The sequence below is a fragment of the Pseudomonas cuatrocienegasensis genome, assembly GCF_900110925.1.
GTDB classification, from domain to species: Bacteria; Pseudomonadota; Gammaproteobacteria; order Pseudomonadales; family Pseudomonadaceae; genus Aquipseudomonas; species Aquipseudomonas cuatrocienegasensis.
In genome coordinates this window covers 56,299-103,767 of the sequence record NZ_FOFP01000008.1, presented here as the reverse complement: position 1 = coordinate 103,767, position 47,469 = coordinate 56,299, and the positions used below count along the sequence as shown (strand labels likewise).

Annotated in this window: 46 protein-coding genes and 1 pseudogene (1 of these 47 only partly in view); 22 read left to right on the top strand and 25 right to left on the bottom strand. The window is 65.2% G+C overall.

Going from position 1 to position 47,469, the window contains the following annotated elements; translation table 11 throughout:
• Positions 1-135 precede the first annotated feature (135 nt).
• The 7 genes from BMW49_RS12825 to BMW49_RS12795 form a co-directional block, all read right to left on the bottom strand.
• Complete coding sequence (locus BMW49_RS12825) at positions 136-1,116, bottom strand: nucleoside hydrolase (protein ID WP_069519269.1); 981 nt, start codon at positions 1,114-1,116, stop codon at positions 136-138.
• A gap of 26 nt (positions 1,117-1,142) precedes the next feature.
• The gene (gene rbsK, locus BMW49_RS12820) at positions 1,143-2,072 is read right to left on the bottom strand and encodes a ribokinase (RefSeq protein ID WP_069519268.1); all 930 of its coding nucleotides are present in this window, start codon (positions 2,070-2,072) and stop codon (positions 1,143-1,145) included.
• Positions 2,073-2,074: 2 nt separating this feature from the next.
• Positions 2,075-3,115: a LacI family DNA-binding transcriptional regulator gene (locus BMW49_RS12815; RefSeq protein ID WP_069519267.1), complete on the bottom strand. Its 1,041-nt coding sequence runs from the start codon at positions 3,113-3,115 to the stop codon at positions 2,075-2,077.
• A gap of 101 nt (positions 3,116-3,216) precedes the next feature.
• Positions 3,217-3,801 (bottom strand): biliverdin-producing heme oxygenase, encoded by a 585-nt coding sequence (locus BMW49_RS12810; protein ID WP_083251753.1) that lies wholly within the window; start codon positions 3,799-3,801, stop codon positions 3,217-3,219.
• Positions 3,798-6,197: a hybrid sensor histidine kinase/response regulator gene (locus BMW49_RS12805; RefSeq protein WP_069519275.1), complete on the bottom strand. Its 2,400-nt coding sequence runs from the start codon at positions 6,195-6,197 to the stop codon at positions 3,798-3,800. Before BMW49_RS12805 ends, BMW49_RS12810 begins: the two co-directional genes overlap by 4 nt.
• A gap of 25 nt (positions 6,198-6,222) precedes the next feature.
• Positions 6,223-6,711, bottom strand: coding sequence for a response regulator (locus tag BMW49_RS12800; protein WP_069519274.1), 489 nt, complete (start codon positions 6,709-6,711; stop codon positions 6,223-6,225).
• 12 nt (positions 6,712-6,723) lie between these two features.
• A complete protein-coding gene (locus tag BMW49_RS12795) occupies positions 6,724-8,991 on the bottom strand; it encodes an ATP-binding protein (RefSeq protein ID WP_069519266.1) in 2,268 nt (755 codons plus the stop codon).
• Positions 8,992-9,319: 328 nt separating this feature from the next.
• Between BMW49_RS12795 and BMW49_RS12790 the strand changes: the two genes are divergently transcribed.
• Complete coding sequence (locus tag BMW49_RS12790) at positions 9,320-10,255, top strand: SdiA-regulated domain-containing protein (RefSeq protein ID WP_069519265.1); 936 nt, start codon at positions 9,320-9,322, stop codon at positions 10,253-10,255.
• Between the two features lie 17 nt (positions 10,256-10,272).
• On the opposite strand, the gene BMW49_RS12785 is transcribed toward BMW49_RS12790, so the two are convergent.
• Together BMW49_RS12785 and BMW49_RS12780 are read right to left on the bottom strand one after the other, a co-directional pair.
• Positions 10,273-10,971, bottom strand: a complete 699-nt coding sequence (locus BMW49_RS12785) for an SDR family oxidoreductase (RefSeq protein WP_069519264.1) — start codon at positions 10,969-10,971, stop codon at positions 10,273-10,275.
• Positions 10,962-11,834, bottom strand: coding sequence for an MBL fold metallo-hydrolase (locus BMW49_RS12780; protein WP_069519263.1), 873 nt, complete (start codon positions 11,832-11,834; stop codon positions 10,962-10,964). Before BMW49_RS12780 ends, BMW49_RS12785 begins: the two co-directional genes overlap by 10 nt.
• Before the next feature lie 99 nt (positions 11,835-11,933).
• On the opposite strand from BMW49_RS12780, the gene BMW49_RS12775 reads away from it, so the two are divergent.
• Positions 11,934-12,833, top strand: a complete 900-nt coding sequence (locus tag BMW49_RS12775) for a LysR family transcriptional regulator (RefSeq protein ID WP_069519262.1) — start codon at positions 11,934-11,936, stop codon at positions 12,831-12,833.
• A 6-nt stretch (positions 12,834-12,839) separates the two neighbouring features.
• Here BMW49_RS12775 and BMW49_RS12770 read toward each other — a convergent pair whose 3' ends face one another.
• The 5 genes from BMW49_RS12770 to BMW49_RS12750 form a co-directional block, all read right to left on the bottom strand.
• Positions 12,840-13,331 carry a GNAT family N-acetyltransferase gene (locus tag BMW49_RS12770; RefSeq protein WP_069519261.1) on the bottom strand — a complete coding sequence of 164 codons (492 nt, stop codon included), beginning with the start codon at positions 13,329-13,331 and terminating at the stop codon, positions 12,840-12,842.
• 208 nt (positions 13,332-13,539) lie between these two features.
• Complete coding sequence (locus tag BMW49_RS12765) at positions 13,540-14,100, bottom strand: DUF4136 domain-containing protein (RefSeq protein ID WP_069519260.1); 561 nt, start codon at positions 14,098-14,100, stop codon at positions 13,540-13,542.
• Positions 14,101-14,131: 31 nt separating this feature from the next.
• Positions 14,132-14,734: a DUF4136 domain-containing protein gene (locus tag BMW49_RS12760; RefSeq protein WP_069519259.1), complete on the bottom strand. Its 603-nt coding sequence runs from the start codon at positions 14,732-14,734 to the stop codon at positions 14,132-14,134.
• Between the two features lie 37 nt (positions 14,735-14,771).
• Positions 14,772-15,527 carry a methyltransferase domain-containing protein gene (locus tag BMW49_RS12755; RefSeq protein ID WP_069519258.1) on the bottom strand — a complete coding sequence of 252 codons (756 nt, stop codon included), beginning with the start codon at positions 15,525-15,527 and terminating at the stop codon, positions 14,772-14,774.
• Positions 15,520-15,828, bottom strand: a complete 309-nt coding sequence (locus BMW49_RS12750) for a nucleotide pyrophosphohydrolase (protein ID WP_069519257.1) — start codon at positions 15,826-15,828, stop codon at positions 15,520-15,522. Before BMW49_RS12750 ends, BMW49_RS12755 begins: the two co-directional genes overlap by 8 nt.
• A 506-nt stretch (positions 15,829-16,334) precedes the next feature.
• On the opposite strand from BMW49_RS12750, the gene BMW49_RS12745 reads away from it, so the two are divergent.
• On the top strand, positions 16,335-16,697 hold the full coding sequence (locus BMW49_RS12745; RefSeq protein WP_069519256.1) for a helix-turn-helix domain-containing protein: 363 nt from the start codon (positions 16,335-16,337) through the stop codon (positions 16,695-16,697).
• 19 nt (positions 16,698-16,716) lie between these two features.
• Here the strand turns inward: BMW49_RS12745 and ada are convergent, their stop codons facing one another.
• Both ada and BMW49_RS12735 read right to left on the bottom strand, forming a co-directional pair.
• Positions 16,717-17,751 carry a bifunctional DNA-binding transcriptional regulator/O6-methylguanine-DNA methyltransferase Ada gene (gene ada / locus BMW49_RS12740; protein ID WP_069519255.1) on the bottom strand — a complete coding sequence of 345 codons (1,035 nt, stop codon included), beginning with the start codon at positions 17,749-17,751 and terminating at the stop codon, positions 16,717-16,719.
• Positions 17,752-17,822: 71 nt separating this feature from the next.
• Positions 17,823-18,110, bottom strand: coding sequence for a DUF2218 domain-containing protein (locus BMW49_RS12735; RefSeq protein WP_069519254.1), 288 nt, complete (start codon positions 18,108-18,110; stop codon positions 17,823-17,825).
• A gap of 141 nt (positions 18,111-18,251) precedes the next feature.
• On the opposite strand from BMW49_RS12735, the gene BMW49_RS12730 reads away from it, so the two are divergent.
• Positions 18,252-19,139, top strand: a complete 888-nt coding sequence (locus BMW49_RS12730; protein ID WP_069519253.1) for a LysR family transcriptional regulator — start codon at positions 18,252-18,254, stop codon at positions 19,137-19,139.
• A gap of 84 nt (positions 19,140-19,223) precedes the next feature.
• Positions 19,224-20,111, top strand: a complete 888-nt coding sequence (locus BMW49_RS12725) for a PA4780 family RIO1-like protein kinase (RefSeq protein WP_069519252.1) — start codon at positions 19,224-19,226, stop codon at positions 20,109-20,111.
• A gap of 1,064 nt (positions 20,112-21,175) precedes the next feature.
• Here the strand turns inward: BMW49_RS12725 and ypfJ are convergent.
• Both ypfJ and BMW49_RS12715 read right to left on the bottom strand, forming a co-directional pair.
• A complete protein-coding gene (gene ypfJ, locus BMW49_RS12720) occupies positions 21,176-22,030 on the bottom strand; it encodes a KPN_02809 family neutral zinc metallopeptidase (RefSeq protein ID WP_069519251.1) in 855 nt (284 codons plus the stop codon).
• A gap of 25 nt (positions 22,031-22,055) precedes the next feature.
• Positions 22,056-22,490: a DUF411 domain-containing protein gene (locus BMW49_RS12715; protein ID WP_069519250.1), complete on the bottom strand. Its 435-nt coding sequence runs from the start codon at positions 22,488-22,490 to the stop codon at positions 22,056-22,058.
• A gap of 119 nt (positions 22,491-22,609) precedes the next feature.
• Here BMW49_RS12715 and BMW49_RS12710 point away from each other — a divergent pair, with 119 nt between their 5' ends.
• The 13 genes from BMW49_RS12710 (at position 22,610) to pcaC (ending at position 34,440) form a co-directional block, all read left to right on the top strand.
• On the top strand, positions 22,610-23,005 hold the full coding sequence (locus tag BMW49_RS12710; protein WP_069519249.1) for a DUF4345 domain-containing protein: 396 nt from the start codon (positions 22,610-22,612) through the stop codon (positions 23,003-23,005).
• A gap of 160 nt (positions 23,006-23,165) precedes the next feature.
• Positions 23,166-24,098 carry a pca operon transcription factor PcaQ gene (gene pcaQ / locus BMW49_RS12705; protein WP_069519248.1) on the top strand — a complete coding sequence of 311 codons (933 nt, stop codon included), beginning with the start codon at positions 23,166-23,168 and terminating at the stop codon, positions 24,096-24,098.
• A 121-nt stretch (positions 24,099-24,219) separates the two neighbouring features.
• Complete coding sequence (pcaH, locus tag BMW49_RS12700; protein WP_069519247.1) at positions 24,220-24,939, top strand: protocatechuate 3,4-dioxygenase subunit beta; 720 nt, start codon at positions 24,220-24,222, stop codon at positions 24,937-24,939.
• Between the two features lie 11 nt (positions 24,940-24,950).
• Positions 24,951-25,559, top strand: coding sequence for a protocatechuate 3,4-dioxygenase subunit alpha (gene pcaG / locus BMW49_RS12695; protein ID WP_069519246.1), 609 nt, complete (start codon positions 24,951-24,953; stop codon positions 25,557-25,559).
• Positions 25,549-26,571, top strand: a complete 1,023-nt coding sequence (gene zapE, locus BMW49_RS12690; protein WP_069519245.1) for a cell division protein ZapE — start codon at positions 25,549-25,551, stop codon at positions 26,569-26,571. Before pcaG ends, zapE begins: the two co-directional genes overlap by 11 nt.
• A complete protein-coding gene (locus BMW49_RS12685; protein ID WP_069519244.1) occupies positions 26,565-27,515 on the top strand; it encodes an AEC family transporter in 951 nt (316 codons plus the stop codon). The genes zapE and BMW49_RS12685 overlap by 7 nt, the downstream gene beginning before the upstream one ends.
• 229 nt (positions 27,516-27,744) lie before the next feature.
• Positions 27,745-28,590, top strand: a complete 846-nt coding sequence (locus tag BMW49_RS12680; RefSeq protein WP_069519243.1) for an IclR family transcriptional regulator — start codon at positions 27,745-27,747, stop codon at positions 28,588-28,590.
• Positions 28,591-28,713: 123 nt separating this feature from the next.
• Positions 28,714-29,562, top strand: a complete 849-nt coding sequence (locus tag BMW49_RS12675; protein ID WP_069519242.1) for a CoA transferase subunit A — start codon at positions 28,714-28,716, stop codon at positions 29,560-29,562.
• The gene (locus BMW49_RS12670) at positions 29,562-30,344 is read left to right on the top strand and encodes a CoA-transferase subunit beta (RefSeq protein WP_069519241.1); all 783 of its coding nucleotides are present in this window, start codon (positions 29,562-29,564) and stop codon (positions 30,342-30,344) included. The genes BMW49_RS12675 and BMW49_RS12670 overlap by 1 nt, the downstream gene beginning before the upstream one ends.
• Complete coding sequence (gene pcaF, locus BMW49_RS12665; protein WP_069519240.1) at positions 30,341-31,546, top strand: 3-oxoadipyl-CoA thiolase; 1,206 nt, start codon at positions 30,341-30,343, stop codon at positions 31,544-31,546. The genes BMW49_RS12670 and pcaF overlap by 4 nt, the downstream gene beginning before the upstream one ends.
• A gap of 263 nt (positions 31,547-31,809) precedes the next feature.
• A complete protein-coding gene (locus BMW49_RS12660) occupies positions 31,810-33,162 on the top strand; it encodes a 3-carboxy-cis,cis-muconate cycloisomerase (protein WP_069519239.1) in 1,353 nt (450 codons plus the stop codon).
• A gap of 9 nt (positions 33,163-33,171) precedes the next feature.
• Entirely contained in the window at positions 33,172-33,960 is a 789-nt protein-coding gene (pcaD, locus tag BMW49_RS12655; protein ID WP_069519238.1) for a 3-oxoadipate enol-lactonase, read from the top strand.
• Positions 33,961-34,044: 84 nt separating this feature from the next.
• The gene (pcaC, locus tag BMW49_RS12650) at positions 34,045-34,440 is read left to right on the top strand and encodes a 4-carboxymuconolactone decarboxylase (RefSeq protein WP_069519237.1); all 396 of its coding nucleotides are present in this window, start codon (positions 34,045-34,047) and stop codon (positions 34,438-34,440) included.
• A 796-nt stretch (positions 34,441-35,236) separates the two neighbouring features.
• Here the strand turns inward: pcaC and BMW49_RS12645 are convergent.
• The 7 genes and pseudogenes from BMW49_RS12645 to BMW49_RS12620 all read right to left on the bottom strand — a co-directional run bounded on the left by BMW49_RS12645 (position 35,237) and on the right by BMW49_RS12620 (position 43,846).
• The gene (locus BMW49_RS12645) at positions 35,237-36,958 is read right to left on the bottom strand and encodes an FAD-dependent oxidoreductase (protein ID WP_069519236.1); all 1,722 of its coding nucleotides are present in this window, start codon (positions 36,956-36,958) and stop codon (positions 35,237-35,239) included.
• Positions 36,959-37,276: 318 nt separating this feature from the next.
• Positions 37,277-37,990 carry a methyl-accepting chemotaxis protein gene (locus BMW49_RS25635; RefSeq protein WP_371850874.1) on the bottom strand — a complete coding sequence of 238 codons (714 nt, stop codon included), beginning with the start codon at positions 37,988-37,990 and terminating at the stop codon, positions 37,277-37,279.
• Between the two features lie 141 nt (positions 37,991-38,131).
• Positions 38,132-39,199: pseudogene (locus BMW49_RS25630) on the bottom strand (methyl-accepting chemotaxis protein); the annotation flags it as partial.
• A gap of 165 nt (positions 39,200-39,364) precedes the next feature.
• Positions 39,365-40,642, bottom strand: coding sequence for an OprD family porin (locus BMW49_RS12635; RefSeq protein WP_069519234.1), 1,278 nt, complete (start codon positions 40,640-40,642; stop codon positions 39,365-39,367).
• 141 nt (positions 40,643-40,783) lie between these two features.
• Complete coding sequence (locus BMW49_RS12630; protein ID WP_069519233.1) at positions 40,784-41,785, bottom strand: tripartite tricarboxylate transporter substrate binding protein; 1,002 nt, start codon at positions 41,783-41,785, stop codon at positions 40,784-40,786.
• A 68-nt stretch (positions 41,786-41,853) separates the two neighbouring features.
• Positions 41,854-43,365 (bottom strand): tripartite tricarboxylate transporter permease, encoded by a 1,512-nt coding sequence (locus BMW49_RS12625; RefSeq protein WP_069519232.1) that lies wholly within the window; start codon positions 43,363-43,365, stop codon positions 41,854-41,856.
• Between the two features lie 13 nt (positions 43,366-43,378).
• Complete coding sequence (locus BMW49_RS12620) at positions 43,379-43,846, bottom strand: tripartite tricarboxylate transporter TctB family protein (protein ID WP_069519231.1); 468 nt, start codon at positions 43,844-43,846, stop codon at positions 43,379-43,381.
• A gap of 515 nt (positions 43,847-44,361) precedes the next feature.
• Here BMW49_RS12620 and BMW49_RS12615 point away from each other — a divergent pair.
• From BMW49_RS12615 to BMW49_RS12600, 4 genes are all read left to right on the top strand, one after another.
• On the top strand, positions 44,362-45,138 hold the full coding sequence (locus BMW49_RS12615) for an IclR family transcriptional regulator (RefSeq protein WP_069519230.1): 777 nt from the start codon (positions 44,362-44,364) through the stop codon (positions 45,136-45,138).
• Positions 45,139-45,478: 340 nt separating this feature from the next.
• The gene (locus BMW49_RS12610) at positions 45,479-46,537 is read left to right on the top strand and encodes a Gfo/Idh/MocA family protein (protein WP_069519229.1); all 1,059 of its coding nucleotides are present in this window, start codon (positions 45,479-45,481) and stop codon (positions 46,535-46,537) included.
• Positions 46,538-46,539: 2 nt separating this feature from the next.
• Entirely contained in the window at positions 46,540-47,355 is an 816-nt protein-coding gene (locus tag BMW49_RS12605) for a sugar phosphate isomerase/epimerase family protein (protein WP_069519228.1), read from the top strand.
• 48 nt (positions 47,356-47,403) lie between these two features.
• Positions 47,404-47,469: the start of a DMT family transporter gene (locus BMW49_RS12600; protein WP_069519227.1), read on the top strand. Its footprint extends 822 nt past the window's final position; 66 of the gene's 888 nt are visible here — the first part of the coding sequence; the start codon lies at positions 47,404-47,406; its stop codon lies off the right edge, out of view.

Sequence of the window (47,469 nt, the reverse complement as noted above, 5' to 3'; positions counted from 1 at the left end):
GCGCCAGCCCGTAGCCTGGGTCGAGCGCAGCGACACCCGGGAAAGGTGCCCCGGGTATCGCGCTGCTCCACCCAGGCTACGTATGGGGTGGCAGCCCCGGGGGTTCAGCGGTTCCGGGCCTGGCTGTTGGCGCTGTTACGCCAGCCGGCCGAGGCGTTCAGTGAGCAGGTCGAAGAAGCCCTGGGCGTCGCCGTCGCCGAGCCAGTGCACGTTGGCCGGTTGTTGCAGGGTGCCGTACCAGTCGGCGAGGGTCTGGCCGAGGCTTGGGCCTTCGCGGGTGTCGATGTTCAGGTGCAGGTCGCGGCCCTGGAACAGGCTGGGCTGCAGCAGGTAGGCGATAACGCTGGCGTCGTGGATCGGCCCGCCGGGCAGGCCGTAGTGGTCCATATCGAGCTTGACGTATTCATTGAGGATGTCGATGACCAGGCTGCTCGCGCGGTTGCCCAGGGCCTGGATGGCGGCCAGGCGCGGCTCGCTGGTAAGGATCTTGTGGGTCACGTCGAGCGGCACGTAGGTCAGCGGTACGCCGCTGGCGAGCACCACCTGGGCGGCGTGGGGGTCGGCGAACAGGTTGAATTCGGCCGCCGGGGTGATGTTGCCGCCGTTGAAGTGGGCGCCGCCCATGACCACCACTTCTTCCAGGCCCTGGACGATGTCGGGCGCCTGGATCAACGCCAGCGCCAGGTTGGTCTGCGGGCCGAGCATGGCCAGGGTGATGCTCTGGGGCGCGGCGGCGCGCAAGGTATCGATCAGGTACTCCACCGCGCTACTCGGTTCCGCGCCGCAGGCGGGCGTGTGTACGGTGATGCCCGGCAGACCCTCCTGGCCGTGGACGTTCTCGGCGTAGATCGGCGTGCGGACCAGCGGCGTTGGCGCGCCGGCGTACACCGGCACTTCTTCGCGCCCGGCCCATTCGCGCGCCAGGCAGGCGTTGCGGGTGGTCTTGTCCAGGCGCACGTTGCCGGCCACGGTGGTGATCGCGCGCAGGTTCAGCGCCTCGGGCGAGGCCAGGGCGAACAGCAGGGCGACCACGTCATCGGCGCCCGGGTCGGTGTCGATGATCAGCTCGCGGGGCAGGCCGGCACGGCGGCGGGCAGCAGGGGACAGGTGGGTCACGGGGTAGGCTCCTGAATCGGTCGGTGTCAGCGGCTGGCCGCGAGGCGCGCCTGCACCTCGGCCAGATGCGGGATGGAGGGTTGCGCGCCGGCGCGGGTCACCGACAGCGCGGCGGCGGCCTGGCCAAAGCGGATCGCCTCGGCCTCGTTCAGGCCTTGGGCCAGTGCTGCGGCAAAGCCGCCGACAAAGGTGTCGCCGGCCGCTGTGGTATCGACCGCCTGCACGGCCTGGGCCGGGAAGTGTTGCAGGTCGGCGGGTGTGGCGTGCAACACGCCAGCGGCGCCCAGGGTCACCAGCACCCGGCGCACGCCGGTGCCGAGCAGGTGCTGGGCGGCCAGGCCCGCTTCGGCCTGGGAGCTGACGGGCAGGCCGCTGAGGGCGGCGGCTTCGCTCTCGTTGGGGATCAGGTAATCGATGCAGGCGAGCCACTCAGGCGGCAGCGGGCCAGTGGCCGGGGCGGGGTTGAGGATCACCGTCTTGCCCAGGGCGTGGGCGCGTTGCAGGGCGATGCCGACCGTGGCCAGGGGCACTTCCAGTTGGCAGATGACGATATCGGCCGCCTGCAGGGCGGCGTCGAAGCGCGCCAGGTGCGCCGCGTCCAGCTCGGCGTTGCTGCCGGCGACCACGACGATGGCGTTCTGGCTGTCGGCGCCGACCACGATCAGCGCCACACCGCTGGCACGCCCCGGCAGGCTGGCCACGCCGCTGTGGTCGATGCCCTCGGCGTCGAGACCGGCGCGCAGTTGCGTGCTGTAGGCGTCGTCACCGAGGCAGCCGAGCATGGCCACCTGGGCACCCAGGCGCGCCGCCGCCACGGCCTGGTTGGCGCCCTTGCCGCCAGGCACCGTGGCGAACTGTTCGCCGCTCAGGGTTTCGCCCGGCAGCGGCAGGCGTGGGGCGCGGACCACCAGGTCCATATTCAGGCTGCCGATGACGAGAATGTTCGCGTGGTGCATGTTCAACCTTGTGGCGACGGGGTGGGGGCGCCGGCGAGATGGGGGCCGGGCGCTTGGGTGGATTCACGCAGCAGCAGCTGCGGGGCGAGGATGCGCGGCTCGGGCGCGGCCGGCGCGGGGCTTTCGATACGCTGCAGGAGCAGTTGCGCGGCGAGTTCGCCGAGCTGCAGGATCGACTGGCCGACGGTGCTCAGGGCCGGGTAGACGTAGCGACTCATCTGGATATCGTCGAAGCCGATTACCGACAGCGCCTGAGGCACGCGCAGGCCGCGTTCGGCGGCCGCGCGCAGGGCGCCGATGCCGAGCAGGTCGTTGCTGGCGAAGATCGCGCTGGGGCGCACGCTCTCCAGCAGCCGGCTGGCGGCCTGGTAACCGCCGGGGCTGGTGAAGTCGCTTTCTTCGAGCCAGGCGTCGGGCACCACGATCGCGGCCTCGGCCATCGCCCGTCGATAACCCTGCACGCGCAGCGCCGCAACGCGGGTACGCAGCGGGCCGCTGATGCAGGCGATGCGCCGGTGACCGAGGTCAAGCAGGTGACGGGTGGCCAGGTAACCGCCCTGTTCATGGTCGACCCACACGCGATCGGCAACGACGCCATCCAGTTCGCGGTCAACCAGTACCAGCGGAATGCGCAGCGGGGCGATGCCGTCATCAAAACCACCTTCTTCGGTAGCCGAGGCGACGATCAGGCCGTCGATGCGTTTTTCCAGGAGGACGCGCAGGTATTTGCGCTGTTTGGCCGGGTCATCGTCGGAGTTGCAAAGGATCACGCAGTAGCCGTTGCGCTCGCATTCATCCTCGATACCCCGGGCCAGTTCGGCAAAGTAGGGGTTGAGGCTGTTGGGCACCAGCAGGCCGATGGTCGCGGTGGCCTGGCCCTTGAGCGAGCGGGCCACGGCGCTGGGCACGTAGTCGAGCTGGGCGATGGCTGCTTCGACCTTGCGCCGGGTTTCTGCATTCACCGGCCGCGTGTTGTTGATCACGTGGGAAACGGTGGTGTAGGAAATGCCCGCCAGTGCGGCAACGTCTTTGATGGTGGCCATGGGATGTCCGGTGACAGGCGCCTGGGCGCGACAGCCTTATTATTATCAGAAGCGCATCTGGTATGGGCTTTCTCTAATACGCAAACGTTTGCGCTTGGGAACTATGGCGCTGCTGTGCTGCGATTGTCAATCGCCTGGGCGTGACAACCCTGGCTCGCTGCGGCGATAAACTGCTGGAAGCCCAGCTCGGCGCCGCGACAGACTGCAGCGGCGTTCAGCTCAGCGGCGGCCTGCTGCAACTGGCTGAGAAAACGCGGCCAGAGTGCGCTGTCGCCGGCGTGTTGCAGGTAGTGCAGCGCGTGCAGTTGCCCTGGCCAGGGTGTTTCGCGCACTCGCTCCAGCAGCAGGCGAGCGCCCATGCGTGAGCCTTCAAGCACATAGACCAGGCCCCAGCAGGTGGCGCTGTCGAGGGTATCCGGCAGGGGCAGGGGCGTCGGCACGGCCAGGTCAAGGACGAGCAAGTCGTGGCGCAGGGCATCGCGCCGGCGTCGCTGGGGCCAGTCGGGCAGCAGGCACTCGATGCCGCTGGCTTCCAGGGCGACTTCCAGACCGAGCAGGGCACGGGCATGGGCCAGAAGAAAATCGCTGTAGCCGTCGCGGGTGTGCAAGGCGTAGGCGCTGAAGGCAGCGTCCACTTGGTGATGCAAGGGCGTGGTCGCGCAGCGTAACTGCTGACGCAGACTCACGGTGCCGGCACTTCGGCCGCCGTGGTAAGGGCGGCCTGGAGCTTTTGCGCCAGTTCGTCACCGCGATAGGGTTTCTGCACGATCAGTGCCTCGTTGGCATCCAGGCCGCCCAGTTCGGCGTAGCCGGTGACGAACACGACGGGCAGTCGCGGGTAGCGCTCGCGTACCGCTCGGGCCAGTTGCGCACCGTTCATGCCGGGCATGGCGAAATCGGCGAGCAGCAAGTCGACGTCTTCACTGATCTGCGCCAATGCGGCCGGCCCACTGTCGGCCTGCTGCACCTGGTAGCCCAGGGCGTCGAGCATGGCGGCGGTCACTTCGCGCACGCCGGGGTCGTCATCGACCAGCAGGATGGTGCGCTGCAGACCGGGCGCGGCGCTGGCGCAGCTCAGGGATGGGACCTCCACCGGTGGCTGGTCGCCGGCGCCGATACTCGGCAGGTAAACCTTGACCGTGGTGCCCACACCCAGCTCGGTGTGAATACGCGCACCACCACCGGATTGCTTGGCGAAGCCGAATACCTGGGCCAGGCCAAGCCCTGAGCCCTTGCCGACATCCTTGGTGGTGAAGAAGGGCTCGAAGGCCTTGGCCAGCACCTGTTCGCTCATGCCGCTGCCGGTGTCTTGCACCGAGAGCACCACGTAGTGCCCCGGCTCCGGGTCTTCGGGGCGCTGCGGTGGCTGTTCGACCACTTCGTTGGCGGTGATCAGGCGCAAGGTACCGCCGACCGCCATGGCGTCGCGGGCGTTGATCGCCAGGTTGAGCACGATCAGTTCGATCTGCGTCGGGTCGACTCGCGCGCGCCAGAGCTGGTCCGCAGTCTGGGTTTCGATCAATACGCTGCCGCCCAGGGTGCTTTGCAGCAGTTCGTGCATGCCGGCCAGGGTCTCATTGAGGTCGACGGCTTCAGGTGCCAGGCGTTGGCGGCGTGAGAAGGCGAGCAACTGGCTGGTCAGTTTGGCGCCGCGCTCGCCGGCATCGGTGATGTTCTGCAGGCGTTCGCGGGCGCGGTCGAGATTACCGCGCTCAAGGTCGCGGCCGACGAAGCTGGTGCTGGTGAGAATTACCGTGAGCAGGTTGTTGAAGTCATGGGCCACTCCCGCGGTGAGCTGGCCGACCGCTTCGAGGCGTTGCATCTGTTGCAGGGTGGCTTCGACACGTTCGCGCTCTTCGATCTGCTCAAGCAGGCGGCGGTTGGTGGCGGCCAGTTCGTCGACCACCGCACGTTCGCTGGTGATGTCGCGCACCGCGGCATACATCAGGCCGTCATCGGGTACCACGGTCCAGGACAGCCAATGGTAGTTGCCATTGGCGTGGCGCATGCGGTTGACGAAGCGCGTGGATACATGGCCGCTGGCGATGCTGGTAGCCTCGCGGCGTGTGGCCTGCAGGTCGTCGGGGTGCACCAGCTCCCACAGTGGCCCGGCACTCAGCTCCTTGCGCGACCAACCGAGGGTTTTTTCCCAGGCTGGGTTGAGGGCGCTGGGGACCATGTCGAAGCGCATCACCGCGAGCAATTCGCGCGATAGCTCCCAGGTGCGGTCGCGTTCGCGGGTGCGTTTTTCCACCCGTTCGCCGAGCAGCTCGTTGAGCCCGCGTAGGGCTTCGGTGGCCTGTTTCTGCTCGCTGATGTCGAGCAGCACGCCGATAAAGCGCACGCACTGGCCATTTTCGAAGAAGGCCCGGCCACGGCTCGACAGCCAGCGCTCGCGGTTCTCCGACAGCGGCAGGCGGTACTCGACCTGGTATTCGTTGCCGCTGTCCACCGACAGCGCCTTGGCGACCTGTTGCTCGACGGCCTCGCGATCGGCTGGGTGGCAGCGCGAAAGAAAGTAATTCATGTCGACGTGGGTGCCGGGCGGCAGCTCGTACATGGCCTTGCAGCGTTCGTCCCAGATCAGCGTATCGCTGGCCGGCGAGTAGTCCCACATGCCCATACGCGCGGCGCCGATGGCCAGGCGGGCGCGGATCTCGACCTCCTGCAGGGCTTCTTCGGCACGGCGCCGCTCACGCCGTTCGCGTACTTCGGCGAGGGCACGCTCCACCGCCTTGGGCAGAAACCCCATGTTCTGCTTGAGCACATAGTCGACCGCGCCCAGGCGCATCATCTCTACGGCGTGTTCTTCGCCGAAAATCCCCGAGAGGAAGATAAACGGGGTTTGCGGAGCCTGCTGGCGCGCCACCTGTAGTGCCTTGGCCCCGGATGAGCCGGGCAGCAGGTAGTCGGAAAGAATCAGGTCGAAGGTGTGCTGTTGCAGTGCGCGATCGGCGCCCTGGTGGTCATGTACCAGGGTCGCATCGACCTGCATGCCGCTGCGCTCAAGGGTCAGCAGGGCCAGTTCGGCATCGTGCGGGCTGTCTTCGATCAGCAGCAGTTTCAATGGAGTGGCAGGCATAGGCAGCTTCGAGTTATCGGCGGGGTCAGTCTGGCGTGTCGTGCGCATCGCGGCTACTCGTGGGGCGTCGCTGCAGGCGTAAGGAACCGGGTGGCGGCTCATTCAGCACGGCCCAGAATACCCCGAGGTCGGAAATTGCCGAGACGAACTCCTTGAACTCCACCGGCTTGACCACATAGGCGTTGACCCCCAGTTCGTAGGCGCGCTGCAGGTCTGGTTCCTCGCGTGAAGACGTCAGCATGACGATGGGCACGCTGCGCAACTCGGCAGACTCGCGCACGGCCTTGAGCACTTCCAGGCCATCGACCTTGGGCAACTTGAGGTCCAGCAGCAGTACCGCCGGGTTGCCGTCGTCGCGCTCGGCGTAGGCGCCACGGCGGAACAGGTAGTCCAGTGCTTCGGCGCCATCGCGCAGGACGATGACCTCGTTGGCCAGTTGGCTGCGCTCCAGCGCCACCAGGGTCAGCTCCAGATCGTGGGGGTTGTCCTCGATCAGCAGAATGGGTTTGAGCATGAGCATCCTCTCTCAAGTCGTCAGGGGGGGAATGGGGCGGTTGGGCAGGGCGATATAGAAAATGGCACCCTCATCGAGTTTGCCTTCGGCCCAGACCCGCCCATCATGGCGCTCGATTATACGGCGAACACTGGCCAGGCCGATGCCGGTGCCTTCGAACTCCTCCATGCGGTGCAAGCGCTGGAACACGCCGAACAGCTTGTTGGCGTACTCCATGTCGAAGCCTACGCCGTTGTCGCGCACGTACAGCACCTGCTCATCACCCTGGCTGTAAGTGCCCACCTCGATGATGGCCGGGTCGCGCGGACGGCTGTACTTCAGCGCGTTGCTCAATAGGTTGCGCAGAGCCAGGTGGATAAATGCGGCGTCGGCGATGACCACCGGCATCGGCTGGATGCGCCAGTCGATGTTGCGCTCGGCATAGTCGGGCTGCATTTCGACCTGAATCGCTTCGATCATGGCCTGCAGGTTGACCTCGGAGAAGCGCAGGGCGGCGCGGCCCATCTGCGAGAAATTGAGCAAGTTGTCGACCAGGGTGCCGGCAAAGCGTGCAGACTCGCCAATGTGCTCGAGAAAGCGCAGGCCGCGTTCAGAGAGCTTGTTACCCTCGAAGTCGCCGAGCAGCTCGGCATAGCCGGCGATATGCCGCAATGGCGCGCGCAGATCATGGGAGACGCTGTAGGAGAAGGCTTCGAGTTCCTTGTTGGATTTCTTCAGCTCGCCAGCCAGTTGCGCCACTTCCTCAGCCTTGCGCAGGACGATACCGAGCACCGCCGTGCGCAGCTCGGCAGCACTGGTCAGCTCCAGTGGATCCCAGGGTGTGGAGTAGCCGCGGTAGGTCTGCTGCCAGCGCTCGAAACTGTGTCGCGGATTGAGGGCGCCGCTGGCGCTCACCGACTTCTCCGGCTTGCCGGCCCAGGTGACGGTGCGTGTCTGCTCGGGCTTGAACCAGATCAGGTAGTGCGAATGCAATTGCGAGATCGCCACCGCCAGTACGCCGGCCGCGTACTGGCCCAACTCGGGCAGCACGTCGATGTCACGGCTGACATTGTCGGTGTGAAACACCGTGTTGCCCGCAGCGCTCCCCTGGCTTAGCCAGTGCACCAGGGCGTTGACCAGCGCCTGGGGCGGTGTACGCCCGACCAGATCACAGCGGGCGGCCGAAATGATCGCTGCGCCTTCGGCCTGGGCAAAGCCGACGAAGGCTTCCGGTAAAGCCAGCAGGCCTTCGCTGATGCTGTCACGGTCAGCCATCGACGACAGCAACTGGACGATATGCTGGCGCAGGCTGAGAAGGTGTTGGGTCTGCGCCTGGGCTTCCTTGGCTTCGATCTGCAGCGACAGCACGCGGCCGAGCAGCTCGCAGGCGGTACGGGTGTGCACACCCACCCCGTGGGCGCTGGCGTGATGGCCGGAGATCATGCCCCAGAGGCGACCGCGTACCACCAGCGAGATCGACAGCGAGGCCTGGGTCTGCATGTTGCGCATGTATTGCAGGTGCACCGGCGAGACGCTACGCAGTGCGGCGAAGGTCATGTCCAGCGGCTTGCCGGTACGTGGGTTGAGCGGCGGGTGCAGCGGCGAGGGCTGGTAGTCGGCGTCTTCGATCACGCGGATGCGGTTGGCGCAATAGAGCGCGCGCGCCTGGGGCGGGATGTCCGAGGCCGGGAAGCACAGCCCCAGGTAGCTGGGATAACCCGGGTCGGCGATTTCGGCGAGTACCAGGCCATTGTCGTCGGCGTCGAAACGGTAGGCCTTGATGCGGCCAAAGCCGGTGACACGTTTGACCTCCTGTACGGCCAGTTGCAGCAAGGCTTCGATCGACTCGGCTTCCTGCAACTGGCCAATAAAGGTGTGCATCAGCGGGTAGAGCGTGTCGTAGGCGCTGCGGGTGTTGTCGGTTGCCTCGAATTCGGCAATCAGCACCTGGTCGTAGCGGTGCGCGACCATGGCCAGAGAGCGCTCATTCGGTGGCTCCAGGCGCATATGTACATCGCCAACATGAAACGGCTGGCTGCCATCGTCAGGCAATGCCTGCAGCCGCTCGCTGACCGCCGAGGCCTCCAGAACCAGGCTGTGCAAGTCGTGACTCAGCAGTGTGTCGGGGGCGACGCCCAGCCACTCACGGACGTTCTCGCTGGCCTGCAGAACCTGCAGCGAGGTGACGTCAAACACCAGCATAAAGCCCTGGGGCTGAATGCTGCCGGGAATGTGAATGGGCTCTTTGGCGCAGTTCTCGCTGGCGGTATCCAGGCTGATGGACGCTTCGCTCGATGCCACGTGGGCCTCCTCTGCCGGGGCGTGGTCGTGCCAATTGGGGGCGCTGTCACGCCGTTTTGCTAAGGCGTAGGACAACAGGTTATGCAAAGTGATCCCCCTGTCGTAGCGTTCAGTCTGCCGGCAGGGGGCGGTGAGGTAAACCTCTTGGTGTTTTCAAAGCGAACCGGCGCCGCCGTGTAAATACCCCGTTACGTGTTGCCCGTCGGGTGCGCGAACCGAGTCCGCATCGCCGGGTCGAACGGCTGCTTCTTATGGGGCCGGCAGACACGCCTAATTGCAACAAAGGGCGGTCACACTGATGTTTTATTATTTGTCTGTGAGTTGAACGATGCTGTCTGCTGCCAAAGGGGCGCTAGGAAAGCTGCCTGTCGTCAGCCCATGGAAATGGGCGCTGCTGTTGTTCGTGTTAGTCACCCTCTACCAAGTGCGTACGCTGCATCTGGATGAGCGCCTGTATTTCTGGATCAAGACCAGTTGGCACGAAGACGCCTGGGAGAACCGCAGCCTGTGGCTACCGGAGTACCGCGTAACGATAGACGCCAAGCCCGTGGCGGGCGTGACGGACAACTTTTCCGGGTTGAGCTATGACGACGACCGCGACCAGATCTGGGCCGTGGTAAATAACCCTGAGCAGTTGCTGCGCTTGAGCCCGGAAGGCGAGCTACTGGCCCGCTATCCGCTAAGCGGTTTCGAGGATGTCGAGGGCGTTACCTACCTGGGCGACGGCTTGCTGCTGCTGGCCGAGGAGCGCCAGCACAGTCTGGTGGCCGTCAAGGTGCCGGATAAGCCTGGTGCGCTGTTTCGTGAAGACTCGCGCTCGCTGACCCTGGGTATCGGTCTGGGCGGTAACCAGGGCTTCGAGGGCGTGGGCTATGACCGTGCCGGTGATCGCCTGTTTGTGGTCAAGGAGCACTCGCCGCGCAAGCTCTATGAAATTCATGGCCTGAAAAGCAGCCTGGGCGGCGATTTCAACCTGAATATCATCGACCGCCAGGACTGGATCGATCAGACGACCTTTGCCACCGACCTGTCGTCGGTGCATTACGACGAGCGTACCGGGCATCTGGTATTGCTCAGCGACGAGTCGCAACTGCTCATAGAACTGGATACCGAAGGCCAGTTAGTCAGTTTCCGCTCCCTGCTCAGCGGCTTTGCCGGGTTGGCCGACAGCGTGCCGCAGGCCGAGGGCGTGACCTTCGACGACCGTGGCAACCTGTATCTGGCCAGCGAACCCAACCTGTTCTACCGCTTCGAGCGCGACTGAATGAAGCCGCGCGGGTACTACCAGGGCAGCGCTTCGCCCTGGTAATCGAAAAAGGCGCAGACAGGTGTGCCGTGTTGGCGCTCGATTACTTGCAGCAAACCGCTGGCACTCTGCGCCACGCTCAAGGGCGCATTAGCGCCGCCCATGTCAGTGCGCACCCAGCCAGGGTGCAAGGCCAGTAGGCTCCAGGGCAGGCTCGGCAGCTCGCTGCTCCAACTGCGCAGCAGGCTGTTGAGGGCGGCCTTGCTGGCGCCGTACAGCGGCATGCCGGCCGCCAGGTTGAGGCTGAGACTGGCCATTTGCGAACTCATAAAGGCGATTACGCCGCCCTCGTTCACCCGCTCGGCCAGTTGCCTGGCGAGGCGGATCGGTGCGATGGCGTTGAGCAGAAACAGCTCGGTGATCTGCTGCTCATCGATGCACTGCGGATCCTGGTGAGCCGGGCCGTAGATACCGGCGTTAAACAGCGCGCAGTCCAGACGCTGCGTGCCCAGTGCAGCAGCGATACGTTGGCCTGCGTCCGCCTCTGCAAGGTCGCATTCAATCACCTGCAAACGCGCGCCGGCCTGTTCTGCCAGTACCTGCAACTCGCTGCTGCGGGCAAGGCTGCGAACCACCGCATGGACGTGCCAGCCGGCGTCCAGCGCGACGCGCGCCAGACCCAGGCCGATACCGCGCGAAGCGCCGGCGATTAAAAGGTGTTGGCTCACGGCCACTGCATTTCTCCTTTGAGCACTTTGGCGCTGAGCGCCAGGCTGCTGTCATCAAGCAGGTTCGGGTAATGCGCCTTCATGGCGGCAATCAACGCCTGGCTGTCCTGGGCATTAGCCAGTTCACGCTCCAGGGTTTGCAAATAATCGCGGGTAAAGCGCAGGTCGTCGAGGTTCATCGCCGGCTGGCCCAGGTAGTGACCGGGCACCAGGGTGGTGGGCTGCAACGCCTGCAATTCATCCAGCGACTTGAGCCAGTCCTGGCGCGCCTGGGCGGTCTGCGCGTCGGCGACCCAGAGGTGGATATTGGCGCTGGTCAGCACGCCGCCGACCACGGTCTTGAGGCTGGGAATCCACAGGCTGGTGTGTTTCGGGTCATGGCCGACCAGCTCGATGCGTTGGCCTTCGAGCAGCAGATGGTCGCCCTGCAGCGGTTCCGGTACCAGGGTGCGGGCCGGCGCACTGTCCTTGAGGATCGGCCCCCAGTGGGCGAGCTTGGGTGCACGGGTTTTCTCGATATAGGCAACGGTGGCCGGGGTGGCCAGGACCTTGGCGTTGGGGTAGGCGCGGGTCAGGGTGTCGAGGCCGAAGTAGAAGTCCGGGTCGCCATGGCTGATAAAAATAGTGGTCAGGGTCTTGCCGCTGGCCTGGATGCGTTCAACCAGCACTTGCGCCTCGCGGGTGGAGAACTGCGCGTCGACCAGAATGGCCTCGCGCTCGCCGGTGATCAGGCTCGAACTGACCGGGAACACGGCGTGCTCGCCGGGGTTGTAGACCTCCAGGTTGAGTGGCTGGGCCAGGGCAGTGCTGGCGCAGGCGAGCAAACCAAGGCCGGCGAGTAAACGGTTGAACAGGGGCTGGGTGGACATAGCAGTCTCCGCTTGAGTGAGTGCGGCGATGATAGAGGCTATAAAGCGTGCAAAAAGCCCCGTAAGCTGGGCGGGTTTGTTGCGTAAATCGAGCGAATCATGGATCGACTGACCGCCATGCGGGTGTTTGTGCAGGTGCTTGAGCGCGGCAGCCAGACGGCGGCGGCCGAGGCGCTGGATATGTCACGGGCCATGGTTTCGCGCTACCTCGGCGAGCTGGAACGTTGGGCCGGCGTGCGCCTGCTGCACCGCAGCACCCGCAAGCTGAGCCTGACCGGTGCTGGCGAGCAACTGCTGGTGCAGTGCCGCGAGATGCTCGCGCTGGCCGAGGGCATGCAGCAGCTCAGCCGCGCAGCGGACCAGGCGCCGCGCGGTACCTTGCGCATCGCCTGCAGCCAGTCTTTCGCCCAGGCCTGGCTGGTGCATGCGCTGAACGACTTCACCGCGCTTTATCCCCAGGTCAGTGTCGACCTGTTGGTCGGCAGCGAGGCGGTCAATCTGGTAGAGGCGCGCATCGACCTGGCGCTGCGCATCACCAACCAGCTCGACCCCAACCTGATCGCCCGGCGTCTGGCGGTGTGTCGTTCGGTGGTCTGCGCCAGCCCGGCGTACCTGGCCCGGCACGGCACGCCGCAACATCCTGAGGAGCTGACTCAGCACAACTGCCTGAGTTACGCCTACTTCGGCCGTAGCCTGTGGGAGTTCAGCCGCGCCGGTGAGCCCTGCGCGGTGGCGGTGAGCGGCAACCTCAGTGCCAACGAGTCGATGGTGCTGCTGGAGGCGGCCCTGGCCGGTGCCGGGATCAGCTTGCAGCCGTTGTATTCGGTCGAGGCGTTGTTGCGCTCGGGCGCGCTGGTACGCCTGTTGGCTGACTACCAACCGCAGGAGCTGGGCATCCACGCGCTCTACGGTTCGCGCCGGCAGATGCTCCCGGCACTGCGGTTGCTCCTGGATTTTCTTGCCGAGCGCCTGGCCAGCACGGCGCACTGGCAGGGCTGAGAAGGGCTAAAGCTGTTTGCTGAACTGCATCAGGGCAACCCGCTGCTGACGGTGGTCCTGGCGCTCGACCAGGCCGCTGAGCTGGTAGCCCAGACGCGAGTAGAGCAGCAACCCGGCGCTGTTGGCACTGAAGCAGGACACGCGCATTTCGCGGGCCTTGTAGTGCAGGCGGGCGAGCGTCTCCATGGCTTCGATCAGATGCTGCGCCACGCCCTTACCGCGCGCCCAGGGGGCCACCATTATGTTACCCAGGGCGCAGTAATCGCCGTGCTGCCATTGGTAGAAGTTGGCGAAACCGGCAACGCGGTCATCCAGGCAGACCACCGTGCTGTCGCGCCGCTCGGCCATGGCCGCAGCCAGTTGGCCGATGCCCAGCGGCCAACTGGCTTTGGGGTAGGCATAGAAGAGCTCATCGGCGTTCTGTACAAAGCCGACGACCTCGGCGAGGTCGGCAGCCTCGGCCGGGCGGGTGCTGAGATTGGGAAACGTGGTGGGCATGGTGGGACCTGATCGATGAAGACGCACCTAGCGTCGTAACACGAATCATCTCTCGCTCTTTGTAGGAGCGAATTTATTCGCGATATATCTTGAAATCGCTGCACAATTCGCGGCTAAAGCAGGTCGCCGCCCGGCCCATCCCACGGGCCGGGGATTGAGGGCATTTGATGCTTGAGACGACAACAGGGCCTCACGCGCCGCGAGCCCGTCAGCGCGGTGGATACTGGCTCAGTACCTTGGCCACGGTTTCGCGCACCTGGGCGCTGCGTTCGCTTGGGCCACCCGGCTGGCTGCGCAGCACCTGTTCGGCACTGCCGCGCCAGACCAGCTTGCCATCGCGGCTGTCGTGCAGGTCGATCTGTACGGTGGCAACCTGATAATCCAGGGTACGTGTCTCGACATAGTTCGGCCCACCCCAGAAACCGCCCCAGCCCCCGTTCCAACCGCCACCGTAACCGCTGCTGATCTGTTGCTGGCGGTTATCCACGATCATCCACACGGCCACCTCAAGGTCGCCCTTGGCGCTGTCAGGGGCTGGGCGCAGGCCGCGTTGGTCGAGTTGCTCGGCGATGGCGTCACGCAGGCGTTGCTCGGTCAGGTCGCTGCGCACCCGTGGGTCATCCGGGCGGTACTGCACGGCCGGGCTGTGCCAGCTCCAGCTGCGGTAGGCGGCAAAGTCGCGGCTCGGATCGAAGTCGCGGTTGAGCTGCGGGCTCTGGCAGGCGGCCAGCAGCAACAGCACGGGTAGGACGAACAGAGGCAGGCGCATGGTGCTCTCCAAACGAGGGAATTAAGGGTGGTCAGGCTGGCGGGTAGCTGCTCATGGCGCGCTGAATGGCGCCGCGCAGGGCGTCAGCGCGCTCGCTCTGGCTGCCGCCGCTGGGCATTTCCGCCTGGCTGCTCCACACCGGCTGGCCGTCGCGGCTGTCGAACAGGTCGATGCGTACTACGATCACCTCTTCTTCGTAGGTGCGCACCAGTGGTGCGCTGCCCCAGGCGCCGATACCGTCATGGTAGCCGCGATGGCCGTAGCCGGCGCCATAGCTGCTGCCGTAGCGGTCGGCAACCTGGCGTACGCGGCGCTCACTGCGTAGCTCGGCACTGACTTGCAGGTCGGCGCGGCTGGCCGGGCGCAGGCCGCGTTGGTCAAGGGCGCCACCAAGGGCCTCCTGCACCTGCTCGGCGCTGGCCCAGGCGGTGGCCGGTGGCAGGCGTCCATCGCGCCATTGCCAGGTGCGGTAGCGACCAAAGTCTCGCGGCGCCGCCGGGTAGGCGCTGAGGTCCAGATGCTGGGCTGCGGCAGGCGGTGCCGGCGGCAGCGGTTTGCTGTCGGCGGTGTAGGGGTTGGTGCTTTGGCAGGCCACCAGCAGGGTCATGCAGGGCACCAGTAGCAGGGCTTTCATTGCAGTCTCCAGGGCCAGCGCGGTGGCCTTGTTTCAGTCAGCGTTGCGGGCGGCACAGCCAGTGTAGATAGCGACCCAGGCCGGCAAAGCTGGGGTGGCGGCGGTAAGCCAGTTCCATCTCCAGCAGCTCGGCCAGGTCCGCCTTGGCTTGGAACGGTTGCGGCATGTAATCGTGGAACACGCGAATGCCGCTGGTATGTTCGACCTGCCAGTGCGCGGCGAGTTGCGTCGCCAGCGCACGCGGGTCGACCGGTTGCTGGGGCGTAAGGCTCTGCTTTTCACCGGCGAATTCGGCACTGCGCAGTTTGCGGAAGTGGCCCTTGAGCAGGTTGCGGTAGATCAACGCATCCTTATTGTAGAACGCCAGGGATAGCCAGCCGTCGTCAGCGCACAGCCCTTGCAGCAGCGGCAGAATGGCAGCGGGTTCGGCCAGCCATTCGAGCACCGCATGGCAGATCACCAGGTCATAGCCCTGGGTCGGCAGTTGCGCGCCCAGGTCCTGCCATGGCGCCTGGATAAAAGTGGCGGGCAGACCGGCGTCGGCAAAGCGCTGGCGGGCACCGTCGAGCATCGGTTCGGCGGGTTCGGCGAGGGTGACCTGGTGGCCCTGTTCGGCCAGCCACAGGGCCATGTGGCCCAGGCCAGCGCCGACATCCAGCACCCGTAACGGCCGTGCGGGTAGCACCTCGCTGAGGTCGGCCTGGAGCACGGCCAGGCGAATCGCGCCCTTGGCGCCGCCGTAGATCTTCTCGGCGAAGCGTGTGGCCAACTGGTCGAAGTGCCGATCATGCATGGCCGAAACGCCGCTCGCTGTCGGCCAGTTTGGCACTCACAGCCTGGTTCATGTCGATGCCCAGCTCGCTGCACAGCAGCAACAGGTAGAGCACCACATCGCCGATTTCCTGGCCGGCGTGGGCAAGCTGATCGGGGTCGAGCTGGCGCGATTGCTCTTCGCTCAGCCACTGGAAGATTTCCACCAGCTCGGCCATTTCCACGCTGGCAGCCATGGCCAGGTTCTTCGGGCTGTGGAAGCCGCGCCAGGCATTGTGGTCGCGAATGGCGTGCAGGCGTTGGGTAAGGGCGTCGAGGTTCATGGGGCAGGCCGGCTGTGCTGGGGCGCTCATTGTCGCCGCTGAGCGGGCACTTGCAAACCAGACGTACCGACGGCCGGGCTTTCTGGCCGATGGGTGAATCTTGGCCGCACCACGCGTCGCGTCTAGGGGCTGTTGCCGTTTCGCTCGCGGCCGCGCCGGAGTCCGTTTTAGCGCGAGGCAAGGCACGAGATGCGAAGTTTAGTGAGCTAAATGAGCCATCGAGAAACGCTGCATCGCGCTAAAACGGGCCCGGCCCTTCGGGTTGCGCGGAAAATCTCGCCATGCGTTGTTGGAGGACTTGGCAAGGGAACGACGTGGACGGCGAGTCCATTCCCTGCGTCCTCCGCCTAGCCTGGCGAGATTTTCCGCGGCAACGCGGCTTGCGACGAAACGGCAACAGCCCCTAGCATGTGCACGCCTTGCCTCACATTATAAAAAAGCGAACGCCAATGCCTGTTTCTCGCCCAGCTGCGCCCCGGACGGTGGTCTCACCGCCGCCTGCCTCCATGTCCTCGCCAGCGCTGCAGCCCTCGGCTGAGACTGAGCGACAGCGCTGGGTACAGCGCGTGCAGGTGGCAGTGGCTGAGCTGGTGGCTGAGCGAGATGTCAGTCTGTCGCGGCTGGCTGCACGCTTGCAGATGCCGCAACGGCGGCTGCGTGAACACCTGGCCTGTGCCGGGGTGCGTTTCAATGATCTGGTCAATACGCACCGTTGTGAACTGGCTAAGCGCCTTCTGGGTGATCCGGCAATTCCCATTGAGGTGATAGTCGAGCGTATGGGTTTTTCCGAACCCAGCACTTTTTACCGCGCGTTCAAACGCTGGGTAGGCGAGCCGCCGGTGGCCTACCGCAAGCGCCTGCAGTGCTAAGTAGCAGTGCGTGCAGCGTTCAGGCTTGCGGCGTTTCGGCTTCGGCCTGCAGTAACGCGGCCTTGCGCGCCAGCCCCCAGCGGTAACCACTGAGCGCTCCCTTGGCGCCGACCACCCGATGGCAGGGCACCAGCAAGCCGAGCGGATTGCTCGCGCAGGCACGGGCGACAGCCCGCGGGTGAGTGCCGAGGCTGGCGGCCAGGTCGCCGTACTGTCGGGTCTGTCCGCAGGGAATCTGTTGCAGGGCCTGCCAGACGCGTTGCTGAAAGGCGCTACCGCGGATATCCAGGGGCAAATGCGCTGCCCGTTGCGGCTCGCGTAATTGCACCAGGACGGCGGCGAGCGCTTCAGTCAGGCCCTGATCATCCACCTGCAACTGGGCCGCCGGAAAGCGCTGGCGCAGCTCTTCAGTAAGGTCTGCCTGTGTATCGCCAAGCAGCAGGGCGCAGATGCCTTTATCACTGGCCGCTATCAGTACCAGGCCGAGCGCGCAGGGCGCCAGGGCGTAGCGCAGGCACTCGCCGGCTGCACCGCGGCGGCGCTGCGCCGGGCTGACGCCATTGGTGGTTGCGTAGAGCGCGCGGGTGCCGCTGTAGCCGGCATCCAGGGCCGCGCCCAGCACCGTGTCGGCTGCCGGCAGTTGAGCCTCCAGGCGTTGCCGTCGGCGGGCCTCGGCCCAGGCTTTTGGCGTAAGCCCGGTGCGGGTTTTGAACGCTCGCGCCAGGTGCGAGGTAGAAAGCCCGATGCGCGCGGCCAGCTCGCCTAGGGTCTGTTTGGGCTGCTCATCGAGCAGGCGGCAGGCGGCTGCTACCAGGCTGTCGAGCTGTTCGTTCGGGCTTTGTCCATTGGGTGCGCAGCGTTTGCACGGGCGAAACCCGGCCGCTTCGGCCTGGGCCGTAGTGGCATGAAACAGTACATGCTCGCGCAGCGGCCGGCGTGCCGGGCAACTGGGCCGGCAATAGATGCCGGTCGAGCGCACGCTAAAGACGAATTGGCCATCGTGGGTGGGATCGCGCTCACAGAGCGCCTGCCAGCAGCGGTCGGGGTCAAGCATGGCGCAACTCCAGCAAGGTCAGGTGTCGATTGTCGACGCTGACGGCGCTGGCGCCAATCCGAATCACGCTTTCAAACCGCCTGCCATTCCAGGGTCAGGGCTTCTTGCCAGGCGAAACGCTCGAAATGCCGGGCGATAACCTGTTCCAGCTCCGGGCGGACCTCGGCGCTCTGCGCACGGGCGATCAGGCGTAGGCCGTTGCCTTCGGCTGCCAGTTCGGCGCGGCCGATGCTGAATTCGATGTGGCCCTGGGTCTCGTCGAAACTCACGGGGATTTTGTGCGCAAAGTGCTTGCACAGGCGGCTGATATAGCGGGCTGGGGTGTCGGTGGTGACGAAGGCCTGGCTGATCTGGTGCATGGAAAACCTCTTTGGGGCAGCGCGCTGGATAAGCGGAGCACGGGCGCTGCTGGCGGATGTTGACGTGCGTTCATAATCGCTGCTGAATAAAGCCGAGAAAAATAGGCCAAAACCACTTTGACTGTTAAGCAGGGCTTACGAATGGAGCAGCTCAAGCGTATGGCGATCTTCGCCACCGTGGTGGACCGAGGCTCGCTGGTGGCCGCCGCCGAGGTGCTTGGCATGACCGCTTCGGCGGTCAGCCAGCAGTTGCGCAAGCTGGAGGCCAGTACTCAGGTCAGCCTGCTGCACCGCACCACGCGCAAATTGACCCTGACCGAAGCCGGCGCGACCTTCTACGCCAGCTGCGCTCAGGTGCTGGCCCTGGCGCAACAAGCCGAGCAGCGCCTGGCCGAGCTGCGTGATGCGCCGGTGGGTGAGTTGCGCATCGCCGCGCCTGTGGGCTTTTCCGGGCGGCCGATCAGTGCTGCGCTGGGGCCGCTGTTGCAGGCCCACAGCGGCCTCAGCCTGAAGCTGTTCTTCCATGACGAGCCGGTTGACCTGATCGAGCAGCGCATCGATTTGGCGATCCGCGTCGGCCATCAGGAAGACTCCAGCTTGGTGGCGCGTGCCATCGGTGAGTCGCGCATGCTGCTGTGCGCGGCGCCGGCCTACCTGCGTCGGCGCCCAGCGATCCGTCAGCCCGAGGATTTGCACAGCCTCGACTGGCTGGCGCTGAATAACGATGGGCCATCCGGCCTGACGTTCACTGGCCCCCATGGCGAAGTACAGCGCCTGCGCATGGAGAGCCGGGTGAGCTGCAACAATATTCTGGGTGTGCGGCACTTCACGGTGGCGGGTATGGGCGTGTCGCTGCAGCCCGAGCAGGAAGTGCGTGCCGAGCTGGCGGATGGCAGCCTGGCCGAGGTGCTGCCAGACTGGCAGCTACCGCCGTTCGCGGTCTATCTGGTGACACCGCGCCGTGATGCGCAGCCCGCCAAGGTGCGCTATGCGATCGAAGCGTTGCGCCAGCATTTACTCAGCCCCTGATCGGCGAGGGTGGGCGCTGCGCGAAGATTGCCGTATAACGGGCGCATATGTGAATGGGCAATACAGGACCCCCGATCAAAGCTGATGAAGACGCCAAAACGTATTGAGCCCCTGGTCGAAGCCGGCCTGGTCGATGAAGTAATACGCCCGCTGATGAGCGGTAAAGAAGCCGCCGTGTATGTGGTGCGCTGTGGTGATGAGCTGCGTTGTGCCAAGGTTTACAAAGAGGCCAACAATCGCAGCTTTCGCCAGGCCGCCGAGTACCAGGAAGGCCGCAAGGTGCGTAACAGCCGCGACGCCCGGGCCATGGCCAAGGGCTCGAAGTATGGGCGCAAGGGGCAGGAAGACGCCTGGCAGAACGCCGAGGTCGCCGCGCTGTTCCGCCTGGCCAATGCCGGCGTGCGCGTGCCCAAGCCTTACGACTTTCTCGAAGGCGTGTTGCTGATGGAGCTGGTCGACGATGGCGAAGGCGATGTCGCGCCGCGTCTCAATGATGTCGATCTGCATCCGGACGATGCCCGCGAGTTCCACGCGTTCATGATCGGCGAAGTGGTGAAGATGCTCTGCGCCGGCCTGGTGCATGGTGACCTGTCGGAATTCAACGTCCTGCTGGGCGCCGAAGGCCCCGTGGTCATCGACTTGCCCCAGGCTGTCGATGCCGCGGGCAACAACCACGCGTTCAAGATGCTGGAGCGCGATGTCGGCAACATGGCCGCCTACTTCGGGCAGTTCGCCCCTGAGCTCAAGTACACCCGCTATGCGCAAGAAATGTGGGCATTGTACGAAGCGGGCAGTCTGACGCCGGAAACGCCGCTCACCGGTGAGTTCGATGACCCCGAGCACGCCGCCGATATCGACGCGGTGATGCGCGAAATCAAGGCCACCCTGGCCGAGGAAGCACGCCGCCAGGCACTGCTCAACGCCGAAGACGCGCCGAAAGACGAAGAGCCACCACCGCCCTGGTCGCAGTAGCGCCACGTTAGGTGCTCGGCCTTTGTAGCCTGGGTGGAGCAACGCGATACCCGGGTGCATTCTCCCGGGTGTCGCTGCGCTCGACCCAGGCTACGGGGTAGGTGTCATGCCTTAGAGACGCGCCGCCAGGCGCTGCTCAACGCCGACGACGCGCCGAAAGACGAAGAACCACCGCCGCCCAGGGCGCAGTAGCGCCAAGCTAGGTGCTCGGCCTTTATAGCCTGGGTGGAGCAACGCGATACCCGGGTGCATTCTCCCGGGTGTCGCTGCGCTCGACCCAGGCTACGGGGCAGGCGTCATGCCTTAGAGACGCGCCGTCAGGCGCTGCTCAATGCCGCCGACGCGCCGAAAGACGAAGAGCCACCACCGCCCTGGACGCAGTAGCGCCAAGTCAGGTGCTCGCCCGTTGTAGCCTGGGTGGAGCAACGCGATACCCGGGTGCATTCTCCCGGGTATCGCTGCGCTCGACCCAGGCTACGGGGCAGGTGTCATGCCTTAGAGACGCGCCGCCAGGCACTGCTCAACGCCGACGACGCGTCGAAAGACGAAGAGCCACCACCGCCCAGGGCGCAGTAGCGCCAAGCTAGGTGCTCGGCCTTTGTAGCCTGGGTCGAGCGCAGCGACACCCGGGAGAATGCACCCGGGTATCGCGTTGCTCCACCCAGGCTACGGGGCAGGTGTCATGCCTTAGAGACGCGCCGCCAGGCACTGCTCAACGCCGACGACGCGTCGAAAGACGAAGAGCCACCACCGCCCAGGGCGCAGTAGCGCCAAGCTAGGTGCTCGGCCTTTGTAGCCTGGGTGGAGCAACGCGATACCCGGGTGCATTCTCCCGGGTATCGCTGCGCTCGACCCAGGCTACGGGGCAGGCGTCATGCCTTAGAGACGCGCCGTCAGGCGCTGCTCAACGCCGAAGACGCGCCGAAAGACGAAGAGCCACCACCGCCCAGGGCGCAGTAGCGCCAGGCTAGGTGCTCGGCCTTTGTAGCCTGGGTGGAGCAACGCGATACCCGGGTGCATTCTCCCGGGTGTCGCTGCGCTCGACCCAGGCTACGAATCAGGCGTCAGAGACGCGTTGCCTTGAAGGTGTCGCAGCGATTTACCTCGCCATGCTCGAAGCCGTTGCTGAACCAGCGCATACGCTGTGCCGAGGTGCCGTGGGTAAAGGCGTCCGGCACCACCTGGCCTTGAGCCTGGCGTTGCAGACGGTCATCGCCGATGGCGTTGGCGGCATTTAGCGCTTCTTCTACATCGCCCGGTTCCAGCCAATCGAGCCGGCGTTGTGCATGGAACGCCCAGACTCCCGCCAGGCAGTCGGCCTGTAGCTCCTGACGCACCAGCAAGCCACTGGCGCCTTCCATGCGCTCGCCGCGCTGGCGTGCGGCATTTACCTGGGCCGAGACGCCGAGCAGGGTTTGCACGTGATGGCCCACCTCATGGGCGATGACGTAGGCCTGGGCGAAATCACCGGCAGCGCCGAAGCGCTGTTCCAGCTCGCGGAAGAAGCTCAAGTCCAGATACACCCGCTGATCGCCGGGGCAGTAGAAGGGGCCAACCGCCGACTGGGCGAAACCGCAGGCCGAGTCGACGCCGCCGCTGAACAGCACCAGGGTCGGGTCGCGGTATTGGCGGCCGGCCTGCTGGAACAGCTCGCGCCAGGTGTCTTCGGTGTCACCGAGTACAGCGCTGACGAAGTCGCGCTGCGGATCATTGGCGGCTGGCGCCTGGGTACTCACCGCCGCCGGTTGGCTCAACTGTCCGGCGAGCTGGCCAAGAATCTGCAACGGATCCTGGCCGCTGAGCAGGCCGATGATGATCACCACGGCCACGCCGCCCAGGCTTAGCCCGCGCCCGCCGCCGAAACGCCGGCCGCGGTTGTCCTCTACATTGTCGCTGCGTCGTGCCCGGTTCCAGCGCATGGCTTGCTCCTGATCGTTCCGGTGCTCAATTGCCCGGGTACTGGGTTATGACCGTCGCTTGCCCCTGTTTGTCCACGCCGATCACCTGATAGGCATCGCGTACATTGCCGCGCTCCATCCCGGGCGAGCCGGTGGGCATACCTGGTACGGCGGCGCCGAGCAGGTCGGGACGCTGGCGCAGGGTGAGAATGTCCGCCGCCGGCACATGGCCTTCGACAAATTTTCCGTCGATTACACCGGTGTGGCAGGACGCCAGGCTGGGCGGCACGCCGAGGCGTTGCTTGAGCGCTGGCATGTCGGCTTCCAGGTGGTCGTTGACCACAAAGCCGTTGTTCTGCAAATGGTCGATCCAGGCGCTGCAGCAGCCGCAATTGGGATCGCGGTGCACGTCGATGGTCAGCGGTTCGGCCGCTTGGGCGGCGCTGGCGAGTAATAGCAGAGCAAGCAGGGTGCGGGGCATGGCGGTTGTCCAGAGATGGGGAACGGTGCGAGGAGCATAGCGCCCCGCTATGGACCTGTAACCGTAGAGGTGCTGATCCGGCTATGCTGCTGCCTCAGAACCTAGTAACGGAGCGACCCATGCGGCGTGCACGTATCATCCTGGCGATTCAGATGCTTGCCCTCGGCGGCCTCGGCCTGGCCTATTTCATCCAGCCCCACGAGATGACCAATGCCAGCGGCATGCTGCTGATGAGCGCGGCGGCAGCAACCGATGTGCGCGCGTATTACGGTGGCTTGCAGATCGGTCTGGCGGCCTTCCTGGCCATGGCACTCAGCCGTGAGGATTTGGTGCGCGGCGCCCTGACCCTGCTGGTGCTGCTCTACAGCGCCCTGGGCCTGGCGCGCATCGGCGGGCTGTGGCTGGACGGCGGCGCACAGCAGACCTTTAACCTGGTCGCCCTGTTGATTGAGGCGGTGTCGCTGGGCCTGGCTTACTGGGCGCTGCAAGGGCTTAGGGCCGATCTAGGTGAGTAACCGAGTAGGGTGCACCGTGCGCACCAAGACTGCGCTGGTGCGCACGGCGCACCCAACGGCCTAAGTCTGCGGCGCAGCCGCGCGCGAAACGCCAACAGATCCTAGACCCTGGCTCCGTCGCTCGGCATCATCGGCGCCTGAGCCTGCTGAAGGACCTTCGGTGAATATCGATACGCGAATCAAATTCCGCCACCTGGTGTGCTTCCTCGAAGTGGCGCGCCAGGGCAGCCTGGCGCGGGCGGCCGATCAACTGGCGGTCAGCCAGCCGGCAATCTCCAAGACCCTCAAGGAGCTGGAAACGCTGCTCGGCACCAGCCTGTTCGAGCGCAGCAAGAGCGGCGCGCGCCTGAGCGAAGCCGGTGTGGCCTTTATGCGTTACGCCGGGCCGAGTGTGCAGGCGCTGCGCGAAGGGGTCAGCAGTCTGCGCGCCGGCGAGTACAGCGCGGCCACCTTGCGCCTGGGCGTGCTCTCCACTGTGGAAAGCCTGCTGGTGCCCGAAGTGGTGCGCCGCCTGCATGCGCGCCACCCGGCGCTGGTCGCCAGCGTGGTCACCGGGCCGAGCGCGCACCTGCTGGCGCAACTGCACCTGGGCGAGCTGGACTTGGTGGTTGGGCGCATGACCGATAGCCCGCAAATCCAGGGTCTGACCTTCGAGCATTTGTACAGCGAGTCGATGACCCTGGTGGTGCGCGCCGGCCACCCGTTGCTCGATGGTGTGGCGCTGCGCGAACGTTTGCAGGCGTATCCGCTGGTGGTGCCGCTGGCAGGCACCACCATCCGCAAATATGCCGATGCGCTGTTCGTACAGTGCGGTATCAGCCCGCCGCGCCAGCGCCTGGAAACCCTGTCGATCACCCTCAGCCGGCGCTATGTGCAGAGCAGCGATGCGCTGTGGATCGCGCCCCTGGACGCAGTGCAACTGGACCTGCGCAGCGGCGAGCTGGCCGAGCTGGATCTGGGCGTGGTCGAGCCGGGTGGTTCGGTGGGCATTTGCCGCAACACCGCCGTGCCGTTGTCCCTGGCTGCGCACGGCTGCGTTGAGGTGTTGCGCGAAGTCGGCCTGGCCTATCGCACAGGCAGCTTTCCTGAATAGATAACCAAATGGTTATGGATGGTCAGCGTTTTTTCAGTGTCCAGCGCCGCTGTGCGCCCCGACAATGGCTCCACGTCCGCTGCCTGGCAGCTCCCATACCTCCAATAACAGGGAAAACGTGATGCCTGATGCCTCCACCCGGCGCTTCGTCATACGTGACCGTAACTGGCACCCGAAGGCCTTTACCCCCGACTACAAAACCTCCATCGCCCGCTCGCCGCGCCAGGCGTTGGTGAGCATTCCGCAATCGGTCAGCGAAACCAGCGGCCCGGATTTCTCGCACCTGAAAATGGGCGAGCACGACAACGACCTGTTGCTCAACTTCAATACCGGCAGCCTGCCGGTGGGCGAGCGGATCATCGTCGCCGGGCGGGTCATGGACCAGTACGGCAAGCCGATCCCCCATACCCTGGTGGAAATGTGGCAGGCCAACGCCGGTGGCCGTTATCGGCACAAGAACGACCGTTACCTGGCGCCCCTGGACCCCAACTTCGGCGGGGTCGGCCGTGCCCTGACCGACAGCCAGGGCAACTACAGCTTCCGCACCGTCAAACCCGGCCCGTACCCCTGGCGCAACGGCCCCAATGACTGGCGCCCGGCGCACATTCACTTCTCTATCAGCGGCCCGGCCATCTGCACCAAGCTGATCACCCAGCTGTATTTCGAAGGCGACCCGCTGATCCCGATGTGCCCGATCGTCAAGGCGATTGCCAACCCGGATGCGGTGCAAACCCTGATCGCCCGGCTCGACATGGCCAACGCCAACCCCATGGATTGCCTGGCCTACCGCTTCGATATCGTCCTGCGCGGCCAGCGCCAAACCCACTTTGAGAATCGCTGAGGAGGTTGACCATGCCTGTTGAATTGCTGCCGGAAACCGCCTCACAAACCGCGGGCCCCTATGTGCACATCGGCCTGGCCCTGGCCGCCGCCGGCAACCCCAGCCGCCCCCAGGAAATCTGGAATCAGCTGGCCAAGCCCGAGGCGCCGGGCGAGCACATCCTGCTGCTGGGTCACGTTTACGACGGCAACGGCCATCTGGTGCGCGATGCCTTCCTCGAACTCTGGCAGGCCGACCACCTGGGCCAGTACGACGAAACCTATGACCTGGACAAGGCGTTCAACGGTTTCGGCCGTACCGCCACCACCTTCGACGCCGGCAGCGAGTGGACCGCCCACACGGTCAAACCGGGCGTGGTTAACAACGCCGCCGGCGTGCCGATGGCGCCCCATGTCAATGTTTCGCTGTTCGCCCGTGGCATCAATATCCACCTGCACACTCGCCTGTACTTCGACGACGAGGCGGCGGCCAATGCCCAGGACCCGGTGCTCAACCTGATCGAGCAACCGCAGCGCCGCGAGACGCTGATCGCCAAGCGCTGCGAAGTGGACGGCAAGCCAGCCTATCGGTTCGACATTCGTATTCAGGGAGAAGGCGAGACCGTGTTCTTTGACTTCTGAGCTGCATGCGCAGGCCGCTCGCCTGATTGAGGCGCGCGGCTTGCAGTTGGATGCCGCCCAGCAGCGCTTGCTCGAGACCCTCGGCGGCTGGTTGCAAGCACGTCTGCAACCGAGCCGTTGGCGGCGTCGCGCGGCGGCTGGGGTCTACCTCTGGGGCGGCGTGGGCCGCGGCAAGAGCCTGCTGCTCGACGCACTGCTCCAGGCCGCGCCCTGCACAGCCAAGCGTCGCGTGCACGTGCATGCGTTGCTGCAAGAGGTGCAGCAGCGCCTGCTGGCCCATGCCGGCCTGGCCGATCCGCTGGCGCGGGTGGCCGATGAGTTGGCCGCCGAGGCGCGGCTGTTTTACCTCGATGAATTCCATGTCCACGACATTGGCGATGCGATCCTGCTCGGGCGCCTGTTGCAGCCGTTGATCGAGCGCGATTGCATCCTGCTGTTCAGTTCCAACTACGCCCCCGCCGAGCTGTGCCCCAACCCGCTGTATCACAGCCGTTTCAAACCCTTTGCCGAGGTTTTGCAGCGTCACTGCCGGGTGCTGCAAATGGCGGCTGGGCCGGACTATCGACAACAGAGCGGGCAGCCCTGGGGGCTGTACCTGCACGGGCCGGAGTGCGTGCTGGACGAGCGCCTGAGCGAGTTGCCGCGTGTCACCCAGCTAGCCCTGGGCCGGCAAACCCTCGCCCTGCGCGGCATGGACGCGCACACGCTATGGCTGGACTTTGCCGCGCTCTGCCAGCAACCCCTGGCCAGCAGTGATTACCTGGCGCTCTGTCAGCGTTTCCCGCGCATCGTCGTCAGCGCCTTGCCGGCATTGGCCGGCTGCTCGCTGGATGAGCAGCAGCGCCTGGTAAACCTTATCGATATCGCCTACGACCACGGCACAGAGCTCTGGCTGCAGAGCGAGGTGCCGCTGGAGGTGTTGTGTGCTGGCGTTGGCCACGGCGATTTCCCCCGGACCCGCAGTCGCCTGGCACAATTGCGCGCAGAGACCATGGAACGCTTGGCATGCTGACGGTATTGGGGATCACCGCACCGATTTTTCTGTTGATCGCCCTGGGCTTCGCTTCGGCGCGCGCCGGCCTGGTCAACCGTGAGCAGGTGCGCGGCATGGGCACCTTCGTTATCTACTTCGCCCTGCCGGCGCTGGTGCTCAAGGCGCTGACCGAGCGCAGCCTCGGCGAAGTGCTCGACCTGCCGTACCTGAGCGCCTATGCCCTGGCGTCCCTGGCGGTGTTCGCCGCCGGCTATGCGCTGGCCCGTGTGGTGCGGCGCCAAGGCATCACGACCAGTGCGATCCTGGCGATGGGCATGTCGGTGCCGAACACCGGTTTTATCGGCTACCCCATCGCCTTTATGGTGCTTGGCCCTGACGCCGCGGTGGTCATGGCTCTGGGCATGTTGGTGGAGAATCTGCTGATGATTCCCCTGGCCCTGACCCTCGCGGAAATCGGTACCCAGCGCGGTGTGGCCGGCTGGCAATTGCTGCGCGAAACCGGCCTGCGCCTGCTGCGCAACCCGGTGATCATCGCCATCAGCCTCGGTTTGCTGCTGGTTATTTTCGATGTTCGTCTGCCCGCCTTGTTGGCGCGAGTGATCGACATGCTCGCCGGCGCCTCGGCCCCTGTGGCGCTGTTCGTGATCGGCGGCACCCTGTGTGGCCTGAAGGTTGGCGGCATGGCCAGCGAAGTGCTGCAGACCGCTTTCGGCAAGTTGCTCCTGCACCCGCTGGCGCTGCTGCTCGCCTGCCTGGTGGTTCCGGGTGTGGACAGTCACCTGATGCTCACCGGGCTGCTGTTCGCCAGTGCGCCGATGATGAGTATTTACCCCATCCTCGGGCAGCGCTTCGGCCTTGAACAGCGCTGCGCTGCGGCGCTGGTGGTGACCACGGTGCTGGCGTTTTTCAGCATCAGTCTGCTGCTCAGTGTGCTGCGCGGGCAGGGCGTTTTGCCGGCGTGACTGCCTATTGCGATTACCGCACACCGGTTCGATAATCGCCTAGTGCTGCGAGTGTCGTCTCACGCATCAAATCTCGGCCAATTCCCGTGCGAGGGGGGGCGGGCGGTGCTCCGTTCTAGCCGCGACTTGTGCAGCGTTTTCGAGATATATCGCGAATAAAGGCTAGGCGCCCCCTTCGCTCCTACAGAGAGCACATAATTCGAGTTGCGACCCTAGCCCTGGAGGCCCCATGAGCGATACGCGTCCGCCCCTGTCCAACCTGGTGCCACCGCCCTACGTGTCGCCAGCCAAGCGCATCGAAGAGTTTGCCGGCGACCCCAACTTCATGACCTCCCTGGCCCGCGGCCTGGCGGTGATCAATGCGTTCCAGGAGCGCAAGCGCCACCTGACCATCGCGCAGATCAGCCACCGCACCGAGATCCCCCGCGCCGCCGTGCGCCGCTGCCTGTACACGCTGATGAAGCTGGGTTACGCCACCACTGACGGGCGCACCTACTCGCTGCTGCCCAAGGTGCTGACCCTGGGCCATGCCTACCTGTCGTCGACGCCTCTGGCCGTCTCGGCCCAGCCGTACCTCGATCGCCTCAGCGAGCAACTGCATGAGGCCTGCAACCTGGCCACCCTGGAAGGCGAGCAGGTGCTGTATATCGCCCGCTCGGCGATCCCGCAGCGCTTGATTTCGGTGGACCTGAGCGTCGGCAGCCGCCTGCCCGCCTACTGCACCTCCATGGGTCGCATTCTGCTGGCCGCGCTGGATGACGACCAACTGCAGGACTACCTGGCCCACGCCGAGCTGCAAGCCAAGACCAGCCGCACCCTGCACACCCCCGAGGCGCTGTGGGAGTGCCTGCAGCGTGTGCGCCACCAGGGTTGGTGCGTGGTCGACCAGGAACTGGAGCAGGGCCTGCGCTCCCTCGCGGTGCCGGTCTACGACTCCGCCGGCCATGTCCTGGCCGCGATGAACCTCAGCACCCATGCCGGCCGCGTGCCGGTCAGCGAGCTGGAAAAGCGCTACCTGCCGCTGATGCTCAACGCCAGCCGCGAGTTGAGTAGCCAGCTGTTTCGGCCCGCCTAAGCGCAATGAAATGGGTTCGATAATCGCCCAGTAAGGCGATTATCGGATTGTTCTCGAAAAGGCTGCAGCCTAAGGTTTAGCCACCAGCTATCCCCTGCTTGCAACCCAGCCGAGAACACAACAATGGCCGACATCATCACCCTGGGCGAAGCCATTTCGCGCCATGTCCACGACGGCGACTGCGTCGCCCTCGAAGGCTTTACCCACCTGATACCCACTGCCGCGTCCCACGAGATCATCCGCCAGGGCAAGAAAGACCTGCACCTGGTGCGCATGACCCCGGACCTGGTCTACGACCTGCTGATCGGCGCCGGCTGCGCGCGCAAGCTGACCTTCTCCTGGGGCGGCAACCCCGGCGTTGGCTCGCTGCACCGCCTGCGTGACGCGGTGGAGAAGGGCTGGCCCCAGGCCCTGGAAATCGATGAGCACAGCCACGCCGACATGGCCAACGCCTATGTCGCCGGCGCCTCGGGCCTGCCGTTTGCCGTGCTACGTGCCTATGCCGGCTCCGACCTGCCCAAGGTCAACCCGTATATCAAGAGCGTCACCTGCCCGTTCACCGGCGAAGTGCTGGCCGCCGTGCCTTCGGTGCGCCCGGACGTCACCGTGATCCACGCGCAGAAGGCCGACCGCAAGGGCAACGTGCTGCTGTGGGGCATCCTCGGTGTGCAGAAAGAAGCGGCCCTGGCGGCCAAGCGCTGCATCGTCACGGTTGAGGAAATCGTCGACGACCTCAACGCGCCGATGAACGCCTGCGTGCTGCCGAGCTGGGCGCTGACCGCGGTTTGCCATGTACCGGGTGGCGCCCATCCGTCCTACGCCCACGGCTACTACGAGCGCGACAACCGCTTCTACCAGGCCTGGGACCCGATTGCCCGCGACCGCGAAACCTTCACCGCCTGGATCGATGAATACATTCGCGGTACCGCCGATTTCGCGGCATTCCAGACCAAGCTGGCGGAGGCCAAGTGATGAGCGCTTACAGCACCAATGAAATGATGACCGTGGCCGCTGCCCGTCGCCTGAAGAACGGCGCCGTCTGCTTCGTCGGCATCGGCCTGCCGTCCAAAGCCGCCAACCTGGCGCGCCTGACCTCCTCGCCGGACGTGGTATTGATCTACGAATCCGGCCCCATCGGCGCCAAGCCGAGCGTGCTGCCGCTGTCCATCGGTGACGGCGAGCTGGCCGAAACCGCCGACACCGTGGTGCCGACTGGCGAGATCTTCCGCTACTGGCTGCAGGGTGGGCGTATCGACGTCGGCTTCCTCGGCGCGGCCCAGGTCGACAAGTTCGGCAATATCAACACCACGGTGATCGGTGATTACCGCAACCCGAAGGTCCGTTTGCCGGGTGCCGGCGGCGCGCCGGAGATTGCCGGCAGCGCCAAGGAAGTGCTGATCATCCTCAAGCAATCGCACCGCACCTTTGTCGACAAACTGGCCTTTATCACCTCGGTCGGCCATGGCGAAGGTGGCGACCACCGCCAGCGTCTGGGCCTGCCAGGCCAGGGCCCGGTGGGCATCATCACCGACCTGTGCATCATGGAGCCGGAAGCCGGCAGCAAGGAGTTCGTGGTCACCGCGCTGCACCCTGGCGTGAGCCGCGAGCAGGTGATCGAGAACACCGGCTGGGCCATCCGTTTCGCTGACAACCTGGCCGTGACCGAAGCGCCGAACGCCCATGAGCTTGAAGCCCTGCGCGCCCTGGAAGCGCGCACCGCGGCCGCCCACGGCCAGGCCGGGGGTGAGGAATGAGCCGCGACGTCTTTATCTGCGATGCTGTGCGCACGGCCATCGGCCGTTTCGGCGGCGGCCTGGCGCCGGTGCGCGCCGATGACCTCGCGGCGGTGCCGCTCAAGGCGCTGATCGAGCGCAACCCGCAGCTCGACCTGGCGGCCATCGACGAAGTCTTTATGGGCTGCGCCAACCAGGCCGGTGAGGACAACCGTAACGTCGCGCGCATGGCCCTGCTGCTGGCCGGCATCCCCGACAGCGTGCCGGGCGTGACCCTCAACCGCCTCTGCGCCTCGGGTATGGATGCGGTGGGCAGCGCCTTTCGCGCCATCGCCAGCGGCGAGATGGAGCTGGCCATCGCCGGCGGCGTCGAGTCCATGTCCCGCGCGCCCTACGTGATGGGCAAGGCCGACAGCGCCTTTGGCCGTGGCCAGAAGATCGAAGACACCACCATCGGCTGGCGCTTTATCAACCCGCTGATGAAGGCCCAGTACGGCGTCGATGCCATGCCGCAGACTGCCGACAACGTCGCCGACGACTACCAGGTATCGCGCGCCGACCAGGACGCCTTTTCCCTGCGCAGCCAGCAGCGCGCAGGTACCGCCCAGGCAGCCGGCTTCTTCGCCGAAGAAATCGTCCCGGTGGTGATCAAGACCAAGAAGGGCGAGGTGGTGATCGACCAGGACGAACACCTGCGCCCGGACACCACGGCCGAGGCCCTGGCCAAACTCAAACCGGTCAACGGCGAAGGCAAAACCGTCACCGCCGGCAACGCCTCGGGCGTCAATGATGGCGCGGCGGCGATGATCCTGGCGTCTGCCGAGGCGGTGGCCAAGTACGGCCTCACGCCGCGCGGCCGGGTGCTGGGCATGGCCAGTGCCGGCGTGGCGCCGCGCATTATGGGCTACGGCCCAGTGCCGGCGGTGCGCAAACTGCTGCAACGCCTTGATCTGGCAATTGGCGACTTCGACGTGATCGAACTCAACGAAGCCTTCGCCGCGCAAGGCCTGGCCGTCACCCGTGACCTCGACCTGGCCGACGATGCCCCCCAGGTCAACCCCAACGGCGGCGCCATCGCCCTCGGCCACCCCCTGGGTATGAGCGGCACGCGCCTGGTCCTGACCGCATTGCACCAGCTGGAAAAAAGCGGCGGCAAGCGCGGCTTGGCGACCATGTGCGTAGGCGTGGGGCAGGGCTTGGCGCTGGCGATCGAGCGGGTGTGATGCTCAACTTGTAGGAGCGAACGGGCGGCGTTCCGCTTTATTCGCGATGCTTCTAGCGCTCCAAGACCAATCGCGAATTAAAGGCCAGGCCCCCCCTTCGCGCCTGCACCCTGGCTCGTGGGAGGCGCTTTAGCGGCGACAGGGTTAAGCCGTCGCAGCTAAAGCCCCTCCCACGGTGCCAGCTTTTCAGGCACCACGCTGGATTCGCCGCAGCCATACTGCGACCCTAGACTTAACGTCAGACTCCTGGGAATCATCCTTACGTGAGCAACCAACTCTTCGATGCCTACTTCACCGCCCCGGCCATGCGCGCGATCTTCTGCGACACCGGCCGGGTGCAGGGCATGCTCGACTTCGAGGCCGCTCTGGCGCGGGCCGAGGCACGCGTGGGGCTGATCCCCGCCGAGGCCGTGGCGCCCATCGAGGCCGCCTGTAAAGCTGAGCTCTACGATTACCCGGCGCTGGCCCAGGCCATCGCCACCGCCGGCAACTCGGCCATTCCGCTGGTCAAGGCCCTCGGCAAGCGTATCGCCGCCAGTGATGCCGAGGCCGAACGCTATGTACACCTCGGCGCCACCAGCCAGGACGCCATGGACAGCGGCCTGGTGCTGCAACTGCGCGCGGCCATCGAATTGATAGAACGCGATCTCGCTACCCTGGCCGATGCCCTGGCGGCTCAGGCCGAACGCCATGCCGACACCCCGCTGGCCGGGCGCACCTGGCTGCAGCAAGCCACGCCGGTAACCCTGGGCATGAAGCTGGCCGGCGTGCTCGGTGCCGTCACCCGCCATCGTCAGCGTTTAGTGGAACTCAAGCCGCGCCTGCTGTGCCTGCAATTCGGCGGCGCTTCCGGCAGCCTGGCGGCGCTCGGCGAGCAGGCCTGGCCGGTGGCCGAGGCGCTGGCCGCCGAGTTGCGTCTTAACCTGCCTGAACAACCCTGGCACACCCAGCGCGACCGCCTGGTGGAGTTCGCCAGTGTGCTCGGGCTGATCGCCGGCAGCCTGGGCAAGCTCGGCCGCGACCTCAGCCTGCTGATGCAAACCGAGGCCGGTGAAGTCTTCGAGCCAGCCGCGCCGGGCAAGGGCGGCTCCTCGACCATGCCGCATAAACGCAACCCGGTCGGCGCCGCCGTACTGATCGGCGCGGCCACCCGCGCACCTGGCCTGGTCGCCACCATGTTCGCCGCCATGCCCCAGGAGCACGAGCGCAGCCTCGGCCTGTGGCACGCCGAATGGGAAACCCTGCCAGAGCTCTGCTGCCTGGTCTCCGGCGCGTTGCAGCAGGCGCTGCTAGCGGTGCCGGGGCTGGAGGTGGACGCCGCACGCATGCGCGCCAACCTGGAGTTGACCCAGGGCCTGGTGCTGGCCGAAGCGGTGAGTATTGCCCTGGCCCAGCGCATCGGCCGTGACGCTGCCCATCACCTTATCGAGCAATGCTGCCGCCAGGCGGTGCAGCAGGGTGCCCACCTGCGCGCGGTGCTCGGCGCCAATGCCGAGGTCAGCGCTCAACTGTCCGCCGCCGAGCTGGATCATCTGCTCGATGCGGCCCATTACCTTGGCCAGGCTCGGCGTTGGGTCGAGCGGGCCGTCGCCGAACACACGCAATTTTCGCGTTAGGAGTTATCCATGCCTGTCGTACGCCTCGCCGATGGCGATTTGAACTACTTACTGGAAGGCCCCGCCGGTGCGCCGGTGCTGGTGCTGTCCAACTCCCTGGGCACCGACCTGCATATGTGGGACGCACAGATTCCGGCCTTTACCCAGCACTTCCAGGTGCTGCGCTACGACACCCGTGGCCATGGCGCTTCGCTGGTTAGCGAAGGCCCATACAGCATCGAGCAGAACGGCCGCGATGTGCTGGCCTTGCTCGATGCGCTGGATATCGCCAAGGCGCATTTCTGCGGGTTGTCCATGGGCGGCCTGATCGGCCAGTGGCTGGGCATCAACGCCCCCGAGCGCATTCAGCGCCTGGTGCTGTGCAACACCGCCGCGAAGATCGGCAGCGACGAGGTGTGGAACCCGCGCATCGAGATGGTCCTGCGCGACGGCCAGGCGGCGATGCGTGCGCTGCGTGATGCCTCCATCGCGCGCTGGTTTACCGCCGAGTTCGCCGAGGCCCATGGGGACAAGGTCGAGCCCATCGTCGGCATGCTCGCGCAGACTTCCCCCGAGGGTTACGCCGCCAACTGCGCCGCTGTGCGCGATGCGGACTACCGCGAGCAAATCGCCCGCATCAGCGCGCCGACCCTGATCGTCTGCGGCACGGCGGATGTGGTGACTACCCCCGAACATGGCCGCTTTATGCAACAGCAGATTGCTGGCGCGCAGTTGGTCGAGTTCCACGCCGCGCACCTGTCCAACGTCGAGGCTGGCGATGCTTTTACCCAGGCGCTGTTGGATTTCCTCAAGGCTTGAGATCGTTATGGTGCGCACGGCGCACCCTACGGAACCACGATCCCCGTAGGGTGCGCCGCGCGCACCACCCAACCGGAGTTTGAGATGGACGAAAAACAACGCTACGAAGCCGGCATGCAGGTGCGCCGCGCGGTGCTGGGCGACGCCCACGTCGACCGCAGCCTGGAAAAACTCACGCCGTTCAACGAAGAATTCCAGGAGATGATCACCCGCCATGCCTGGGGCGATATCTGGACCCGCCCCGGCCTGCCGCGCCACACCCGCAGCCTGATCACCATCGCCATGCTGATCGGCATGAACCGCGAAGGGGAACTGCGCCTGCACCTCAAGGCGGCGAAAAACAACGGCGTGACCCGCGAGGAGATCAAGGAAGTGCTGATGCAAAGCGCGATCTACTGCGGCATCCCGGCAGCCAACGCCACCTTCCACCTGGCCGAAGAAGTCTGGGACGAAATGGGCGTGGAATCGCTGCAAGACTAAACCCGCTTCCCTCGACCGCCGCCGGTGCTTGCGCCGTGCGGCGGTTTTTTATGGGAATGTAACAATAGGCTGTCGCATAACCGGTAGGAGCGAATTTATTCGCGAAATTCGCGGCACAATCGCGAATAAAGGCTAGGCGCCCCCTTCGCGCCTACACGCGTTTAGCCTTTCTGCTAGGTGGCGCAAATCACCCGTAGGGTGCGCCGCGCGCACCGCTAAGCGAAGACCCCGCGACAGGCCTTGCTTCGCTCTGTGTGAAATTGCACTGACTTGACCGCGTATTTGCAGAGCCATTAACCAGTCAATTGCATTCCAGTTGACCAGCGTCACACCGCAGTGACTATCGGCCTAAAGCGGAGGGTGCTGACCGTGAAAGCTATATCGCCATCACGCCGGCGGTAGTCATCAGCGAGAATATTCAATGAGGTGAAGGTCGCGCTTCGCGGGCAATACACCCCGTTTTGCCTTCGTCGAAATAGTTTCAGCTTACCTGGTGACACGCCTAAAGGTATGCATTGGTGCCTGCGTGAGTCCCCAATCTGAGGAGCGACGAATTTTTCGTAGGTGCTACTGGCACGCGAAAAGTGGCCATTAAATGGGTGTCCCTTCAATTAACCGGGACAACCACATGCGCCAGCGCATAATCGACCAGATACTCTCCATCGCTCGCGAACTGCTGATCGGCCTACTGATCGCTCTGCTGCTTCAGTGGATCAACGCGACACTTGCGCAAGATGAGCCCTTCATCCCTTGCCAGAAAGCAAATTGCTGGGCAAGCCTCTGCAGTCAACCACCCTCAGTCCAACTCCGTTTCATACGCCTCAACACCCGCCGCATGCCGCGCCGCCACATAGCCAAAGGTTATCGCCGGCCCCAGGTTGATGCCGCCGGAAGGGTAGTGGCCGCCCATCACGCTGGCCATGTCGCTGCCGGCGGCGTAGAGGCCGGGGATTGGTTGGTTGTTGGCATCCTGCACCTGGGCCTGGCCGTTGGTTTTGAGGCCGGCGAAGGTGGCGAAGCTACCGGGTTCGACCTTTACCGCATAGAAGGGACCGCGCTCGATGGGGGCTACGCAGGGGTTAGGCCCTGTGTGGCTGGCGTCGCCGCTGCGGCGGTTGAAGGCTGTGCTGCCGCGGCCGAAGGCCGGGTCTTCACCTTGTTGGGCGTGGCGGTTGTAGTCGGCCAGGGTCTGCAACAGGCCCAGCGGGTCGATGCCGCAGGCGTGGGCCAGGGCCTCAATGGTATGGCCGCGTTTGAGGTAGCCGCTGCGCAGCACCGACCGCAGCGGTACTGGCGCCGGGCGGGCGATACCGAGGCCGTAACGGCGGATAAAGCGCTGATCGCAGATCAGCCAGCAGCAGACCTCTTCGCCCTCCGGCACCGCCTCGAGCAGGGCGGCAACGAAGTCGTAGTAGCCCTCGGCTTCGTTGACGAAGCGTCGGCCGCTGCGCAGTACGGCGATCAGCCCCGGCTTGCCGCGGTCGATGATGTGCGGGAAGTGGCCGACGCGGCCGTCCGGGTAGGGCACGCGCGACACCGGTGCCCAGGCCACGGGTGATTTCAGCGCGGTATTGAGCACGGCGCCAACGTCTTCACCCAGGCGCAGGCCGTCGCCGTTGCAGGATGGCGGCGGCAACGCCAGGTGCTCGTGGCCGCTGGGCGTGCGTGGGAACAGTTGGCGGCGGCGCTCGATGTCATGGGCGAAGCCGCCGGCCGCCAGCAGCACGCCTTGGCGTGCGTGAATGCGCTGCTCGCCATCACCCCGCTGCACCACGGCGCCACAGACCCGGCCGTTTTCGCGCAGCAGGCGTTTGGCCGGCGCCGACTCGATCAGTTGCACGCCTAAGTCATCCGCCGACTTGGCCAGCCGTGCGACCAGCGCTACGCCATTGACCAGGTGCATGGCGCGGCCATAACGCGCCAGGTGGTAGAGGTGGGTGGTCACGCGTTTGGCAACGTGCACGGCGGATTTGATCGAGCGGGTCAGGGTGAGAAACGCCATCAGGTCCGCGCCGGCCATGATCGGCATGCCGATAAACGAGGTCTCGGGCATGGTCGTGCGCAGGCGTGGCAGCAGGGCGCCGACCTCGCGTGCGTCATAGGGCGCGGCGATCACCTGATGACCGCCGGTGGCGGCGCCAGGTGCTTCGCCGCGCATATCGGGGATGGCGTTGCCGTCGGCAAATTGCAGCCGGCTGTGCTGCTCGAAGAACGCCACCATCTGCGGGCAGGCTTCGAGAAAGGCGTCGACCAGCTCGGCGTTGTAGTGCTCGCCCAGGCAGTGACGCAGGTAGGTGCGCGGCTGTTCGATGTTTTCAACGATCCCGGCGCGGCGTGCCAGCGGGTTACGCGGCGCCCATAGCCAGCCGCCGGACCAGGCCGTAGCGCCGCCGAATACTGCGTCTTTTTCGACCAGGATGACCGTCTGCCCGTGCCAGGCGGCGGTTACGGCCGCGGCCAGGCCGGCGGCGCCGGAGCCGACGATCAGCAGGTCGCACTCGAGGTCGGCGTGGGCCATGGTCAATCTCCTGAAACTGGATTTGGATTTATTGGAATGATGTTCCAGATTCTATAGTTGCCTTGGCTGAGCGCCAAGGGCGGAGGCAGGGTTGCTGGCATGGTGGGGGCGATAGTGTGCGTTTAGCGGACTGCAAGACCGTGGAAGGGATAGGGCGGCGCTTCGCTTTAGCCGCGATAGCTGTGGCGTGTGCACGATTTATCGCGAATAAATTCGCTCCTACACAAAGAGCGACAGATGCCCCGCGTTGCGACCTGGGCCGGGAGGCGCTGCGCTTTAGCGTCGCCGCTGAAGCGCCTCCCACAGAGCCTGTCTGCCTCAGTTGTGAAATTGGCCGATGCGGCTCTGCAGTTCGCTGCCCAGGCGCGCCAGTTCGGCGCTGGATTGCGCGGTCTGTTCGGTGGCCGCGGCGCTTTGCTGGCTGATGCTGCGCACCCGCTCGACGCTGCGGTTGATGTCGACCGCCACCGCACTCTGCTGTTCGGCGGCGCTGGCGATCTGTTGGTTCATCTGCTCTATCAGCGACACCGCCTGGCCAATCTGTGCCAGCGCCTGGCCGGCGCTCTGGATACCGCCTACCGCGTCCTGGCTCAGTTGCTGGCTGCCCTGCATCTGCTCGACGGCTTGGCGCACGCGGCTTTGCAGGCGCTCGATCAGGCCTTCGATCTCCTGGGTCGACTCATGGGTACGCCGCGCCAATGCGCGCACCTCGTCGGCGACCACGGCGAAGCCGCGGCCCTGATCGCCAGCGCGGGCCGCCTCGATGGCGGCGTTGAGGGCCAGCAGGTTGGTTTGTTCGGCCACCGCCTTGATCACATCCAGCACGCTGCCGATGCGCTGGCTTTCATCCTGCACCTGGCCAATGGTAGTGCCGCTGCGGGCCACATCGGCGGCCAGACGCTCGACCTGCTCGACTACCCGATGCACCAGGTGGTCGCCTGCGCGGGCCTGGCTGTCGGCTTGCTGCGCCGCCTGTGAGGCCTGGGCGGCATCGCCGGCGACCTGTTGCACGCTGCTGGCCATCTGTTGCATGGCGTCGGCGGTCTGCACGGTTTCCCGGTTCTGCTCGCGCACGCCGGCGCGGGTTTGTTCGCTGACCGCCGACAGTTGCTCGGCCGCTGCGGCGATCTGCTCGGCACTGCCGCCAATCTGCCCGATCAGTGCGCGCAGATTGTCGCGCATGCGCTGCAGTGTCAGCAGCAGTTGGCCAACCTCGTCGCTGCGGGTGCTTACGGTGGCACCGGAGAGGTCGCCAGCGGCCACTCGCTGGGCCAGTTGCAGGCAATCGTGCAGCGGTCTGACGATCAACTGGCGAATCAACCAGGCGGCGCCCAGGCCGAGCAGCAGGGCCGCGGCGGTGAGCAGCGCCAGGGCCAGCAGCGACTGCTGGTTGTCGGCGGCGATGCGCTGGCGCTGAAGCTGCTGCAAGCGTTCGCCATGGGCCAGCATCTGTTGCGCCAGGTCGCTCAACTGGGCGATGTTGCGCTGCTCGGCAGCCAGGCTCAGGCGGTAGTGGGCGAAGGAATCGGCATAGCTTTCCAGCGCCTTGAGCGCCTCGTCCAGCGATGCCTGTTGCAGGGCCGGGAACTGCGGATGCAATTGCTGAATGCTGGCCTGCATGGCGTGCAGTTGCTGCTGCCAGTTTTGCGCTTTTTCTTCGCTCGGTGCGGCGACGAAGGCGCTCTGTGCCAGGCGTAACTGGGCCAGCTGTTGCAGCAGGGCGCTGGCCTGCTCGGCGCGGTTGACCGTGTCATCCGAACGATCGACGGCATCGAACAACTGGTCGCGGATCAGGCTGTACTGGTCCATGGCGATCATCTCGAACTGGCTGCGTGCCTCATCGGCGCGAATGTCCATGCCGGTTTGCGCGGAATATGCCTGTTCTTCGCTCTGGCGCAGTGCGGCGAAGCCCGCCAGGTAGGCGTTGCTGCTGGTTTGCAGTTCGCTCAGTTGGGCGGTATCGGCGGGCAGTGCGGCGAGCGCTTCGGCCAGGCGCGCGTGCTGTTCGGGTAATTGTTCTGGTTGGCCGAGCAGGTGATCCTTTTCCGCCAGGCGCAGCTGCAGAATCTGCTGTTGCAGCGCCGCCAGACGTTGCTGATGGGCCGCGTGACGCTCGATGCCGGCGGCGGTGTGCCAGCCGCCGAGCGCCACGGCCAGGGTCAACAGCAGGACCAGGGAGAAGCCCAGTAGCAGTTTGTGACCGACCTTTAGGTCGGCGCAGCGGTCGATCAGCCAGCGCATGGCATTTACCTCGCTGAAAAATGTTCGGGAGCCGTTTTTAATGTCGCGTAGCGACGGCCCGAAGGGTGGCTGCCGGGGGATGACAGGCCATCAAAAAAAGACCCGTCGCAAGGACGGGCCGAAGTGCCGTAACACATGGAGTCAATCAGGTGCAGCGGTGCAGCCTTACAGAATCGACAGCGGGTAGTTGATGATCAGGCGGTTCTCCTGGATGTCCTGGGCAGTGCCATCACGGCGCACGTCGGAGTTGCGCCAGCGGATGCTGAGGTTTTTCAGGCTGCCTTCCTGCAGGGTGTAGGCCAGCTCGGATTCACGGCCCCACTCCTCGGCGTCATCACGTCCACCGAGGCGAGCGTTGTCGCCGCTGACGTAGCGGTTCATCAGGGTCAGGCCCGGGATGCCCATGCCGGCGAAGTTGTAGTCATGACGCAGCTGCCAGGAACGCTCTTCCGGGTTGTCGTAGCTGTTGGTGAAACCGTCGTTGACCAGGGTGCCGCCGCTGGCGCCGTCTATGCGCATGAAGCGCGTGTCGCCGCTGAGGCGTTGGTAGGCCACGGTGAAGGTGTTGTTGCCGGTCTTGGCCGAGAAGCTGCCCTGGTAGACCTTGTTGTCCAGGTTGCCGGCTTTGGCCGCGCCTTCTTCTTTACCCGTGACGTAACCGAGGTTGGCGCCCAGCACCCAGTCACCGACGGACTGGCTGTGGGTCAGCTGCGCATAGGTCTGCTGGTAGACGTCTTCCAGGCGCGCATGCCACACGCCGACCATGGTGTTGTTGCCGTTGAACTTGTATTCACCACCGCCGAAGTTGAAGTCATCACCGGCGACACCGCCGAAGGACATGTCTTCGCGGCTGGCATCGTTACGCTGGCTGTTCTTCCAAAACTGACCGCCGTAGAGGGTCAGGCCGTCGATCTCGTTGGAGGTGAGCTGTGCGCCCTGGAAGGTTTGCGGCAGCGAGCGGCCATCGTCCGCGCGAAGGATCGGCAGCACGGCGAACCACTCACCGACTTTCAGTTCGGTCTTGGAGATTTTGGCTTTTGCGGCTACGGCGGTACGGCCGAATTGGTCAGCCGCCTGGCCGTCGCCATGGATCGGCATCAGTTGGGTATTCGCCGCGCCACGGTTGCCGTCCAGCTTCAGGCTGTAAAGACCGAGTACATCAAGGCCGAAACCGACGGTGCCTTCGGTGAAGCCGGAACGGGCGTCGAGGATAAAGCTCTGGGTCCAGCCTTCGGCCTGACCCTGACGCTCACCGCGGATGACGGGATCGGTGCCGTTCAGGTAGTTACGGTTGAAGTAGTAGTTGCGCAGGCCCAGGGTGACCTTGGCGTCTTCGACGAAGCCAGCGGCATGGCTGCTCGTCGGTATCGCGAACATGACGCCAAGGGCCAACAGGGATGGGACCAGCGCTGGGGTGCGGATAGCGGTGTTGATCAGGTTCATTGTTGTTATGTCCTTTTCTCAGGATGAGTGCGCCCCGCCGCAGGTGCGGAAGCATTTTTCGCGTACATCAATCAATCAGGTCGTAGCCGCGGGTCGCGGCCCGACTAACCGGCACGCCAGTGGCGTACCGGTTTCAGCCCATCAGGGTTTGGCGATGCCAACCGAGTCCGGGGCGATTTCGATGGCTTTGGCCTTGTACATCGACCAGGTGGTGACCGACTGCCAGCGCTTGAGGAATTCCTCAGCTTCGGCGCCTTGCAGGTTCAGGCTCTGGGCGCCGAAGTTTTTCAGGAAGCCCTGGAACTCCGGGTTGGCCACGGCCTTGGCGTAGGCATCGACCAGCTTCTGCTTGATGTCGTCCGGGGTGTCCTTGTGCACGAATGCGCCCCAGAACGGGCCCCACGGCAGGTACTCGGCGATGGCCGGCAGAGACTTGGTGATCGGCTCGACGCCTGGCAGCTCCGGGGTTTCCTCGGTGGCGAATACGGCCAGGGCCTTGAGTTTGCCGCTACGCACCAGTTCACGGGCGGCGGCCAGGCTCAGCGGCATAAAGTCGATGTGCTTGCCCATCAGCGCGGTGATGCCGGGGCCGTCGCCGCCGAAGGTCACTTCGCGCACCTTGAGTTCGTCTACCGCGTTGATCATCGCGCTGATCGTGCTCGGCAGGCCGCCGGCACCGGTGGAGCCCATGCGCAGGGTGTCCGGGTTGGCTTTGGAGGCAGCCAGCAGTTCGGCCATATTGTTGAACGGCGCGTCGGCGTTGGCCGCGATCACCACCACGTTCTGGCCGATGATGTTGACCGGGTAGAAGTCGCTGTAGTCGAAGTCGGCCAGTTTCAGCACTTTGTACAGCTGCGGGTTTTCCGCGCCGAGCAGCACGGTGTAGCCGTTGGCGCGCTGCTGCATAACGTAGCTGCTGCCGATTACGGCGGTGCCGCCCGGACGGTTGTTAAGAATGAACTTGCCGCCCAGTTCTTTCTCCACGTAGGGCGTCAGGCTGCGCATCACGTTATCGGTGGCGCCACCCGGGCCCCAGGGAATGACCGCCTGGATGCTGCGCTCCGGGTATTCGGCATGGGCGGGCAGGGCCAGGGTCAGGGCGCTGAGCGAAAGGGCGGCGCTGGCAAACAGAGTCTTCAGCATGTGGAGCTTCTCCATCGGATTGTTGTTGTTAGTCCCCATCGGCTGGGGCGGGCCTTGTTGCAGGTGATTCAGTTGGACGACGCTGGGCGCAACCGGCCTTTCAGCCAGCCCAGCAGCGGTGTGTTACTCAGCAGGATCAACAGCATGGCGCTGGTCAGAATCAACGACAGCGGGCTACTCAGCAGTTCGCCGAACAGCTCGACCGGGTTGTCACCAACCGACGACATCGCCTGGCGGTACGAGGTGTCCATCAGCGGGCCGAGGATGGCGCCGAGGATGATCGGCCCCATCTGGAAACCGAAGATCTTCAACACGTAGCCGAGCACACCGAAGCCGAGCATCCAGAACACTTCGGTCATGCTGCTGTTGACCGAGTAGGTGCCGACCACGCAGAGCACCAGGATCAGCGGGATCAGGATGGCCTTGGGCAGCTCGACGATCTTGGCGAACAACTTGATGCCCATCAGACCGAAGACCAGCAGGAAGATATTGGCCAGGGCCAGGTTGCCGACGGTGAACCAGAAGATGTGCGGGTTTTCCACCATCAGCATCGGGCCGGGGTTGAGGCCATGGACCACCAGGGCGCCGATGATCACCGCGGTTACCGCGTCACCCGGCATACCCAGGGTCAGCATGGGCACATAGGCGCCGCCGACCGCTGCGCTGTTGGCGGTTTCCGGGGCTACCAGGCCCTCGTAGGCGCCTTTGCCGAAGGGTTGGGTAGGGTTCTTCACCGTGCGTTTGGCATGGTCGTAGGCCATCAGCGCGGCGATGTCGCCGCCGACACCCGGCAGCACACCGACGATCACGCCGATTAGCGAAGTACGAATCGACAGTGGCAGGAACTTCAACACCATGGCCACCGACGGCAGGATCTTGTCGACCTTCTGCCGCACCACCGGGCTGTCGAGGTTGTGCAATTGATAGAGCGCCTCGGCGACGCCGAACAGACCGATCATCAGCACCACGTAGTGAATACCGCCCATCAGCTCGGTCTGGCCCATGGTGAAGCGCCCTTGCGCCGTCACCGGGTCCATGCCGACCAAGCCGATTACTGCGCCCAAAGCGGCAGCGAAGATGCCCTTGGCCAGCGAGCCTTCGGACAGGCTGCCGACCAGCAGCAGGCCGATGGCCGCCACCAGAAAGTAGTCGCGCGGGGCGAAACGCAGGGCCAGGTCACCAATCACGGGGGCGGCGCTGGCCAGTACCAGGGTGCCGATCAGGCCACCGATCACCGACATCACGGTGCTCAGACCAATCGCCCGGCCGGCCTCGCCCTGCTGCGCCAGCGGGTAGCCGTCGAAGGCGGTGGCGACCGAGGAGGGCGCGCCCGGGATATTCAGCAGAATGGCGCTGCGCGAACCGCCGTAAACGCCGCCGATAAAGATGCCGACGATCAGCGCCAGGGCATCGTTGACGTCCCAGGCGAAGGTGAAGGACACCAGGATCGAGACCGCCATGGTCACGGACAGGCCAGGAATGGCGCCGATGTAGATGCCGGCGAAGGTCCCCAGCGCCGTGAGCAGCATCAGGTTCGGATCGCTCCAGGCCATCAGCAAGTAGGAAAAGGTTTCGCTCATCTTGCAGGTCTCGTTAAGGGAGGTAGACGCTGAATGCCAGCGTGAACATCAGGTAGATCATCAGAATCAGCAGCGCGGCGATGGCCAGGGCGCTGACCAGCCGACCGCGGCGCAGGTAGAGCATCGACAGCACGAGGAAACCGAAGGTACTGGCGTAGAAGCTGAAGTGGATGGTCGCCAGGTAGATGATCGCCAGGGCCGTGAAGATCAGCGTACGCGGCGGGAAATGAGCACGCGTGAACTGGCGGGCGGCGTCCAGCCAGCCGTTGCTGTCGGCACGCGTACGGCCGCGCAGGTCGAAGAGAATACTCAGGGCCGCGAGGACCATCACGGCACTGGCGCCCAGGGGAAATGCGCCGGCCGAATTGATCGAGGAGAAACCGGCGATCTGGTAGGCCAGTACCGCGATCCCCAGGCTGAATGCCAGCAGCAAGACGCAAAAGGTGCGCTCACCCACCAGCAAGGTGTCTGTCTTTTTCATGCATGCGCTCCAACGGGCAGGACGTTACGCACTCGAATCGATCGAGGGCCTGGCAGTTCAGCGGTGGCTGATGAGGTGTCGCGAGAGAATGGGGAGCGTGCCGTTGGGGCACGAGATACAGGCATGCTGTACCTGCGCAGCAGGGGCAGCCAGAGGGGGGCACGAGGGCATAAGCTGATACATGGTGAGCGACCTTCTTATATTTATTGTTCGTTTACCGCTGCGTCTGGCAATGGCAGCCAGGGCATTCGGCTTCAAACGTGCTGGGAATAGTGGGCCGAGGGTCGGGGCATTTCAATTCGTTAAAGGCGGTTATGTTCGATAACCGAACAAGAACGAACCAGTTAGTACATCTCTATCGCTGTAGTCCCGATTTACCCGCCAGGTCCGTGACAGCTCGGCGGGCTATTGTAGAGGGGCGTCAAAGCCCTGCGCCAGAGCGGTTTTCCGTTGACGGATGACGGCGGCGGTGGGGTCTTCTAGAATCCGCGGCATTCTTGTTCAGGACACACCCCATGGCCGGCAGTCAGATCGAACGCGTGCTCAATGTGCTCGAAAGCCTTACCGTCGACGCCCGAGGCCTGCCCTTGCAGGCGCTGGCTGACCAGTTGGCGATCCCCAAAAGTGCCACCCACCGCCTGCTCGCCGAGCTGGTGCGCCTGGGCTATGTGCGCCAGGACGAGCAGACCAGCCGTTACCGTTTGACCACGCGTCTGGTCGCCCAGGGCTTTCGCTATCTGGCCAGCAGTGGGGCCGATGTGGTGCAGCCGATCCTCGACGAACTGGCCGAGCAAACCGGCGAGCTGGTGCGTCTGGGCGTGATCGAAGGGGCTCGGCAAACCTGGCTCGCCAAATCCCAGGGCGCGCGCGGCGGCCTGCGTTACGACCCGGATATGGGCCGCGAGGCGCCGCTGTTCTATACCGCCTCTGGGCATGCCTGGCTGGCCAGCCTCGACGATGCCGGCGCCCTGGCGCTGGTGCAACAGCAAGGCATCGCCGACCCCGCGGCGTTCGGCCCCAATGCGCCGCGCTCACTGGATGAACTGCTTGAGCGCCTGGCCCTGGCGCGTAGTCAGGGCTATGCCTGGGTCAGCGAAAGCGCCTCGCTCGGCACCTCGGCGGTGGCGGCCGTAGTGCGCCACCCGCAACAGGGGCGGGTGATCGGCGTGCTCAGCGTCGCCGGCCCCAGCGCCCGCCTGACTCTGGAACGCTTGCATGCAATTGCTCCGCTGTTGCTGCGTGCCGCCGATGAACTGGGCGCCGCGAGCCTGGCTTCGGAGTTGTTTAACTAGGGGCTTTCGCTATTTTTTGCGAGCCTTAAACGAAACGACAAAGCCCAGGGCGCACATGAGTCATCTGCCGCTCGCTGTTGTTGTAGGAGCGAAGGGGGCGCCTAGCCTTTATTCGCGATAAATCGTGCAAACGCTGCGACGCTTTCAAGATCTATCGCGAATAAATTCGCTCCTACCGACATCGACAAATGATTCATGCAGCGACACTAGGGAGCGGCAGGTAAGCGCCCCCTATGTGTGGTCGCGATATTGGCTATTGCATAAAAGTGGAACGTAGTTCTAGATTAATTTAGGCGGCGCTGCGGTGCCGTGTCCGATTTCTAGTGACGAGGAGCCCGCGATGCGCGAGCCGGTAAGCATTGCCCTGATCGGGGCCGGCGTTATGGGGCGCCAGCACCTGGCGTATCTGCAGGGGTTGGAGGGGGCACGCCTGTGTGCGGTGTGCGATCCCGACCCCGCAGCGGCCGCCGTGGCTGCTGAGCAGGGCGTGGCCTATTTTGCCGATTACCGGCAGATGCTCGAGCAACTGCGCCCAGCGGCGGTGATCGTCGCCAACCCCAATAGCCTGCATGTCAGCACTGCCTTGGACTGTTTGGCAGCCGGCGCGGCGGTGCTGCTGGAAAAACCGGTGGGTGTCGATCTGCGGGAGGTGCGCCGCCTGGTCGCGGCCAGCGCTGCCACGGGTGTGCCGGTGCTGGTCGGCCACCACCGGCGGCATAACCCGCTGATCGCCCGTGCGCGCCAGTTGATCGAGGAGGGCGCGTTAGGCCGACTGGTCACGGTGACGGCGCTGTGGCAGTTACGCAAACCCGACAGCTATTTCGATATTCCCTGGCGCCGTGAGGCGGGGGCCGGCCTGTTGCTGACCAACCTGATTCACGACCTCGACCTGCTGCGCCACCTGTGCGGCGAGGTCAGCCAGGTGCAGGCGTTTACCAGCAACGGCGTGCGCGGCTTTGCCAACGAGGACAGCGCAGCGATCCTGCTGCAGTTCGCCAATGGCGCGCTGGCGACCCTGACTGGCTCCGATGCGGTGGCAGCGCCCTGGAGCTGGGAGCTGGACTCCGGCGAAAACCCGGTCTACCCGCGTCAGGCGGATCAGCCCTGCTACCTATTGGCCGGCACCCAGGGCGCCCTGAGCATTCCGCAGTTACGCCGCTGGCACTACGCCGAGGCCGATGCCGGCTGGCACCAGCCGTTGCAGCAGAGCCAGGAGACATTCGAGAGCGAGCCTGCGCTGCGCCGCCAGCTTGAGCATTTTATCCAGGTGGTGCGCCGTGAGGTGGCGCCCCTGGTCAGCGCCCTCGATGCCGGGCGCACCCTGGCCCTGGTCGAAGCCATCCGTGAGGCGGCCGAAAGTGGCCGCCGCTGCGCCCCATCGTTATTGAGTGAGTCATAAGCATGCCCGAACGCAATCTGTCCCTGGCGGCCCTGACCGTCCTTGAACTGTCGCCACCAGACATGGTGGAAGTCGCGGCCCGCGCCGGTTATAGCCATGTCGGCCTGCGCCTGGTGCCTGCCACACCCCAGGAGCATCACTTCGCCCTGGTCGCCGACTCTGAGCTACGTCGGCAGACCCGCCAGCGCCTGGCCTACACGGGTGTGCAGGTGCTCGACGTGGAGATTCTGCGTCTGCAGCCGGACACCCAGGTGAGCGATTTTGAGGCGGTGCTGGCGGTGGGCGCCGAGTTTGGCGCCAGCGAGCTGTTGGTCGCCGGGAACGACCCGGATCGTGCGCGCCTGACCGAGCGCTTCGCCGCGCTCTGCGACCTCGCCGCGCCTTATGGCCTGCACCCGCACCTGGAATTTATGCCCTGGACCGATGTGCGCGATCTGCCCCAGGCCATTGAGGTGGTCACGGCAGCGCAGCGCGACAATGGCTGCGTGCTGGTCGATGCCTTTCACTTCGACCGCTCAGGCTCACGTCTCACCGACCTGGCAAAGCTCGCGCCGACCCGCCTGCGTTATGCCCAGCTGTGCGACGTGCCGGGGCCTTGCCCGAGTGATATGGCCGAGATTCTGCGCCAGGCGCGCAGCGAGCGGCGCTTTCCCGGCGACGGCTGCGCCGATCTGCTGGGCTTGCTGCGCACCTTGCCGGTGCAGATTCCCTTGAGTGTGGAGGTGCCCACGCAACAGCTGGCCGCCCAGGGCGTCAGCGCTCTGCAGCGGGCGCAGTGGGCACTGGACAAGACCCGCGCGCTGCTCGCCCAGGTGTAACCCTGTAGAGTGCAGCTTCCGACCCATCAGTTTGAATCGAGCCTGCCCATGAGCCCATCACCCGCGCCGCTGACCGGTAACAGTCGCCCCCTGGCCGGCGCCGCGCTGATGATC

Coding starts and splice junctions, on each gene's coding strand:
- BMW49_RS12670 (WP_069519241.1), top strand. CDS start 29,562: ATGAGCGCTTACAGCACCAATGAAATGATGACCGTGGCCGCTGCCCGT.
- rbsK (WP_069519268.1), bottom strand. CDS start 2,072: ATGCACCACGCGAACATTCTCGTCATCGGCAGCCTGAATATGGACCTG.
- BMW49_RS12680 (WP_069519243.1), top strand. CDS start 27,745: ATGAGCGATACGCGTCCGCCCCTGTCCAACCTGGTGCCACCGCCCTAC.
- BMW49_RS12605 (WP_069519228.1), top strand. CDS start 46,540: ATGCCCGAACGCAATCTGTCCCTGGCGGCCCTGACCGTCCTTGAACTG.
- BMW49_RS12715 (WP_069519250.1), bottom strand. CDS start 22,490: ATGCCCCGCACCCTGCTTGCTCTGCTATTACTCGCCAGCGCCGCCCAA.
- BMW49_RS12780 (WP_069519263.1), bottom strand. CDS start 11,834: ATGTCCACCCAGCCCCTGTTCAACCGTTTACTCGCCGGCCTTGGTTTG.
- BMW49_RS12635 (WP_069519234.1), bottom strand. CDS start 40,642: ATGAACCTGATCAACACCGCTATCCGCACCCCAGCGCTGGTCCCATCC.
- BMW49_RS12675 (WP_069519242.1), top strand. CDS start 28,714: ATGGCCGACATCATCACCCTGGGCGAAGCCATTTCGCGCCATGTCCAC.
- BMW49_RS12610 (WP_069519229.1), top strand. CDS start 45,479: ATGCGCGAGCCGGTAAGCATTGCCCTGATCGGGGCCGGCGTTATGGGG.
- BMW49_RS12790 (WP_069519265.1), top strand. CDS start 9,320: ATGCTGTCTGCTGCCAAAGGGGCGCTAGGAAAGCTGCCTGTCGTCAGC.
- BMW49_RS12800 (WP_069519274.1), bottom strand. CDS start 6,711: ATGCTCAAACCCATTCTGCTGATCGAGGACAACCCCCACGATCTGGAG.
- BMW49_RS25635 (WP_371850874.1), bottom strand. CDS start 37,990: ATGCAACAGATGGCCAGCAGCGTGCAACAGGTCGCCGGCGATGCCGCC.
- ypfJ (WP_069519251.1), bottom strand. CDS start 22,030: ATGCGCTGGAACCGGGCACGACGCAGCGACAATGTAGAGGACAACCGC.
- pcaH (WP_069519247.1), top strand. CDS start 24,220: ATGCCTGATGCCTCCACCCGGCGCTTCGTCATACGTGACCGTAACTGG.
- BMW49_RS12630 (WP_069519233.1), bottom strand. CDS start 41,785: ATGCTGAAGACTCTGTTTGCCAGCGCCGCCCTTTCGCTCAGCGCCCTG.
- pcaD (WP_069519238.1), top strand. CDS start 33,172: ATGCCTGTCGTACGCCTCGCCGATGGCGATTTGAACTACTTACTGGAA.
- BMW49_RS12755 (WP_069519258.1), bottom strand. CDS start 15,527: ATGCATGATCGGCACTTCGACCAGTTGGCCACACGCTTCGCCGAGAAG.
- BMW49_RS12645 (WP_069519236.1), bottom strand. CDS start 36,958: ATGGCCCACGCCGACCTCGAGTGCGACCTGCTGATCGTCGGCTCCGGC.
- BMW49_RS12620 (WP_069519231.1), bottom strand. CDS start 43,846: ATGAAAAAGACAGACACCTTGCTGGTGGGTGAGCGCACCTTTTGCGTC.
- pcaG (WP_069519246.1), top strand. CDS start 24,951: ATGCCTGTTGAATTGCTGCCGGAAACCGCCTCACAAACCGCGGGCCCC.
- BMW49_RS12735 (WP_069519254.1), bottom strand. CDS start 18,110: ATGCACCAGATCAGCCAGGCCTTCGTCACCACCGACACCCCAGCCCGC.
- BMW49_RS12770 (WP_069519261.1), bottom strand. CDS start 13,331: ATGCCCACCACGTTTCCCAATCTCAGCACCCGCCCGGCCGAGGCTGCC.
- BMW49_RS12750 (WP_069519257.1), bottom strand. CDS start 15,828: ATGAACCTCGACGCCCTTACCCAACGCCTGCACGCCATTCGCGACCAC.
- BMW49_RS12805 (WP_069519275.1), bottom strand. CDS start 6,197: ATGCCTGCCACTCCATTGAAACTGCTGCTGATCGAAGACAGCCCGCAC.
- BMW49_RS12685 (WP_069519244.1), top strand. CDS start 26,565: ATGCTGACGGTATTGGGGATCACCGCACCGATTTTTCTGTTGATCGCC.
- pcaC (WP_069519237.1), top strand. CDS start 34,045: ATGGACGAAAAACAACGCTACGAAGCCGGCATGCAGGTGCGCCGCGCG.
- pcaF (WP_069519240.1), top strand. CDS start 30,341: ATGAGCCGCGACGTCTTTATCTGCGATGCTGTGCGCACGGCCATCGGC.
- BMW49_RS12745 (WP_069519256.1), top strand. CDS start 16,335: ATGTCCTCGCCAGCGCTGCAGCCCTCGGCTGAGACTGAGCGACAGCGC.
- BMW49_RS12760 (WP_069519259.1), bottom strand. CDS start 14,734: ATGAAAGCCCTGCTACTGGTGCCCTGCATGACCCTGCTGGTGGCCTGC.
- BMW49_RS12730 (WP_069519253.1), top strand. CDS start 18,252: ATGGAGCAGCTCAAGCGTATGGCGATCTTCGCCACCGTGGTGGACCGA.
- BMW49_RS12775 (WP_069519262.1), top strand. CDS start 11,934: ATGGATCGACTGACCGCCATGCGGGTGTTTGTGCAGGTGCTTGAGCGC.
- ada (WP_069519255.1), bottom strand. CDS start 17,751: ATGCTTGACCCCGACCGCTGCTGGCAGGCGCTCTGTGAGCGCGATCCC.
- BMW49_RS12765 (WP_069519260.1), bottom strand. CDS start 14,100: ATGCGCCTGCCTCTGTTCGTCCTACCCGTGCTGTTGCTGCTGGCCGCC.
- BMW49_RS12725 (WP_069519252.1), top strand. CDS start 19,224: ATGAAGACGCCAAAACGTATTGAGCCCCTGGTCGAAGCCGGCCTGGTC.
- BMW49_RS12615 (WP_069519230.1), top strand. CDS start 44,362: ATGGCCGGCAGTCAGATCGAACGCGTGCTCAATGTGCTCGAAAGCCTT.
- BMW49_RS12815 (WP_069519267.1), bottom strand. CDS start 3,115: ATGGCCACCATCAAAGACGTTGCCGCACTGGCGGGCATTTCCTACACC.
- BMW49_RS12710 (WP_069519249.1), top strand. CDS start 22,610: ATGCGGCGTGCACGTATCATCCTGGCGATTCAGATGCTTGCCCTCGGC.
- BMW49_RS12625 (WP_069519232.1), bottom strand. CDS start 43,365: ATGAGCGAAACCTTTTCCTACTTGCTGATGGCCTGGAGCGATCCGAAC.